The sequence below is a fragment of the Acrocarpospora pleiomorpha genome (genome assembly GCF_009687885.1).
GTDB lineage: Bacteria > Actinomycetota > Actinomycetes > Streptosporangiales > Streptosporangiaceae > Acrocarpospora > Acrocarpospora pleiomorpha.
The window spans coordinates 1-57,671 of the sequence record NZ_BLAF01000060.1 but is presented as its reverse complement, the minus strand read 5'-3'; the positions used below and the strand labels follow the sequence as shown (position 1 = coordinate 57,671).

Genomic DNA, 57,671 nt, shown 5'->3' with positions numbered 1-57,671 from the left:
ATCCGGTGGTGACCGCGCGGCTCAAGGCCGAACTCGATCGGTACCGGGCGCAGGGCGGGCGGGCGGCCTGCGTCGGGCAGGACCTGCTCGGCGTGGACACGGTCGCGCCCGGCAACCACGCGGGCGCGGCGCGGCTGGCCGGGGCGCTCGCCGAGCTCGGGCACACCCGCTTCGCGGTGCTGGCCGGACCGCCGCACCTGATCACCGCCGCCGATCGCCTGGCCGGGTTTCGCGCCGCCCTCGCCGAGCGCGACCTGCCGGAACCCCAGATCGTGTACGGCCGCTTCGACCGGGACGGCGGCCACGCCGCGTCGGCCTCGGTGCGGCCGGACGTGACCTGCGTGTTCGCGGTGAACGACGTGATGGCGGTGGGCGCGCTCGCGGCTTTCAGGGAACGGGGGGTACGGGTGCCCGAGGACGTGTCGGTGGCGGGGTTCGACGACATTCCGACGTTGCGCGATCTTGTTCCCGCGCTGTCGACGGTACGGCTGCCGCTCGCCGCGATGGGGTCCCTCGCGGTGGAGCTGGCGCTGGCGGGGGAGGACGCGCCGCAGGTGGTGGCGATGGAGGGTGAGGTCGTGTTGCGGGAGAGCGTGCGGGCGATATGAATGCGGTGATCTGGACAGTGGTGATCTGGACAGTGGTGAGTCCTCAGGTCGGCGGCTGTCGGAAGGGCTTCTCGTTCCTATGAGGCTGGCGGTCAGCACGCTGGGCATGCCGGGGGAGGGCGTCGCGGCGGCGATCGAGACGGCGGTGCGGTTCGGGTGTGAAGGGCTGGAGCTTCGGCTGCATCCCGATACGGGGGTGCATGCCGGGCTCGGGGCGGCCGAGCGGGTGGCTGTGCGGGAGGCGATTGCCGGGCGGGGGCTGGCTGTCGCGGCTCTCGCCGGATATATCAGGATTTCGGCGTCGGGGCCGGATGACGGGGTGGTCGCCGGGTTGCGGGCCGACCTGGAACTGGCCGTCGATCTCGGCGCGTCCGGGGTGCGGGTGTTTCCCGGGGGTGATGACATCGAAGCCGCCCGGCGGCGGGTGCGCGCGGTCGCGGATCTCTGCCGGGAGCGCGGGCTCCGCGTGTTCGTGGAGACGCATGACGCGCTGCCGACGGGGGCGGCGGTCGGGCGGTTGCTGGACTTCGTGGACCTGCCCGAGGCCACCGGGGCCATCTGGGACGTGCTGCATCCCTGGCGGCATGGCGAAAACCCCGCGCGCACGTATGAAGCGCTGAGCGGCCACCTGTCGTACGTACAGATCAAGGACGCCGTCTCCGCTCAGGACACCACGCCATGTCCGTTGGGGACCGGTTCTGTGCCTCTTGAGGTCTGTGGGGAGTTGGTGCGGGGGTTCGAGGGGTGGGTTTCGCTCGAATGGGAGCGGACCTGGTATCCGGACGTCGAACCGGTGGAGCACGTTCTGCCTGGGGCGCGTGCCTGGGTCACCCGTTACGCGTCGCGATAGCCTCGGATCTCTACGGGGAGGGGGCTCCGCATGAGTGAGACCAAGAAGATCGAGGTCGGGTGGATCGGGGTCGGGCGGATGGGGACCGCCATGGTCCGGCGGCTGCTGTCGGCCGGTCACCCGGTGACGGTGTGGAACCGTACGCCGGAGAAGGCCGAGCCGCTGCGGGCGGCGGGCGCGCGGGTCGCCGCCGAGCCGGCGGAGACGGTCGCCTGCCCGGTGACCGTCACCAGTCTGGCGACGCCCGCCGCGTTGGAGGAGGTCGTGATCGGGCGGTTGCTGGCCGACCCTGTCCGCCCGTCGGTGCTGGTCGACACCTCCACGGTGTCGATGGAGTCCTCGCGCCGGGTGCGGGAGGCGGCGGCCGAGGCGGGGGTGCCGTTCCTGTCCGCGCCGGTCAGCGGCAACCCGTCGGTGGTCGAGGCGGGTGACGCGTCGTTCGTTTGCTCGGGCTCGCAGGAGGCGTACGAGCGGGCCGGGGGCGTGCTGGCGGCCATCGCGCGCACGGCCACCTATGTCGGCACGGCCGATGAGGCCCGGCTGTTGAAGATCTGCCACAACCTGCTGCTCGCCGTGACCACCCAGGGGCTGGCCGAGGTCGTCGTGCTCTGCGAGAGGCTCGGCGTCGACCGTGGCCCGCTGCTGGACTTCCTCAACGAGAGCGTGCTCGGCTCCGCCTTCACCCGCTCCAAGACCGACGCCATCCGCCGGCTGGACCTGACGCCTACGTTCACGTCCCGGCTGCTGCTCAAGGACGTCGACCTCGGCCTGGGCGAGGCGACGACCGGTCAGGTGCCGCTGCCGCTCGTCGCGATGGTCCGCACGCTGCTGGTCGCGGCCATCGCCCAGGGGCACGGCGAGGAGGACTTCCTGTCGCTGCTCGCCGTCCAGGCCCGGGCCGCCGACCTCGACCTGGCGCGCTCATAGCCAGACGGGTGGCCGCCGGAAAGAGACCGGCGGCCACCCGCTCTCGGGGCTTAGTGGCTGCTGCCGACCTTCACCCTCTTGTCGTTGTAGTTGTTGCCGTTCCCGTCGGGCTGGTAGTTGTTCTCGACGTTTCCGGCGATGTCCACCGCGAAGAAGCGCACCTCGACGGTCTGGTTGACCGTGATCTGCTGGGCTCCCTCACGCATGCCCGCCGCCGCCAGCTTGGGCGAGCTCAGCGTCGGCCGGCTGCCGTCCAGCGTGTAGTACACGTTGGCGGGCTCGTTGGTGAGGAAGGTGAACGAGGTGGAGGTGCCGGTCCCGCCGGTGATCCTCAGCTTCGAGTCCGGTCGCCTGCGGTCCTGGGAGAACGCGCGGGCGACCTCCAGAATGGCGATCTGGCCGTTGGCGAACTCCATCGCCTCCTCGTGACCCTCGCTGAAGGGCGGCTGGAAGCCGACCGCCTGGAAGCGGCCGGTGGCCGGGTCGTAGAGGTCGGCGCCGACCTCGAAGTCCCAGCCGATGATGCCGCGGTTGAACCAGTGCTCGTCGGCGCTGTTCCCGGCCGCCGAGTACAGCACGTCGGGCACCGGGCCGGTGCGGCCCGGCCAGATTCCCGTGCCGCGGTGGGCCTGCACGGCGGACAGGATGTGGCTGGAGGCCTCCCAGAAGTAGTTCTCCGTGCCGAAGTCCACCCGCGGCAGCAGCTCGCGCCCGGCCGACTTGTACGCCCCCGGAGGCCACATGAAGTAACCGCCGTAGGAGTGGGTGTTCATCGCGAACTTGATGTTGGGGAACTGCTGGGTGAGCCACACCTCGTTGCGCGCCTCCGGCTCCGACAGCTCGGCCGGCCCGGCGAAGGTGTCGCTGGTGCAGCTCGTCGAGGCGCCGCTGTACCCGTCGAAGATCGAGCCGACGGAGAAGTTGCGGTTGAGGTCCACGCCCCAGGAGTTGCGCGCCGCCGGGTCGCCCGTGGTGGCCGGGCAGTGGTTGGTCATGTTGCGGCGCTGCATGTTGAAGTCGTACATCGAGTAGTGCGCGCCGTCGGGGTTGGCCGTCGGCAGGATGAAGATGTCGAGGTCGTCGACCACCTCGCGGTGGTCGCGCGAGTAGTTGCGCAGCAGCCGCTCCGCGGTCTCCAGGCAGGTCAGCGGGGTGACCCATTCGCGGGCGTGCTCCTGGCAGTACAGGAACACCCCGACCTTCGAGCCGTCCCGCGTCTTGCCGATGCGCAGCGCCTTCGTCTGGAACGGTTCGCGCTTCACGCTCGCCGGCGCCTTGAGGTTGTCGGTCAGCCTCGTCGCGGGAGCCGCGGCCACCAGGCCCGCGCCCGTGTTGGTCCGGTAGGTGTTCGCCGACACCAGGGCCGAGGCCGCCGCGTTGGCGTTGACGGCGTCCACCACCTGCTTGGCCGTGCTGCTGAGCGCGCCCGCCGCGTCCGTGGCCAGGGTGACCACGATGTCCTTCCCCGTGACCGCGACTGACAGCGGGGAGGCGGCGGCGTTCGGGTTGACCAGCGCCACGCTGATGTCGTTGCCGCCCTCGCTGCCGAAGGTCCTGGAGCTCACGTAGAAGGTGCTCGCGGCGACCGTGCCGAACTGCCCCTGGGCCTGGCGGCGGTAGCCGTTGGTCTTGTTCGGCAGGTCGATGATCTCCGCGTACTTCGGGAACTCCTTGGCCAGGGCGACGATCCGCTCGGTGAGCTCGGTCGGGTCCATGTAGTGGTCGACGAAGTCGGAGATGTAGTGCCGGCTGGGCGCCTTGCGCGGCTCACCCAGCCACTTGTTCACGTTCACCGTCACCGAACCGCCGCGGTTGCTGGTCACCGTGACCTTGGTGGGGGCTTCGGTGACCGCGAGCGGCGAGTTGAACCGGTGGTACATGTACTGCCCGGCGTCGGTGAAGCGGGACATCGTCGCCGTGCCGCCCGAGTCCGGGGCGGTGCCGGGGCCGCTGTCCCAGGTGGCGGTGAGTACGGTCTGCGAGTCGATCGCGCTCGACTTCACCTCCACCGACAGGAAGCGCCGGCCGTCGAGGCTGGTGAACCATTCGGACCGCAGCACCGTGAGCGTGTCGGTCGCCGCCTCCGCCGCGTCCGCCGATGCCAGAGCCCGGCTGCGCTCGGCCTGGTTGGCGGCGAAGTCGCTCTGGTCGGATATGACGCCGCGCAGATCGAAGCCCTGGTCCCGGAGGTCCTGGGCTTCCTGGGGGCTGAGGACGGCGTGCACCTCGATGCCCTCGTCCGTGGATTTCTTGTATTCGGCCAGGTCGACACCCATGTCGTTCAGCCGGTCCACGCTCGCCTGGTCCGGGACGATGATCCGGATCAGGGCGACGCCATCCTGCGCGGTGGAGGGCTGGCGGTCGGGGACGACCTCGCTGACCGGTGGGGACGGGTCGGCGAGGACCGGAAGCGGACTCAGGCCGATCGCTAAGGGTATAGCGAGGACGGCCGCGAGGCGACGGGATCTTCTGCCGCCGAGAAAGCTCCTCATGGTGAGATTCCTCCATCTGGCGTGGCCCGCCAGGTAGGGGGTCAGCCTGGCGGAAAGCACGCAAGTCGAGGGCAGTCTTGGCCAGTCAGACGATCTTCGTCAAGCCGTCATTCCGGTCATTTCGGGATTTTTCCGTAACAGAATGGTCTCTGCGCTTCTTTGGGGATATAGCGCTCAGGTCGCCGTGGTGTGGCGGGCTCAAGCGTCGGTTTCGGGACCCTGGAGATCCGGCGCGATCAGCCGCGCGTAGCGGTGGCGTGCGGTGGTCAGCACGGTTTCCGGGTCGGCCGCCCAGATGTCCGCGTTGAAGATCTCCACCTCGATGTCGCCGTCGTACCCGGCCTCGGTCACGGCCCGGGTGAGCGGCGTGAAGTCGATCACGCCGTCGCCCATCATGCCCCGGCCGAGCAGCACGTCCGGCGGCAGCGGGCAGAGGAAGTCGCACACCTGGTAACTGGCGATACGCTCGCCGGCCCGGGCGATCTGGGCGAACACTCCTGGATCCCACCACAGGTGGAAACTGTCCACGACCACTCCCACCACTTCGGGCGGGTACGGCTCCGCGAAGTCGATCGCCTGGCCGAGCGTGGACAGCACGGCCCGGTCGGCGCAGTACATCGGATGCAGGGGTTCCAGCGCCAGCCGTACCCCCCGCTCCGCCGCGTACGGCGCGAGCGCGGCAAGCCCTTCCGCCACCCGCGCCCGCGCGCCAGCCAGATCCCGCGAGAACGCGCCCAGCGGCTCGCCCGGCACCACGCCCGGCAGCCCGCCCACCACCATGACCAGGCACGACGCCCCCAGCGTCGCGGCCTCGTCGATGGCTTGCCGGTTCTCCGCCAGCGGTTCTGGCCCGGTCAGGAAGCCGCCACGGCAGAGCGAGGAGACCCGCAGCCCGGCGGCCCGCACGAGCTTGACCGTTTCGTCCAAGCCTTGCGCGGCGACGTCCTGCCGCCACAGGCCGATCGCCTCGACCCCGTGCCGCACACACCCGTCCACGGCTTCGGCGACCGTCCAGCGTTTGGTCGTCCACTGGTTGAGCGAGAACCTTCTCATCGCCCGTGCACCGCTAGGAATGCCCGCATTCGCGACACCGCGAGCTCGGGATCAGCCAGCAGCCCGGCTTGGTCGGCGAGGCGGAACACCTCGGCCAGGTGGCTCAGCGACCGCGCCGACTGGGCTCCGTTCACCATCGTGAAAGCGTCCTGATGCCCGTTGAGCCAGGCCAGAAAGACAATCCCGGTCTTGTAGTGAAATGTCGGTGCTTCGAAGATCTTGCGGGAGAGGGCGACCGTGGGGGCCAGGATCCGGTCGTAGTCCGCCATCAGGTCCGCAGCCGATGCTGATATTTCGGAAATGTCATGATCGGTGGGGGTGCGTGTTCCTGTGGGTGAACCGGCTTTCGGGGCACCGAGAGCGCGGGCCAGGACCGGAGACCGGGTGCTTGTTCCTGTGGGTGAGCCGGCTTTCTCCGGTGAGCCAGGCTGGAGTCCGATCCCGAGCGCGTCATGTGCCGGATCGTCGCCGGGCCCAAGAGTTGCGCCGGGGTGCGGGCGATCCAGGACATCGGGCCGAGTCCCGGCGGGATGCCGCCGGAGATGGGGTCCTTCCGCCGCGTCCAGGGCCTGGAAGGCGGCCGCCGCCGCCGGAGCGATGGCGTCGAAGATGCCGAGCAGGGCGTGTGAGCCGGATTTGATGAGGGATGGGTAGTTGAAGTCGTCCCCCGTGTACAGCCGGACGCCTTCGGGTAACGCCGCGCGGAGGCGTACCTCATGGGATTCGTCCAGGAGTGAGACTTTTACGCCGTCGATTTTCGGGGCGTTCGCGTGGATCAGTTCGAGGAAGGACGTGGTGGCCGCTTCGATGTTCCTGGAGCCCCAGTAGCCCGCCAGGTTCGGGTCGAACATCTCGCCGAGCCAGTGCAGGATGGCCGGGCGTTCGACCTCGGCCAGCAGCTTGCCGTAGACCGCCTGGTAGTCCTCCGGAGCGTGCGTTATCGCGGCCAGCTGGCGGCTGGCCATCAGGATGACGGTCGCGCCGCTCTCCTGGACGGCTGCGATCTGCTCCTGGTAGGCCGCCTCGATGGCCTGGGGGGTGCGCGCGCCGGGGACGTGGTCGGTGCCCGCGCCGCAGGCGATCAGGTCGGCGGGGTCGCCGAGATCGCGGGCCGCCGCCGCGCTGAGGCGGATCAGCTCGCGGGTGGCCGCCCAGTCCAGGCCGTTGTTACGCTGCGCGGTGTCCATGGCGTCGGCCACGCGCAGGCCGTACGACCACAGGTGGCGCCGGAAGCGGAGCGTGGTCTCCCAGTCGACGGCGGCGGGGGAGCCGGGGGTGTTGTCGCCCATCGGGTCGGCGACCACGTGGGCGGCGGCGTACACGACCCGATTGGCCGGGGGACCCGGCGGGTGCGGCCAGGCGACCGGCTCGCGCAGCCGGTAGTTCCCGCTCGGCAGGTCGATCGAGGCGGTCACAGCTCGGATACCGGGAGGCGGCGGCCTTCGGCGTGCGAGCGCAGCCCCAGTTCGGCGATCTGCACGCCCCGGGCTCCGGATCGGAGCGTGTAGGGGAACGGCGTCCCTGCCACGACATGCCGGACGAACTGCTCCCACTGCACCTTGAACCCGTTGTCGAACTCCCCGTTGTCCGGCATTTCCTGCCAGCCATCCCGGAAGCGCGCCGTGGCCGGAACATCGGGGTTCCAGACCGGCTTCGGGGTCGCGCTCCGATGCTGGACCCGGCAGCCGCGCAGCCCGGCGACCGCGCTGCCGTGCGTGCCGTCCACCTGGAACTCCACGAGTTCGTCCCGGTTCACCCGGACCGCCCAGGACGAGTTGATCTGCGCGACCACGCCCCCGGCCAGCTCGAACACCCCGTAGGCGGCGTCGTCCGCGGTCGCCTTGTACGGCCGGCCGCTCTCGTCCCACCGTTCGGGGATGTGGGTGGCCACCTGGGCGTACACCGAGACGACCCGGCCGAACAGGTTCTCCAGCACATAGGCCCAGTGCGGGAACATGTCCAGCACGATGCCGCCGCCGTCCTCGGCCCGGTAGTTCCACGACGGGCGCTGCGCGGCCTGCCAGTCGCCCTCGAACACCCAGTAGCCGAACTCGCCGCGCACCGACAGGATCTGCCCGAAGAAGCCGCCGTCGATCAGCCGCTTCAGCTTGAGCAGGCCCGGCAGGAAGAGCTTGTCCTGGACCACGCCGTTCTTCAGGCCCGCGTCCTCGGCGGCCTGGGCCAGCCGCAGCGCCTCCGGCACGGACTCGGCCGTCGGCTTCTCGGTGTAGACGTGCTTGCCGGCCTCGATCGCCCGCAGCGTCGCGGCCACCCGCGCCTGGGTGACCTGCGCGTCGAAGTAGATCGTGTTCGCCGGGTCGGCCAGCGCCGCGTCCAGGTCGGTGGTGTGCTCGGCGATGCCGTGCCGGTCGGCCAGCTCCGCGAGCTTGGCGGCGTTCCGCCCGACCAGCACCGGCCGGAGCCTAACCCGGCCGCCGTCGGGCAGAGTGACCCCGCCCTGCTCGTTGATCGCCAGCACGGACCTGACCAGATGCTGGCGGTAGCCCATCCGGCCGGTGACGCCGTTCATCACGACGCCGAGGACGTGGTCGCCCATTCGCGATATCTCCTGATAAGGGGTGGAAAGCGCTTTCCTGAGGATATGAGGCTGATGGGGGTTGGGCAAGCGCTTTCCGGCGGGGATCTGCTGATTAACTTTGCGAAGAACGTACAAACAGGGAGAAGACGTGACGCAATGGTGGCGTGATGCCGTCGTCTACCAGATCTACCCCCGCAGTTTCGCCGACGGGAACGGCGACGGCACGGGTGACTTCGCGGGGGCGCTGGCCCGCTTGCCGTACCTGGCGGAGCTGGGCGTGGACGCCGTCTGGTTCTCGCCCTTCTACCCCTCCCCGCTCGCCGACGGCGGCTACGACGTCGCCGATTACTGCGACGTGGACCCCCGGTTCGGCACGCTGGCCGACTTCGACACCTTCGTCGCGGCGGCGGCCGGGCACGGCATCCGGGTGATCGTCGACATCGTGCCCAACCACTGCTCCAGCGCGCACCCGGCCTTCCAGGCCGCGCTCGCCGCCGGACCGGGCAGCCCGGAACGTGACCTGTTCATCTTCCGCGACGCTCCCGGCAACACCGCCCCCAACAACTGGCAGTCCCTCTTCGGCGGCCCGGCCTGGACCCAGACCCCGGACGGCCAGTGGTACCTGCACCTGTTCGACTCCTCCCAGCCCGACTGGAACTGGGCCAACCCGGCCGTGCCCGCCATGTTCGAGAAGGTGCTGCGGTTCTGGCTGGACCGGGGCGTCGCCGGGCTGCGGGTGGACGTGGCGCACGGCCTGTTCAAGGACCCCGAACTGCCCGACGTGCCCGACCCCACCCCCTCCGACCGGCCGTCGCCCTGGTTCCACCGGCCCGAGCTGGTCGCCCACTACGCCACCTGGCGGGCCATCCTGGACTCCTACCCGGAGGACGTGTTCCCCGGCCGCCGCACCGCCGTCGGCGAGTTCTGGGGCGACGAGATCACCCATCTGGAGCCCTATTTCATCCCCGGCGGCATGCCGCAGGCGTTCAACTTCTTCCTGTTCCAGACCGCCTGGGACGCCGCCGCGCTCCGCCACACGATCACCGCCTCGATCACCCTGGCCGAGGGCTCCGACGTGGTCGCCCCCTGGGTGATCAGCAACCACGACGTGATGCGCCCGGTCAGCCGCTACGGCGCGCCCGCCGCCCCCGCCCGCTCCGACGCCGAGGTCGACGTCGCCCTCGGCACCCGCCGCGCTCGCGCCGCCGCCCTTCTGCTGCTGGCCCTGCCCGGCTCCGCCTACGTCTACCAGGGCGAGGAACTCGGCCTGCCCGAGTTCCTCGACATCCCCGCCGCCGACCGCGACGACCCGGTCTACCGCCGGAGCGAAGGCGCCCGCCTCGGCCGCGACGGCTGCCGCGTCCCCATCCCCTGGTCTGGTACGGCACAGCCCTACGGTTTCACCGAAGGCACATCCACGTGGCTGCCGCAGCCGTCCGGATGGGGATCCCTGACGGTGGAAGCCCAGCTCGCCGACCCTACGTCCACCCTCGCCCTCTACCGGCAGGCCATCGCCGGGCGTCCCGCGGGCGAGTTCGCCTGGCTGGACGGCTACGACCTGGCCTTCACCCGGGGCGAGGACTTCGCGTGCGTGCTCAACCTGGGCGCGGAACCCGTGCCGCTCCCGGCGTACGAATCGGTGCTCCTGGCCAGCGGCACGATCACCGACGGTGTCCTGCCCACGGACTCCGCCGTGTGGCTGCGCCTGCGCTGATCAGATCTCGCCCTTCGTCTCCAGCCGCTGGAGGGCCTTGGCGAGCGGCAGCGCGGTCAGGCCGACCTGCCACTCCCGGGCCCCCAGCTCGCGCAGCCGCTCGGCGATCACGCTATCGTCCACGAACTCCGGCGGCTCCCAGGTGAGGCGGCGCACCGCGTCGGGCTGGAGCAGGTTCTCCGTCGGCATACGATGCTCGTCCGCCAGGGCGGCCACCACCGACCTGGCCGCGTGCAGCCGTTTCGCGGCGACCGGATCGCGGTCCGCCCACCGGTTGGCCGGCGGCGGCCCGTCGCCCGGGCCGATCGGCTGCGGCAACTCGTCCTCGGCCATGATCCGGGCCCGGGTCACCGCGTTCAGCCACTCGCGCAGATGCCGCCGCGCACTGCGGCCGGTGAACGGCGCGATCTCGGTGAGCGCCTTGGTGGTGCGCGGCAGGTCCAGCGCGGCCTGCACGATCGCCGAATCCGGCAGCACCCGGCCCGGCGCCAGATCGGCGTCCCTGGCCAGCTCGTCCCTGAGCGTCCACAACTCGCGGACCACGGCCAGGCCGCGCAAGGTCCGTACGCGATGGATGCCGCTGGTGCGCCGCCACGGATCGCTGCGCAGCGGCGCGGTCGGCGCGGCCAGGATCGCCGCGAACTCCTCCATCGCCCAGGGCAGCTTCCCGCTCTCCACCAGCTCGGCGTGGAGCACGTCGCGCAGCTCGATCAGCACCTCGACGTCCAGGACGGCGTAACGCAGCCAGTCCTCCGGCAGCGGCCGGGTCGACCAGTCCGCCGCGCTGTGCCCCTTCACCAGGCCGAGCCCCAGCACGACCTCCACCATCGTGCCGAGCCCCACCCGCTCGTAGCCGAGCAGCCGCCCGGCCAGCTCGGTGTCGAACAGCAGCTTCGGCCGGAAACCCAGCTCGGCCAGGCACGGCAGATCCTGGGTCGCCGCGTGCAGCACCACCTCGGCGCCGTCCAGCGCGGCGTCCAGACCGGTCAGATCCGGGCACTGGATCGGGTCGATCAGCGCGCTGCCCGCGCCCGCCCGGCGCAGCTGCACCAGATACGCGCGCCCGCTGTACCGATAGCCCGACGCCCGCTCGGCGTCCACCGCGACCGGCCCGGCGCCCATCGCGAACGCCTGCACGGTCGCGGCCAGCGCCGCGTCGCTCTCCACTACGGACGGGATGCCCTCACGCGGTTCCAGCAGCGGCTGGACGTCTTTCTCATCGGTCACTGAACACCTTCGGGGTGACTACCTCGTCCCGTAGCTGATTCGGGAATGTGGAACGGTCCGGCACGGTGTGCTCCGGGTATTTGTTGATGTCTCAAGCTATGGCATGCCGCGACCGCATGGGGAGGCGGCGACCGAGACGATCAACCGAGCCTCCTCTCGGTAGGGCGGAGAAAGAGCCTTTCAGAGCACTTTCGGTTGGTCGGCGCGTCGCGGCTTGAGCGCCGCGACATCAGGGGGCAGCGGGGGAATACCCGCTGCCAGGCACATCAAGTCGCACCACGCGGCCACGTGGGCGGACAGATCTTCGTCCAGCGGCGACCAGGACGCACGCAATTCCAGCTCGGTCGTGACGGGATCGTTGTCCTTGTTACCGAATCCCTCGGAAACCGCGCGGGTGACCGTGCCCCCCGCCGCCGCGAACGCCGCGCCGTGCGCCTCCAGCGCCTCGGTCAGCCAGCTCCACGCGACCGGGCCGAGCAGGGGATCGGAGGTGATCTCCGGCTCCATGTCCGCCCGGACATAGGCCACTAACCGGAACGGGCCCTCCCAGCCGCGCTGGCCGTCCGGGTCGAACAGCATGATCAGGCGGCCGATCGCCAGCTCGTCGTCGTCCCGGTAGACGGACGCGCCCACCGCGCCCGAGTACGGCGCCAGCCGCTGCGGAGCCGGAATGTCCTCCAGCTCGATCTCCGGGCGGACCTCGGCGGGGCGCAACGTCTCCAGCGCGCGCCGGAAGGCGGCCGGCGCCGCCGGTGGCTCACCGATGGTCATGACCGAAGCGTAGGACGGATTCGGGAGCGCGCGAAGCAGAGGGGAGGTCGTCGTCGCCATATTTGATGATCAAGCCGCTGCCTGCGCAAGGAACAGGGCACTGCCACAGTCGACGCAGAACCATTCGCTCCAGGTCCTATGGCCGTCGTGACCGGTCTCGGTCTGGTGGCCAGGCGGCTGCTCGAACGTGCGCTCGGCGGCGCAGGCGGCACAGCGCTCAGTGCGGTGTTCGGGGGAACTCCACATCGAAGTAATCGCCTTTCGTCGGAACCCGGAACTCGGTCCGACGTTGACATGTCTCGCCGACATTTCCCCGCATCGCGCTCGGCGTGTCTCGAAAGTGGTAATGGAATCGATGCGGGAGGCCAGTTTGACGAACATTTTGCCGGGCGGCGGTGATCGACTGGTGGCCGGGTCTTCGAGATTGCCAGATTTCATGATCGGCTTGGGGTTGCCGCACCGACCGGCCGCTCGGCATGGCACGCTTGACGGGTGAATCCCCAGCTTGCCGACTCCGCGTTCCTTCTGGCGTGCCGCCGCAGGCCCGTTCCGTACACACCGGTGTGGTACATGCGCCAGGCGGGCCGGTCCCTGCCCGAATACCGCGAGCTCCGCGCGGGCACGGCCATGCTGGACGCCTGCGCCACCCCCGACCTGGTCGTCGAGATCACCATGCAGCCGGTCCGCCGCTACGGCGTCGACGCCGCGATCTTCTTCAGCGACATCGTGGTCCCGCTCAAGGCCATCGGCGTCGACCTCGACATCAAGCCCGGCGTCGGCCCTGTCGTGGCCGACCCGATCAGGGACGCCGCGGCCGCCGCCCGCCTGCGCCCGATCGAACCCGACGACGTGCCCTACGTCACCGAAGCCATCGGCGCGCTGGTCAAGGAGCTCGACCGGGTCCCGCTGATCGGCTTCGCCGGCGGCCCCTTCACCCTGGCCTCCTACCTCATCGAAGGCGGCCCCTCCAAGAACCACGACCACACCAAAGCCATGATGTACGGCGATCCCGCCCTCTGGCACGAGCTCATGGACCGCCTCACCACCATCACCCTCGGCTTCCTCCGCATCCAGGCCGAAGCGGGCGCCTCCGCCCTGCAGCTGTTCGACTCCTGGGTCGGCGCGGTCGCCCCCGGCGACTACCGCACCTACGTGCTCCCCTACACCAGCCGGATCTTCGCGGGCCTGGCCGACCTCGACGTGCCCCGCATCCACTTCGGCGTCGGCACCGGCGAACTCCTCGGCATCATGGGCGAGGCCGGCGCCGACGTGGTCGGCGTCGACTGGCGCGTCCCCCTCGACGAGGCCGCCCTCCGCGTCGGCGCCGGCAAGGCCCTCCAAGGCAACCTGGACCCCGCCGTCCTCCTCGCCCCCTGGCACATCGTCGCCGACCGCGCCACCACCATCCTCGAATCCGGCCGCGTCGCCGAAGGCCACATCTTCAACCTGGGCCACGGCGTCCTCCCCTCCACCAACCCCGACCAACTAGCCCGCCTCACCAACCACATCCACACCACCACCATCCGCTGACCCCGGAATTAGAAGAGGGGTTGCCTACATGTGGGCGACCCCTCTTGGTTCCGGTACGGCGGGACGTGGATCAGGGGTGATCGGCGCCGGGGAACGGCGAGCAACCCTATGGTGGCCCTTTCGTGTGAGTTGTTAGCTTTCGGATTTGGCGCTGCTTGAAGACGCTTCTGCGGGGGCGGGAGGGGCTTCCGTTTCGGTGGCCTTCTCGGTTGCCGCGAATGCGGGGGCGGGGGTCGGGGCCGGGCGAGTGGGGCGTACGCGGCGGAGGATGCGCCAGGCGGCGAACCATAGGACGGCGAGGACGATGAGCCAGGGGAGGAGGGTGCCGAGCAGGGTGAGGCCGATCTCGACCGCGTCGACCAGGGCGTTCCAGCCGACCTCCAGGCCGCCGAAGAAGCCGCTCGGCTCTTCCTCGGGGATGTCGACCACGATGTTGGGGCCGATCAGGGTCAGCGTGACGGTGGCCATGCCGGTCTGCTCGGCGAGTGCTTTCTGGCGGGCCTGAAGCGATTCCAGCTCGGCGGTCCGGTTCTGGATCTCCCGCTCGATCTCCAGGATTTCCCCGATCTTGTCGGCCTTGGTGAGCAGCAGCCGGAACTGGTCCAGCGCAGACTCCGCCGACTTCACCCGGGCCTCGACGTCGGCCACCTCACCGGTGACATCCTGTGCGCCCTGGTGCAGGGACCGCCGCTCACCGAGATCGCTGCCCAGCTTGACCAGCACCTCCGCGTAACGCGCCGGGGGGATCTTGAACGTGACCACGGCCTCGCTGCTGCTCCCGCTGAAAGCCGTGCTCTTCTCGTCCGCGACATAACCGCCCGCGCCGACCACGATCTGCTTGGCGCTGTCACTCGCCTTCGCCACGTCCTGGGCCTGCACGGTCAGCTCGGCCGTGTAAATGATCGACCGATCCACGGTCTGGATCTTGATCGCCTGAACGGGTTCGCTCCCGCCCCCGGAAGCGTCGCCGGCGGCGCCAGACTCTGCCACCGCCGGTGCTTCCGGCATCGCCTTGCGCAGCGCCGAATCGTCGGCAGCGGTGCCGACCGCGGGCATCGGAGCGGAATTCCCCGACGACGTTTCGGCGCCACCCCCGCACCCCGCGAGCAGGAACGCCGCCATCGCGAGCGGAATCACCAGGTATCCCATCAGCGAGGACGCCCACCGGGCTCCTCGCGCCCTGCCGGCCGTGAGCCGCAATTTCTTCATGCCCTTGAAGACGCTTCTTGCGCACCCCCGGTTTGAAGCGAGTCGTCACGATGCTGTCACGGCCAACCTCTCACCCCATCACGACTCGCGCCCCGCTCTGTATGGGCCCGCATCTCACTCCCGCTTGCCACTCGGCCACGGCCCGCAGCGCGCTCGGCCACGGCTGGCGTCTCGCTCCCGTTTTCCACTCGGCCACGGCCCGCAGGGCTCTCCGCCACGGTTCGCATCTTGCACCGTCACCATTTGGCCCTATCGCGTCACGGTGACCCGCTGGCGGGTTAGGGGAGCCTGGGTGAGTTGGTGAGCATGGGTGAGGTGGGGGACTGTCGGTGGTGCCGAGTAGCGTTGAGCGGCATGGGGATGGACAAGCATGTCGTGATCGTGGGGGCGGGGATTGCCGGTTTGGCCGCGGCGTGGTTTCTGCGGTCGGCGGCTCCCCGGCTGCGGGTCACGGTGCTGGAGGGCGCGTCTCGGGTCGGCGGGAAGTTGCACGCGTCTGAGGTCGCGGGTGTGTTGATCGATGCGGGAGCCGAGTCCATGCTGGCGCGGCGGCCGGAAGGTAAGGAGCTGGTCGCGGCCATCGGGCTGGGAGATCAGCTTGTGGATCCCGGCACTATGCGATCGTCGATTTTCTCGCGGGGCGAGTTGCGTCCGATGCCCGCGGGTCAGGTGATGGGTGTGCCGTCCGATCTGGCCGCGCTGGCGCGATCGGGCATCCTGTCGCCGGGCGGTTTGGCCCGGGTGCCCATGGATCAAGTGCTGCCGCCCACGCTGGTGAATGGTGACATATCCGTTGCCGAATACATCAAAGCCAGGATGGGTGACGAGGTCGTTGACCGGCTGGTCGAGCCGCTGCTGGGCGGGGTCTACGCGGGACGAGCCGATCACCTGTCGCTGGCCGCCACCATGCCCGCGATCGCGGCGGCCGCGCGGACCGAACGATCACTGCTCCGAGTGGCCAAAGACATCGTGGCCGCCGTGCCGAAAGACGCCGGGCCGGTGTTCACCACCCTCAGGGGCGGGCTGGGCAGCCTCCCGCCCGCTCTGGCTGAGGCCTCGGGCGCGCAGATCAGGACCGGAGTGATGGTGCGCGGGCTGAGCCGTACCCAGACGGGCTGGCGGCTTGTCACCGGCCCGACCAGGGAGGAGGCGATGATCGAGGCCGATGCCGTCATTCTCGCCGTCCCCGGGCCAGCCGCGTCCCGCTTGCTCAGCCACGACGTGCCCACCGCTGCCAGCGAACTCGCCCAGATCGAATACGCGAGCATGGCCATCATCACCCTCGCCTACCCCCGGGACGCGTTCTCCGCTCTACCCGAGGGCACCGGATACCTCGTCCCGCCAATCGAGGGCCGCGCGGTCAAGGCCGTCACATTCAGCACGTCCAAGTGGCCGCATCTCGCCGACTCCGCTGCCGACTCGGAGGGCGTTTTCGCAGGCCATTTCGCTGTCGATTCGGCGGGAGGTTTCGTCGCCCACTCCGCTCCGGACCATGGGGCTGACTCGGTCGCAGGGACTGTCGCTGGATCTGGTAGCCGATCTACTGCTGGGTATGCTGCCGAATCCGTTGGTGCAACTCCTCGCGGCTCCGTCGCTGGCTCTGTTCCTGGAACGCGGAGTGTTTCCGGTTCCGATCTCGTTCTGGTTCGTTGTTCGATTGGGCGGGTCGGGGAAGAGCATGTGCTCCAGCGTGATGACGCCGACCTGGTCGCTCTCGCCATGGCCGAGTTGGCCGAGACCGCTGGAGTGCGGGGGCGGCCGGTCGACTCGCGGGTCAGCCGGTGGGGTGGCGGGCTGCCGCAGTACAACGTTGGTCACAATGAGCGGATTGCCCGCGTTCGCGCTGCCGTCGATGTTCATCCTGGGCTGGCGGTCTGCGGGGCCGCCTACGACGGTCTTGGAATTCCGGCCTGTGTGGGGACTGCGAGGAGAGCAGCATCCCGGATTCTGGAGCACCTCGACCCAGGGGGAGAATGTCATCATGACGGAAGGCACCCAGGAAACGAGCCCGCGGCTCAAGGCACGTGATCTCAACAACGTGATCCGCTACACGATGTGGTCGGTCTTCCGGCTGCGTGACGCCCTCCCCGGGAACCGCGACACGCTGGCAGAGGAAGTGGCGGAGCTGCTAGGGCAGGCGGCGCAGAAGGATGTGGTGACCCGCGGCGTCTACGACGTGGCCGGGTTCCGCGCTGACGCGGACTTCATGGTGTGGTGGCACGCCCCTTCGGCCGAGGACCTCCAGGAGGTGTACGGGCGGTTCCGCCGTACCGGCCTGGGCAGGGCCAGCGAGCCGGTCTGGTCGGCGATGGCGCTGCACCGCCCGGCCGAGTTCAACAAGTCGCACATTCCCGCCTTCCTCGCCGAGGAAGAGCCGAAGGGTTTCGTCTGCGTCTACCCGTTCGTCCGTTCCTTGGACTGGTATCTCCTGGACGAGTCGGAGCGCCGGACCATGCTCGCCGAACACGGCAAGATGGCCCGCGACTACCCCGACGTGCGCGCGAACACGGTCGCCTGCTTCGCGTTGAACGACTACGAGTGGATGCTCGCCTTCGAAGCCGACGAACTCCACCGCATCGTCGACCTGATGCGCCACCTCAGGGGCGCCGAGGCCCGCCGCCACACCCGGATCGAGATCCCCTTCTACACCGGCACCCGCAAACCCATCAGCGAACTGATCGCCGCTCTCCCGTAACGCCGCAAACGAAAGCCCACCGGCTAAACAGGTTCGGTCAAACGGCAGGCTCGGTCCGGTGCCGAGCACGGTGGCTGCCGGTCGGTGGGCCCCAATGGGTTGGCGAACCTCACTGGGGGGAGAGGACCACCACTCTCCCGCCGTGGTCAGCATCTTGCGCCCCCAGCACGGATCGCGGAGCGGGTTAGGTCGCCGCTCTCCTGCGGCGGCCAGGGCTGGGGTGTTGTCGGGGCGATGCGTGTGGTGGTTGCTGTCGGCGGGTTCCTGTGGTGGACAGTGTGGCCCACAGAGCTGCTTCCACCAGAGGGCCCGCTGCTCCGAGCAGCATGGCGAGCGGTAGGGCTGCTGGGAGTGCGATGCCGAGGATCGGTTGGTTCTGGCGGAACATGGCTATTCCCATCAGTGCTGATCCGGCTAGCCATAGGGCTAGGCCCGGTAGGAACAGCATGGATAGTTGTGGGGGCGGTTGGTTGGTTAGGAGCAGGGTCATGCTGACGGGGATGGCGATCAGGCCGTGTGCCAGCGCGTACAGCACGGTGCCGATGTTTCCGGGGAGGCCCCATTTCGGATTTGCTCGGCGGATCGTGAGCACGCCTGGGATGGCGCTGGCCAGATAGAGCGAGTACGCCGCCTCAATCAGGTAGTCGCCCGCGCTGGCGAACGGCACCACCTGTGTGTGAACCAGCTGGGCGACGCCCAGCACTGCCGAGGCGGTGGCCACCAGCGGCGGCCATGGCCCTAACCCAGAGAGCCTGGACAATCCAGGGAGCCTGGACAACCGAGAGAGCTTGAACAACCGAGAGAGCCTGGACATTTCGCCCTCCTCAACGAGGATCGATTTTCTGTCCAGCCTCGAACTGGTGCTTTCCTGATCACCAGGGAAAAGCATCCCGGTAGTTACGGACTGTGTGGGAGGCCAAGACCGGCGGATCGGGCGGATTCGATGGCGTGGGCGCGGTCGTGGGCGCCGATTCTGGGGAGGATGGCGGAGATCGTGTTGGCTACGGTTTTGGGGCTCAGGTGGAGTTGCTGGGCGATCGCCTGGTTGCCCAGGCCCCTCGCCAGGAGGTCGAGGACTTCGCGTTCCCGGTGGGTGAGCTGCGGGAATGGGGGAGCGGCCGTCCTGGGTGGAGCGTGCAGGAGGGCGATCAACGACTCGGCCGTGCCGGGGCCGAAGACGGCCTGGCCTCGCGCGGCGGCGCGGACGGCGGCGATGACGTCGTCCTGGCCGGAGTTCTTGAGAAGGTAACCGCGGGCTCCGGCGCGGACGGCGGCCAGCAGGGACAGGTCGTCGTCGGACATGGTGAGCATGATCACCGTCGGCGGGGATGGTTCCCTGGTCAGGCGGCGGGTGGCCTCGATGCCGTCCATGACCGGCATGGCGATGTCCATCAGGACCACATCCACCGGCTGCTCTCGAACCGCGCGCAGGGCCTGGACACCGTCTCCGGCGACAGCCACGACCTCGATGCCCTCGACAGTGGACATCAGGGCGCGCAGGCCATCCCTGACGACTGGGTGATCGTCGGCGACCAGGAGGCGGATCACCGGGGGTTCCAGGTGTGCAGGTCGTGCTGGAGCGGGTGATTGTCGGCGGTCGGGAGGCGGATCATTGGGGGATCCAGGCGCGTACGGTCGTTCCGGAGGGGGCCGACTGGATGGTGAGGGTGCCGTCGAGTTCTTCGACGCGTTCGCGCATGGAGGTGAGGCCGGTGCCTGGGTGGGTGTGGGGTGGGAGGCCGGAGCCGTTGTCGGTCACCGTGATTTCGAATCCCTTTTGGGCCGGGCGTAGGTGGATTGCGCAGTGGGTGGGGGTGGCGTGGCGTACCGCGTTGGTGAGGGCTTCGCGGGCGACGAGGTAGAGGGCCACTTCGGCGGCGGCGGTGAGGGGCGACGTGCCGGTGATCGTGACGTCGATGGGGAGGCCGCCCGCGCGGAGTTCGGCGGCGGATTGTTCGATCGCCCTGGCCAGGCCGAGTTGGGCGAGTTCGGGGGGACGAAGGCCGCGGACCACGCCGCGTACGCTGGTGCCGGCCTCGTGGACCTGGGCGCGGATCTGGGTGAGCAGGCCGCGTGCCCGGTCCGGGTTGGCCGCGAGCGCGTTTCCGGCCGCGTCGACCGTGAAGCCGATTCCGGCCAGGACGGGACCGAGCCCGTCGTGCAGGTCCCGGCTGATGCGCCGGCGCTCCTCCTCCCTGGCGGTGACCAGCAGCAGCCGGGAGCGTTGCAGCGCGGCCGCGCGGTGGGCGGCGGCGAGCGCGGCGCCCGCCTGCAGGGCCAGCTGGTCGAGGGCCCGCCGGTCGCCCGACGATTCCCGCGAGACCAGGACGGCGCCGAGCTCCTCGCCCTGGAACCGGAGCGGAACCGCCAGCGTGACGGGCGCGGGACGACCCCTTTCGACGATCTTCAAGGGCTCGTCGTGGCCGCCGAGTTCGATTCGCGCGTACGGAGTCCTGACGGCTTCCACGACGGCGTCGCCGACGGCGGCCAGGATTCCGGCCGGGTCCGAGGTGTCGGCGAGGCGTCGGGCCAGGCGGGCGTGGACTTCCTGGGGGTCGGAACGCCCGCCGTACAGGATGCGACCGGCGGCGCGGCCGAGCCAGTGGTGGAGGGGCTCGACGGCCACGGCCACGGCGACGGTGGCGGGGATGGTGGTGCCGGTTAGCCGTACGACCAGGAGGTAGAGCAGGACGAGTGCGCCGGCGAGCAGGGCCAAGGTCAGGAAGCGGCGGAGGGGGAGGCTGGTGTCGTACAGGTCGTGGCGGAGCATCGCGACGGCGACACAGATCGGTAGGGCGAGGATGAAGGGGACGCCTGCTCCGGGCAGGGGGACGAAGGCGGGGAGGAACGCACCCAGCACGGCCAGTACCGCGCCGACGCAGATCCACAGCAGTTGCAGGCGGAGAGGGCCACGGGCGCGAGCCGTCCGAACCACCAGGCCGACCGCGGAGACGGCCGCGATCGCCGCCAGGGTGCCGACGATCGGCAGTGTGAACAGTTGGAGCGGGCGCAGCGCCTCGATCGCGATGGGGCTGCGCGCGTCATCGGCCGGGATCAGCGCGGCGGTGACCGTGAACAGCACGATCGCGATGATCGCGACCGCCGCCACCGGCCGCCAGCGAGGTCCGGGCAGTTTCCCGTCGGGCACCAGTAACAGCAGCAGCGTGCATCCGGCCAGCAGTGGCGGCGCCCAGGTCAGTGCGGCGAGTCCGACCGCCCAGTCGGCCGCGGGCCAACCCGCGCGTGAGCCGTACGCACCGGCGGCGTAGGTGACGGCGCTGAGGCCGGCTAGCAGGCAGAGTGGCCCCACCGCGCCGCCTTTGCGATGGCTGATCAGGTATGCCCCCAGCGGCGTGAATCCCAGCGCCAGCGCCGCGTCGACCGGGTCACCCGGTCGGATCACGCTGCCCACGCCTACCAGCGCGCAGGACAGCCCGAAAACACCCCAAGCCAGAGCCGATCGCACGCTCACGGGACTCATTTCCCCATAATCCGGTTCCCGCTGTCACGGGACGATATGCCCGGCATCCCGGGAATGCGTATGCCTGTTCTGCATGATTCCCGGCCACGATCTCGCCTCTATTGCGATACTCGGACGAAATTCCTGTCATTTGCGAGGGGCGATGTCGGTCGGGGTGGCACGTTCCAGAGGAAAACGACGGCGGCCTCGATCGCGGGTCGCGGAGATCAGCATCGGCGTGGCCTGCCTGATCCTCGGCGGTGTGGCCATCGGCACCCAGCTGCTGCGATCCGATCCGCCCCCCGCCCCGGTGGCCGCCACTCCGACCGCCACGGGCGAGCTTCACGTGGTCAACACGGACAAAGACGACGAAAAGAAGGTCTCGGATAAGTCTGAATACACCAGTGATTCCGCCGTGGCCTACTTCAACAACCGCTGGGCCGACAAAACGAACGGCCGGGTGACCGACATCCGGGCCACCGGCCGCTACCTGCGGATATACACCGACTTGCCGGAGAGCGCCAACAACTCCAAGACCGCCCTCCGGCTCTGCGAACGTGGCCTGCTCTACCTCGCCTCAATCGGCGAGCGTGACCCTGTCGTCTTCGTCCAAGCCCAGTTTGGCGAGAACGGCAACCCCGTCCTCGCCAACATCCTCGGCCCGGACGACACCGACTGCCGAGTCACCCACCCCGAACCCGAGGCTTAGAACGACTGGCAGAATGAGCAGGTCGTCGGCTTACTCGCCGTTATCCGGCGCCGTTCGCGCGGGTGGTGGTTCTCGCCGCACCGGCGCCAGGAGCTACTGTGACGCCGGCCCAGCGCATTTCACCAGATCTCGAACCCGGGGCTTAGGCGGGCTTGAGGGTCAGGCTTACTGAATTGATGCAGTAGCGGTCGTCGGTGGGGGTGGCGTAGCCCTCGCCGTGGAAGACGTGGCCCAGGTGGGAGTCGCAGGTCGCGCAGCGGACCTCGACGCGGGTCATGCCCAGGGTGCGGTCCTCGATCAGGGTGACGGCGTCTGATTTGGTCGGCTCGAAGAAGGACGGCCAGCCGCAGTGCGACTCGAACTTGGTCTCCGAACGGAACAGCTCCGTCCCGCACGCCCGGCAGCTGTAGACGCCAACGGTCTTGGTGTCGACATACTCCCCCGTGAAGGGCCGCTCGGTGCCCGCCTGCCGCAGCACCCGGAACTCCTCCGGGGACAGCTGCACACGCCACTCGGCCTCGCTCTTGACCACCTTGTCCATGCTCACCAGCCTTGTTCGTCGGGTTCACTGGAGTCAACCCGACCCCCCGCCGGAAACTTCCCGGGGACATTTCCGGGTGGGGGCGGGCGGCCATCCCTGAGGCTATAAGTGGGTATCGTCCGAGCTATGGCATCGCCGTACATAGAACTCGACGTCGAGGGTCGGACCGTCAAGGTCAGCAACCCGGACAAGGTCTACTTCCCGGGCATCGGCGCGACCAAGCGCGAGCTGGTGGAGTACTACGTGAGCGTCGGTGACGGCGTCCTGCGGGCGGTGCGCGAGCGCCCCACGTACATCAAACGCCACCCCGACGGCATCGAAACCGATGCGATCTACCAGAAACGCATGCCCAAACACCCCGACTGGATCGAAACGGTGAACGTCCGCTTTCCCAGCGGTCGTACGGCTGACGCCTTCTGTCCCACCGAAGTCGCCGGCATCGCGTGGTGCGCCAACCTGGGCACGATCGACTTCCACCCCTGGCACTCCCGGCGCGGCAACCTCGACCATCCGGACGAGCTCCGCATCGACATCGACCCCCAGCCCGGCACCGGCTTCGACCAGGCCAGAAAGGTGGCGTTCACGGCCAAGACCGTCCTCGACGACCTCGGCCTGACCGGTTTCCCGAAGACCTCGGGAAACCGCGGCATCCACATCGCCGTACGGATCGAGCCCCGCTGGACCTTCACCGAAGTCAGGTACGCGGCGATCACCTTCGCCCGCGAGGTCGAACGCCGGGCACCCGACCTGGCCACCACCGCCTGGTGGAAAGAGGAACGCGGCGAGAAGGTCTTCATCGACTTCAACCAGAACGCCCGCGATCGCACGGTCGCCAGCGCCTACTCGGTCCGCGCCAAACCAGAAGCGCCGGTCTCCGCCCCCGTGACCTGGGAGGAACTGACCGACTGCGACCCCCGCGACTTCGACATCCGGACGATGCCGGAGCGCTTCGCCAAGCTCGGGGACGTGCACCGCACGATCGACGACCAGTCGTTCTCGCTGGAGGAACTGCTCCAGAAGTACCAGGAGGACGAACGCGGCGATATGCCGTACCCACCGAACTATCCGAAGATGCCGGGCGAGCCGAAGCGAGTCCAGCCCTCGAAGGCGCGACACGACGACTAGGCACCAAGCGCACGCTTGCTTGGTGCTGAAACGGGTGGAAGTGACAATTCGATACATCCATGGACCGCCATGGGTGGTCCAGGGGGCTGGGCTAGCGGCGGAGCGGGCATGGGTAGATGGCGGCGATTGGTCTCGGGGCTCGCGCTGGCGGTCGCGGCCACGGCGACAATCGCGCTCGTCGCGCTCTCCCGGATTCCCCAACCGCCCACCTGGCTGGCGGTGCTGATCGCGGGAGTCGCCTTCTGCGTCGGGCTCGCCGCGGACCCTTTCAAGAAACTCAGCGGCGAATGGATCGAGCAACCGCGCCGGCAACACGCCGCCCTGCTGGCGCACACCCGAATGCACAGCCGCTCGGGCCGGCTCCAGCGAGTCCGTAACTGCGCCAACGCCATGGCGCTTGGCGTGCATCCGGCCGCTCGGGCGGAGACCGCCGACGGCGACGCCGGTCAGCCCCCATACGTCGAACGCGATTTACAGGAACGCCTGAAGGAAGCGGCGGATGAAGGCGGACTGGTCATCCTCGAGGGCGCGTCGACCGCGGGAAAGAGCAGGCTCGCCTACGAGTTCGTCCGAGAATCCTTACCGGACCGATGGCTGGTCGTGCCCGCGGGACCCACCTCGCTGAGGGACATCGCCCTGGCCGGAGTTCCGATCGGAAACGCGGTGATCTGGCTCGACGACATCGACCGGCATCTGATCGGCGGCGGCCTCGACGGCAGCGTTCTCGACGCGCTCTGCCCGCAGGACTCGAAAGATGTGCTCATGCTGGCCACGCTACGTGCGGAGGCACGCAACGAGTTGACGGACGTGCGGCTGGAGACGGCCATCTCCCGGGCCGTCGACGACGTCATGCGACGCGCTCGGGTGCTCTATCTGGATCTGAAGCTGACCGAGCGGGAGCGCACCCGTGCGGCGGACCTGAGGAGCGACCTGCGCATCGCCGCCGCCCTCGACCAGCCGGGCGACGCGGGGTTCGCCGAATATCTGGCGGCCGGTCCGGCGGCGCTCGAACGCTGGCAGTCCGCGCACCACGGGCAGAACGTGGTGGCCGGGGCGATTATCAGCGCCGCGATCGACGTGCGGCGTGCGGGGTTACCGGGGCCGATCAGCCGTTCCCTGCTGGCGAGCGGCGTTCCCCTCTATCTGGACCACCGGAGCCGTGAACGGCAGAGCGACGACGCATTCGATCTCGGGATCGAATGGGCGATTCAGCCGGTGAAAGGGGCGAGTTCCTGCCTCGTGCCCGTAGGCACGGAGAATTTCGAGCCATTCGACTATCTGGTCGACCATGTCCAGCGCACCGAGAGCATCGACACGATCCCGGGCGCACTCTGGTCCGAACTGATTTCGACGGCGGACATCGCGGATCTGACGCCGATCGGCCTGTCCGCTTATCGGGCAGGCCGATCCGACATCAGCGAGGAGGCGTTCCTCCGCATTGCCGAGAGCGGCGAGGAGTGGGCCAACGGCATTCTTGGATTCCTCCAGCAGGAGGCCGGACGGATGGCGGAGGCGGATACCTCGTATCGGCGAGCCGCCGAAAGCGGGCAGACCTCCGCCATGTTCAACCTGGCCAAGTTGCACAAGGAACTCGGCGATCAGGAGCAGGCCGAACAGTGGTATCGCCGCGCAGCCGATGACGGGCACAAGAGCGCCGCCTACAATCTGGCGAAACTGCTCAAGGGTCAGGATGAGGCCGAACAGTGGTATCGGCAGGCGGCCGAAGCGGGTCATCCGGGCGCGATGAACAACCTCGGCGTCCTCCTGGTCAACTCCGGTCGGCGGACAGAAGCCCTGGAATGGTTTCGCTCGGCGGCCGACGCCGGAAGCGTGGACGCCATGTGCAATCTGGGATCCGTCCTCGATGATCGCGCGAAGAACGAGGAAGCCGAGGCCTGGTATCGGCGCGCGGCCGAGGCCAATCATGGCAGCGCCATGAACAATCTGGGTCTCAGCCTGCACAACAGGGGCCTGAAAGAGGAGGCCGAGGAATGGTACAGGCGGGCGACCGAAGCCGGAAATCCAACAGCCGCCTATAACCTCGCCACCCTCCTGACCCAGGACAATCGGAAGGCAGAAGCCGAAACCTGGTTCCGCCAGGCGGCCGAAGCCGGCCAGAGCAAGGCCATGTACGCCCTTGGACTACACCACACCGAAGTCGATCGGGATGAGGCCGAGTCCTGGTTCTACAAGGCGGCGAAGGCCGGCCATGGCCTGGCGATGTACGAACTCGCCGCGCTGCTGATGAAGCGGCGCAGGAACGAAGAGGCCGAGTACTGGTTTCTCCGAGCGGCGGAGGCGGGCCAGGATGAGGCGATGTATCAGCACGCCTTCTTGCTGATGAGGATGGACATGATCGAGGAGGCCGAACTCTGGCTTCGCCGGGCCGCTGAGATGAACCACGACCAAGCGATGTACCTGCTGGCCGCCCTGCTCGAAAAGAGGGGCAGAAACCAGGAGGCCGAGAATTGGTTCCGGCTGGCCGATCCCTCGGGCCGTGCCGTAACCCAATACCACCTACGCGGGATGCTCAGGAATCTGCATGAGCCCGTCCCCGAGCGCATGGACCGTTCCTTATTCGAGAACGACAAGAGCGACGGGATAATCGTATTGGATCAGTTCCTGGACTCGAGGGAACCCGAGGAGGCGGACACGCCTCAAGATAAGCAAGAGTCCTGATCATAGAAGGGGAAGAGGGGGCGCCGGTTTAGGCGGCATCTGGACGGCATTCGTCCCGGTCGGCGAGGGCGAAGGGCTCGGGCTTCGATAGCGGAACTTGTAGGTCAGGTCAGGGCCCACGGGTGGGCTGGACGCGCGGGAGGCCAGGCCCCAGGTGTCGATGATGGAATTGTCGCTGAAGACGCAGAGCGGGATCGGGCGGGTCGTCTGGTTGTCGGTGGGGACCCAGCCCTTCGGGTCGGTCTTGCCGCCCAGGGCCAGGCAGTAGGCGGCGGCGGGGTTGATGGCGCCGTCGACGTCGGGCGCGGGTGGCCTGTTGACGTAGGCGACGGAGGCCAGTGTGGCGTGCGGGGCCGCCAGCGTGGTGGTGCTGATGAGGATCTTGGTGCCGTCGGGATTGCGGAAGACGCACATGGGTTGTTCGATGGTGGGCGCTTCGGGGTTCTTCGGCACGTAGGACTGCACTGTCCCGCCCTGAGCCTTGCACCAGTCCTCAGGGGTGGACGATCCGCCCGCGGCCGCGAGGGCCAGGCTGGGCGCCTCGTGGGTGCATCCGGCAAGGAGGACGATGCTCAGCAATAGGGTATGAAACCCCACGTACCTCATGAGCTTCCCCCGATGCTCCACGATACGGCCTACCAAAACAGACTAGCGACCGGGAAATTCACGGGGTGCGGAAGGGGGCTCATCAGTGGACAATGGGGATACATGCGCGATGTCTGGCCTGGAGAGCCGTACCCACTCGGCGCCACCTGGGATGGGGTGGGCACGGGATTTTCGGTGTTCTCCGAGATCGCCGATCGGGTGGAGTTGTGCCTCTACGACGACGATCTCACCGAGACACGGGTGGATCTGCCGGAGATGGATGGCTTCGTCTGGCACGGCTACCTACCTGGGGTGATGCCCGGCCAGCGGTACGGCTACCGCGTGCACGGCCCCTACGATCCACGCCGCGGGCATCGCTGCAACCCGGCGAAGCTGCTGCTCGATCCGTACGCGAAGGCGATCGAGGGGGAGGTGCGCTGGAACGAGTCGCTCTTCTCCTACTATCTCGCGGATCCAGGGCGGCTGAACAGCGACGATTCGGCGCCGTACATGCCGAAGAACATCGTGGTGAACCCGTTCTTCGACTGGGGGCACGACCGGCCGCCGCGCACGCCGTACCACGAGACGGTGATCTACGAAGCGCATGTGAAGGGTCTCACCATGCGCCATCCCCAGGTGCCCGAGCGGGAGCGGGGGACCTACGCGGGGCTCGCGCATCCTGCGGTGATCGAGCATCTGCTGTCGATCGGGGTGACGGCCGTCGAGTTGATGCCGGTGCACCAGTTCGTCCCGGAGCACTTCCTGGTGGCGCGCGGGCTGACCAACTATTGGGGCTACAACACGATGGCCTTTCTGGCCCCGCACAACGGGTATTCGAGCGCGGGGCAGCGCGGCGAGCAGGTGCAGGAGTTCAAGAGCATGGTGCGCGCTCTGCACGAAGCGGGCATCGAGGTCATCCTCGACGTGGTCTACAACCACACGGCCGAGGGCGACCACATGGGCCCCACGATCGGGTTCCGCGGGATCGACAACGCGGCGTACTACCGGCTGCTGGACGCGGACAAGCGCTATCACCTGGACTACACCGGATGCGGGAACTCGCTCAACGTGCGCTCGCCGCACGCGCTTCAGCTGATCATGGACTCGCTGCGGTACTGGGTCCTGGAGATGCACGTGGACGGTTTCCGGTTCGACCTGGCCGCCGCGCTGGCCAGGGAACTGCATGACGTGGACCGGCTGTCGGCGTTCTTCGACCTGATCCAGCAGGACCCGGTGATCTCCCAGGTGAAGCTGATCGCCGAACCGTGGGACGTCGGGCCCGGCGGGTACCAGGTCGGAAATTTCCCCCCGCTCTGGACCGAATGGAACGGGAAATATCGCGACACGGTCCGGGACTACTGGCGCGGCGCCTCAGCCACTATGCCGGAGTTCGCCTCCCGCCTCACCGGCTCCAGCGACCTGTACGCCACCGGCGGCCGCCGCCCGATCGCCTCGATCAACTTCGTCACCGCGCACGATGGCTTCACGCTCAACGACCTCGTGTCGTACGACCGGAAGCACAACGAGGCGAACACCGAGCACAACCGGGACGGATCCGACGACAACCGCTCCTGGAACTGCGGCGCCGAGGGCCCGGTCGAGGATCCGGAGATCGTGCGGCTGCGCCGCCGGCAGCGGCGTAACTTCCTGGCCACCCTGTTCGTCTCCCAGGGCGTGCCGATGCTCACGGCCGGGGACGAGTTCGGCCGCACCCAGCACGGCAACAACAACGCCTACTGCCAGGACAACGAGCTCTCCTGGGTGGACTGGTCGCTGGCCAGGACCGAAGGCGACCTGCTGGAATTCGTCCGGGCCATCGCCGCCTTCCGCCGCGACCACCCGGTCTTCCGCCGCCGCCGTTTCTTCTCCGGCCGCAAGGACTCCGAGGGCATGCGGGACATCGTCTGGCTCACCCCCGCGGGCCGGGAAATGGACCACGGCGACTGGCACGCCGGATACGCCAAGTCCATCGGCGTCTTCGTCAACGGCGACGCGATCACCGAACCCGGGCCGCGCGGCGAGAAGATCGCCGACCAGTCCTTCCTGCTGCTGATCAACGCCCACCACGAAGCGGTGACGTTCAACCTGCCAGGCGCGGAGTACGGCGTCAGCTGGCAGGCCACGATCGACACAGCCGGGGAACGGGTCAGCGACGACCCGTTCCCCGACCAGGCGTGGACCTACGGCTCGGAGGTCCACGTCGCCGGCCGATCGCTGCGGATCCTGCGCTCGGTCTAGCGCGTGATCTGCGTGGCCGTCAGCAGGACCAGCACGAACGCCGACACTCCGGCCACACCGTGCAGCAGCACGGCCAGCCGCTGGAACCGCCGTTCCGAACCCCGGGCGTGGCGCCCTTCTCCTCCCAGCCATCGGGTGAACATGGTGAAACCGAGCAGCGCGACCACGGTGAGCACGAAGAAGGCGACCCACGCGTACCAGCGCTGCCCGGTGATCAGGAATGCGGCCCACAGGCCGAGCCCGGTGACCGCCAGCAGTGGATGGCTGAAGATCAGCGTGTTCGGGTAGCGGGTGACCTTGGTGGCCTGCCGGCGGAGGCCACCGCCGCCGAGCCAGAGAAACAGTAAGTAGATTCCGACGATCGCGGCCAAGAGCCACGCCGCCAAAGCGACAAGCGGCACGAATGCCCCCTCCGACAAGTCTCCCCACCCATCGGTATATCTGCCTCGATCCAACACCGATCTTGACATTCGGGCATCAGGAGAGACTAAAACGTTACTCGGCGTGTTTATGGCCGAACCTCCGAGCCGGACTCCCGGACTGTCGGTGCGCTGTGCCAGTGTAGAAACGTGCGTCAGATACATCCTCACGTGACCGAGGAGCCGGATCTCGTCGCCGCGTATGGCTATCCGCGAGCCGCGTGGCTGCGCCTCAATATGGTGTCCAGCGCCGATGGCGGAGCCTGGCTGAAGGGCGTCTCCGGCGGGCTGTCCGGTTCGGGGGACAAGCGGATCTTCGGGTTGCTGCGCGGCCTGGCCGACGTGATCCTGGCGGGCGCGGCGACCGTGCGGGTGGAGGGATACGGGCCGGTCGAGCCTCGGGAATCCTGGCGCGCGCTGCGCGTCGGCCGCTCGGCCGCGCCTCCGATCGCGGTCGTCACCCGCAGGCTCGACCTCGATCTCGGCGGCCCGCTGTTCGCCGACACCGACCCGGCCGCGCGCACGATCGTGTTCACCACCGAGGCCGCGCCCAAGGACCGGCGGCGCGAGGCGGCTCGCTCCGCCGAGGTCGTGGTGGCCGGGGACGAGCGGGTGGACCTGGCCCGGGTGACGATGGAATTACGCGCTCGCGGGCTCGGCCGGATCCTGTGCGAGGGCGGGCCCCGGCTGAACGCCCAGCTGTCCGCGGCCGGTCTGGTGGACGAACTGTGCCTGACCGTCAGTCCGCTGCTGATCGGCGGCGACGCGGCCCGGATCTTCAACGGCACCGCCGCCCAGTGCGCGCTGGGCTTGGCGCACGTGCTGGAGGAGGACGGCTTCCTCTTCTGCCGCTACGTCCGGGAGGGCGCATAATGACGGAAATTTCGGATTTGACGCTGCCGGTGCTGCCACCGGTCTCGCCGATGCTCGCCAAAGCGGTCAAAGGCATGCCGCCGCAGAACGGCTCGCTCTTCTACGAGCCCAAATGGGATGGCTTCCGGTGCATCGTGTTCCGCGACGGCGACCAGGTCTTCCTGGGCAGCCGCAACGAACGCCCGTTCACCCGCTACTTCCCCGAGCTGGTCGAGGCGATCAAGCGCGAGCTGCCCGACCGCTGCGTGGTGGACGGCGAGATCGTCATCATGCGCGGGCAGACCCTCGACTTCGACTCCCTCCAGCAGCGCATCCACCCCGCCGCTTCCCGGGTCAAACTGCTCGCCGAGAACACCCCCGCGTCGTTCATCGCCTTCGACCTGCTCGCCGTGGGCGAGGAGAACCTGATGGCGCTCCCGTTCGCCGAGCGCCGCGCCCGCCTGGAAGAGGTCACCGCCAAAGCCGGCGATTCGGTGCGGCTTACGCCGATCACCACCATCCAAGAACGCGCCAACGAGTGGTTCGAGATGTTCGAGGGCGCCGGGCTCGACGGGATCATCGTGAAACCGGGCGGGTCGCCGTACGAGCCGGACAAGCGGACGATGTTCAAGGTCAAGCACGAACGCACCGCCGACTGCGTGATCGCCGGGTATCGGGAGCACAAGAGCGGGCCGATCGTGGGGTCGTTGCTGCTGGGGCTGTATTCCGACGACGGGCGGCTGCACCATGTGGGTGTCTCCGCGTCGTTCCCGATGAAGCGGCGGGAGGAGCTGGTGGCCGAGTTGGCGCCGTACCGGATCACGGAGATGTCGGAGCATCCGTGGGGGGAGTGGGCGGCCTGGGCAGGCAACGGCGTCGGTGGCGGCCCGGAGGGGCAGCGGCTGCCGGGCGCGGTGTCGCGGTGGAACGCCAAGAAGGATCTGTCGTTCATTCCGCTGCGGCCCGAGCTGGTGATCGAGGTGGCCTACGACCACATGGAGGGCGAGCGGTTCCGGCACACCGCCCAGTTCCGGCGCTGGCGGACGGATCGGTCGCCGGAGTCGTGCACGTATGACCAGCTGGAGAAGCCGATCGCATACAACCTGGACGACATTCTCGCCCGGTAGAACCGAAACGGCCCCCGTCACTCGCGACGGGGGCCGAACTGGTCCTAGCTGAGCAATTCGGCGTTGAGGCTGATCGTGGTTCCGGCGAGGGCCTTGCTGACCGGGCAGTTGGCCTTCGCCGTTTCGGCGGCGGCCTGGAAGTCCTCGGCGGTGATGCCGGGAACGTGCGCCCGGACGGAGATGACGATGCCGGTGATGCCCTCACCCGGCTGGAACGTCACGTCCGCCTTGGTCTCGACCGACTGCGGCGGGGTGCCCGCCTGAGCCAGCCCGTGCGACAGCGCCATCGAGAAGCAGGAGGAGTGCGCGGCTGCGATCAGCTCCTCCGGGCTGGTCTTGCCGTTCGCCTCCTGGGAGCGGGAGGCCCACGTCACATCGAAGGTGCCGACCCCCGAGGTGTCGAGCGATACCGTGCCCGAGCCGTCGAGAAGCGCGCCCTTCCACTGGGTCGTCGCGGTACGCGTGGTCGCCATTGTCGATATCCCTTTCAGTTCAGAGACTGTCACCGCCGACCCTAGTGCCGAGGGCGGCGGCTATGGCGAACCGGCATGCCTCTTGAGGGTCTGGTGTGCCCGGTGCTCGGCCCGGACCAGGTCCTCGACGCGCGCCCGAAGAGCCAGGAACTCGGTGCTTCGCCGTACCTCCAGAGTTCGGGGTTCGGGGAGGTCGACCGGGATGTCCTGGCTGATCCGGCCGGGGTCGCTGGACAGCACGAGCACCCGCTGGCCGAGGAAGACGGCCTCCTCGACGTCGTGGGTGACCATGACGATCGTGGTGCCGACGTCCTGCCAGATCTGCCGGATGAACAGCTGCATGTCTTCTTTTGTCTGGACGTCGAGTGCGCCGAAGGGCTCGTCGAGCAGGAGCACCCTCGGCTGGCAGGCCAGCGCCCTGGCGATCGACACCCGCTGCTGCTGGCCGCCGGACAGCTTGCCCGGCAACGTCCCGGCGAACGCGGTCAGGCCGACCTCGTCCAGCAGCCACCGCACCCGCTCGTCCCGCTCGGCCCGGGGCACGCCCAGCGCCTCCAGGCCGAAGGCGACATTGCGGGCGACGCTCCGCCACGGGTAGAGCGAGGCCGTCTGGAAGGCCATGCCACGATCCGGCCCGGGGCCCAGCACCTCCTGGCCGTCCAGCAGCACCTGCCCGGTCGTCGGGCGGGCCAGCCCCGCGATCAGGCAGAGCAGCGTGGACTTCCCCGACCCGCTGGCGCCGACGACGGTGACGAACTCGCCCGGCTCGATGGCCAGATCGATGCCCGAAAGCACCGGAATCCCGGCGACGTACTCCCGGCTCACATCGACCAGTTGCAGACCATTGCTCATTACGCCAATGCTCATAGCGCCCACCGGCCGACGCGGGCCCGGACGAGCCGGAGCGTGATGTCGATGGTCAGACCGATCAGCCCGATCACGATGAGGATGGCGAAAATACGGTCGGTCTGCAGGAACCGCTGCGCCCGGGTGATCCGGTAGCCGAGTCCGGACGTCGCCGCGATCAGTTCGGCCACCACCACGAAGTTCCAGGCCGCCGCCGCGTTGACCCGCATCGCGTCGAGAATGCCCGGCAGCGCGTACGGGAAGACGACCCGCGCGGCCACCCGGGCCCGGCCGGCGCCGAGGATGGCCGAGACCTCCAGCAGCCGGGCCGGCACCTGGCGGACCACGTCGGCGGTCATCAGCGTGTTGAAGAAGACCACCCCGAGCACGAGCAGGGCGATCTTCGAGGTCTCGCCGATGCCGAGCCAGATGATCAGCAGCGGGATGAACGCCGAGGCGGGCAGGTAGCGCAGGATGCCGATCACCGGCTCCAGCAGCGGCTGCGCCCACCCCAGCGTGCCCATCGCGAACCCGAGCGGCACCGAGATCAGCACGGCCAGGCCGAAGCCCGCGCCGATCCGGCCCAGGCTGGCCAGCAGGTCGGCGGGCAGATCGCCGCTCTCGATCATGGTCAGGCCCGCCGCCCAGACGTCCGGCGGGGACGGCAGGAACGTGTCCTCGACCAGGCCGCTCACGCTCAGCGCCCACCAGCCCGCGAGCGGCACCAGAATCGAGGCCGCCCGCAGGATCCACGCGGTCCGGCGCGACACGTCGGTCTTGAGCAGCTTGACCCGCCGTGGCGTCGCCCGTATCTCAGGCAGAGCCGACCGCACGCTCACCATCCCGAACGCCTGACGAAATTTCGGGAAATGTCGGGCGGGCGGAGGGCGGTCACGGCTGGACTGCCTGGACGAACTTGGGCTCGAACAGGCCGTCCAGCGGCGGCGCGCTGTCCACCAGCTTGGTCGACACCAGGAAGTCGGAGATCAGCTTGGCCTGGGCGGGCAGGTCGGTCGCGAACGCCTCCCGGTTCTGCTCCAAACTGAAGATCGTCGTCCCCTTGTCGTACGACTCGTAGTCGGCCACGCTCACCCCGCCGCGCTTGGCCATGATCTCCAGCGCCTTCGGCCGGTTCGCGGCGATCCACTCGATCGTGTCGAACCAGGTCGCGACCAGGCCCTGCACCGACTTCTCGTCCCGGCCCAGCAGATCCTTCGTCACCACCAGATGATCGGGAATCGCGCCCGGGAAGTCCGCCGAGGTGGCGATCGCCTTGCTGCCCTCCCGCTGCAACGCGGTCGAGGTGAACGGCGCGAACGCGCCCACCGCGTCCACCTGCCCCGCCACGAACGCGGCCGCCGCGGCGTCGGTCAACATCGGGGTGAACTGCACGTCCGCCTCGGTCAGCCCCGCCTTGCGCAACGCGAGCAGCAGCAGGTAGTGATCGACCGTGCCCTGCTCGGCCGCGACCGTCTTCCCCTTCAGGTCGGCCAGCGTCTTGATCTCGGGCGCCGCGATGATCTGGTCGTTGCCGGTGGAGTTGTCGTTCACCAGCACGATGCTCTGCTTGGCGCCGCCCGCGACCGAGGCCAGCGTGTCGTTCAGGGTCTGGCTGTTGGCGTCGATCGTGCCCGTGGCCAGGGCGTTCAGGGAGTCGGTGTAGCTGTCGAAATACTTCAGCTCCACCTGCACGCCGTTCTTCTCGAACAGGCCCTGCTCGGCGGCCACCTGCCAGGGGAACCAGCCAGGCCAGGCGCTGAAGCCCAGAGTGATCTTCTCCGCGGCGGCCGGGGCGGCCGAGGGGGTGGCTTCGGGTTCGCTGGCGCATGCCGTACCGAACAGGGCGAGGGCGGCCAGGGCGGGCAGTAAGCGACGGAACATCACGCCGCTCCCTTCTTCTTGGGGAGGTGACCCGCGCGGACCAAACACCCGAGGGTGTCGCAGATCACGCGGGTGGCGATAAGAGAGGTGATGTCGGCGTTGTCGTACGGCGGGGAGCACTCCACCACCTCGATCCCGGCCAGCGGCCGGGCGTCGGCGATGAGTTGGATGAACTTCAGCACCTCACGCGGCAGGAACCCGCCCGGCTCGGGCCAGCCGGTGCCCGGCACGAACGCGGCGTCCAGGCAGTCCACGTCGAACGACAGCCAGACCGCCTCCGCGCCGTCCCAGGCGACCTCCAGCGCGCGCTCGGCCGCGGTCTCGATCCCCATCTCCACGCAGTCGGTCACCGTCATGATCGTCGTACCGCGCTCGCGGCCGACCTTCACGCCCGGACGGGGGGCCTGCCAGCCGCCGATGCCGATCTGCACCAGGTTCTTCGCGGGGACATTCGGGATGTCGGTGGCGTGGAACCAGGGCGTGGTGTGCATACGCTCGTCCAGGTCGGTTTCCTGGGTGTCCACGTGCCGATCGAAATGGATGATTCCGATATTACCGGAATGGTGTTCGGCGATGCCGCGCACGGTGGGGTAGCCGATCGAGTGGTCGCCCCCGAGAATGACGGGAAACGCACCCGAGCCGTACACATGCGAGACGCCCTTCGAGATCTGGTCGAAGGTCTTCTCGATGTTCGCGGGGATGGTGAAAATGTCCCCCAAATCACACATCGTAATGGATTCCCGCAGGTCAACCCCCAGCTCGAAGCTGTACGGCCCGTACAACGCGGATATCTTCCGAATCCCCTGCGGCCCGAAACGAGTCCCCGACCGATAGGTGGTACCCCCATCGAAGGGCGCCCCCAGAATGGCCACATCGAACTCGCCACATTTCCTGACATCTTCGACATATGGTGCTTTGAGGAAGGTGTTGATGCCCGCGAAATGCGGCAACTCCCCCCGGGAGAATGTCGGGATGCTGCGATCCACAATGGAATCCGCCCCCGGCAGGCCGTATTCGAGCCCGCGCGCGATCTCCCGCTCGTGCATCGTCGTGGGCAGCAACGCCTCACGCTCGACCGCGTTCCGCGCCTCGGGTCCGTAGTTGTGGTGGAGATGTCCCACGGGCACTCCTCATCGGGAAAGCCTCATACACAGAGGCAGCCGGAATGACTGTCTCCCGGGCTTTTCTCCCGCCGTGGAACGGCCGCCGCTCAGGCGCCCGCCTGCACCTCTCGGACCAGCCCCCAGCCCACCGGCCAGAACGGAACCCTAGGTGCGCCCCACCCATCGGAGTGAGTCCCCTTCATGACAGCGCCGCCCTGTTTCACCCGTGTTTCCACTACGTACCTGTCAGGTGACCCTGCTCGGCACTTGGTAGATTGAATCTACATAGATTGAATCTACGTAGGTCACGCCGCCACACTCGGTCGACGATGTGATCATGACGCAGCGAGTCTCGTCTTCGGCCGGTTCAGGAGCTCCAGCGCGCGTTGGCCAGGTCGTACAGCTGCTTCGTGTATCCGTCGAAGTAAGGGCCGGTCCAGGTGTCGTAGCGGTTGTTGCTGTCGGTGTCGCGGACTCGGCTGATGACGGAGTTGAGGTTTCCGACGCGGGACATCGGGTCGTCGCCGCCGGTGTTGTAGCTCCACAGGAACGGTGATCCGTCGGCGCCCGGGGTGAACGAGCAGATCTGGTTGTTGATGGGGCGTCCCCATCCGACATGGGCGTCGGCGCCCTGGTAGGGCGCCAGTTGCCCGATGGTGCCGTAGCACCACTTCATGGTCCACCCGCTGTACGGCTTGTCGCCGTCCAGATGCCCATGATGCGGGTACCCGAACACGTACCCGGTCAGTTCGATGCCCTGGTTCCAGGCCAGCCCGTTCCCGCCCACGAAGTCGCCGATGCGCTGGCCGGATGGCTGCCCGGTCTGGCTGTCCAGCTTGGACACGTTCACGAACCCGTAGTCGGAGTCGGGATCCCCGAACACAGCCCAGTCGTCGAATACCCAGCCGATGTACGGCGACCAACTCCCGTACGGCCATTTGAGCAGGCCGTCGTTGTAGCCGGGGATGAACGCCCAGTGCTCGTACACCTGGCCGGTGGCGGGGTCGACGATGCAGTGGGCCGCGGTGGCGACCACGTTCTTGAACTGGCTGGTGAGCACGGTGCCCGAGCAGTAGACCCACTCGTCGGTGGCTTCCTTGTAGATGAAGATCTTGCCGACGTTGATGGGGAATTCGATGTCGTCGAGCGCGGCGAGGGATTTCCCGGCCGGGGTTGTCGCAGCTGACGCCGGCACGACTCCGGCCGGTCCGGTCGGGCCGCGTTTGGCTGACTTCGGCGCGTTCTTTTTCACGACCTCGAGGGGCTTCGCGTCGCGGGCGGCGGCGGGTGTGAGCTTCCGGTTGGTTTCGAGGGCGTTCTCCTGGAACCGGGTGAGGCCACCCGGTTGGGTCACCGCCATGATCCGGTGGGCCGAAGCAGGTGCCGGGATGACGGTCAACAGGGCGGCGACAGCCGTACCCACGATGAGGGTGATCGTGAGTCTTGGTGCTGAGGTGGCCATCGGTCTCCTTCGACGCCCTGTCGGGAATGTGTCGCGTGTCCGGAATTGAGCGATCGAATCGAGATCATCGCTCGCCGTGCTGGCGGCAGTCAAGCGGTGACTTGACTGCGATATTGCTCTAGTGATCGTTTGAAATATCCAACAAATTCTGACATTGGGTCTTCTGCCTGCGGAAATATGTCCGGACATCGACCAGTTAATGATCATGAAGGGAGAAGTTTACAAAGTGTTCTTCTTTGCGTGCTCTTGACTAGTTAGTACAGCGCTGATGTACAACTGCCGGGCGGGACAGTTGAAGATCCCGTAACGGGGTGGGGGGAGCGCTCAGGCGTGCTCTAGACCCCTCGCGACGCTCGTGGAGGTGTGCCGCGTGGGCGCTGTGTTTCGGCGTGCTCGGATCAGGACGCTTGTCGTGACGCTGGCGGCGGCTGTGCTGGTCTCCGGGGTTGGAGTCCCAGACGATCTGCTCGTCCCCGTGGCCTCCGCCGCGGTCATGGACACGCCCGAGCCGGAGCCCATCGAAGGCCGGGAGTTGAAGCCCGAGGTTCCGGCCAAGGGCGCCGAGGATCGTGCCGACGCGCCGAAGGCGAAACGCCCGGTCTGGCCTTCGGCGGGCAAGGCCGAGGCCACCCTCGCGGATAAGTCCGTCCAGGTCGGTGACCTCCCCGTCCGGCTCGCCAAGGCCACGGGCAACGCGGGCGGCGCCGGTCCCGGCGGCAAGGCGGCCCGGGTCAGTGTCGAGACGCTGCCTCAAGACAGCGTGAAGAAACTCGGCGGCACCGGCCTCGCCGTCCGGATCGCCCGCATGGACGGCGGTGACCAACCGGCACGCGCCCAGGTCAAGCTGGACTATTCGGCTTTCCGGTACGCACACGGCGGCGGCTGGGCGGACCGGCTCCGGGTGATCAGGATGCCGGCCTGCGCCCTCACCGCCGCGGCGAACTGCGACCGCGACGGCGAGGAGGTCCCCGCGGTCAATGATGTCAAAGCGGGCACGATCACCTTGGACACCGACGCCGTCTCGGCCGGGACGTTGCTTACACTCGCGGCCGCCGCGTCAGGCCCCACCGCCGGTAACTTCACCGCCACCGACCTGCGTCCGCAGTCGACCTGGAATGTGGGCCTGACCTCGGGAAGCTTCTCCTACAGCGTGCCGATCGGCAGCCCGCCCTCGATCGCGGGCGGCGGCCTCGGCCTGGGCCTGCGCTATGACTCCTCCCGCGCCGACGGCCTGACCAAGGTCACCAACAACCAGGCGTCCTGGGTCGGCGAAGGCTGGGACATGGCGGTCGGATACATCGAGCGCCGCTACCGCTCCTGCGCGTCCGACGCGGCCGCGGGCAAGAACTCCAACCAGAGCGGCTGGGGCGACCTGTGCTGGGAGTCCCCGGAGGAGAACGACGGCGACCCGGCCACCAACGACGCGACCGCGTCCGACCTGTTCATCAACCTCGGCGGGCAGGCCAGCCGCCTGGTCAAGACCAGCGCCGGATATCGGACCGAGCAGGACTTCGGCTGGAAGATCGAGCTGCTCACCGGCAGCGACGCGGGCGCGGAGTACTGGAAGATCACCACCCAGGTCGGCCTGGTCTACCGGCTCGGCTATCGTGCCGACTCGCTCTGGCGGGTCCCGTTCGTGGGCGACGACGCGGGCGAGCCATGCCACGGCAGTTACAACACCTCCGGGCAGTACGCCAACACCTGCAACGGCATCTGGCGCTGGAACCTCGACCAGTCCATCGACCCGCGCGAGAACGTCACCGACTACCACTGGACCAAGGAACAGAACAACTACACCCACGGTCCGGCCGCCCTGCTCTACGACCGGGGCGGCTACCTCGACCGGGTCGAGTGGGGCGCCAACACGCAGGTCGCGGGCAGCCGTCACATCGCCAAGGTCGTCTTCAACTCCGCCAGCCGCGGCCTGGCGCTCGACTCCGACGTCCCCGACGACCTGTCCTGCTCCCCGGCGCCCGGCGGCGGCCCGGTGTCCTGCTCGTTCCAGACGACCTCGCCGACGTTCTTCATCTCCGCGCGGCTGTCCAGCGTCGTCTCGTACGCCTGGAACGCCGCGGCGAATGACTGGGAGAACATCGCCGAGACAAGCCTGACCCACAAGTACGTCTACAGCGAGGGCGATTCGCCCACCCCCGTCCTGTGGCTGGACGAGATCAAGACCAAGGGCCTGATCGGGGACGACGCCAACGCGATCAGCATGCCCGCGCAGACTTTCGGCGCGGTGATGCTGTCCAACCGCGTGGACGTGGGCCGGATGCCGGACGGCGAGTTCAACGACACGGTGCGATGGCCGCGTATCGGCATCGTCGGGAATGGTTTCGGCGCCCAAGTCCTGGTGACGTACACGCATCTGAACCAATGCGTCACCGGCTACCAGGCCACCCGCATCGCGTGGGATCGCAACACCACCGACTGCTACCCGGTCTTCGACGGGCGCGACATGTTCAGCCGCCCCAGCTTCGCCGTCTACCGCAAGCATCTGGTCACCAAGGTGACCGAGCAGGACTTGGTCGGCGGCTCGCCCGACATGGTCACCAACTACGAGTACGTTGGCGCGCCCGCCTGGGCGAAGGAGATCAACTACAACTCCCGCCCCGACAACCTCTCCTGGGGCGATTTCCGGGGCTATGGCCTGGTACGCACCATCAAGGGAACCGGCACCGACCCTGACGGCTTCTCAGTCACGAGCACTCAGTTCTTCCGCGGCCTGTACGACGATGTCTACGCCGACGGCACGAAAAAGCAGGTCACGCTGACCGACTTCGACGGCAACACCGTCAACGACCAGCGCACCCTCTCCGGCCAGACGCTGGAGAGCCGCTCCTGGCGGTTCACCACGCCCGACCCGCTCGGCACGCCGCCCGCGCAACGCGGAATGCAGGAGGTCACATCCAGCCGTACGACGTACTGGCAGCATGTCACCGCCAACGGCCCCGGCATTTACGACCCGATCATCGTCAAGCCCAGCACCGAAGAGTCCCGCGAGGTAACCGCCGACGGCTCGTTCCGGCGCTCCGCCTCGGCGACGACCTACGACAACACCACCGGTCTGGTCACTAAATTCGTCGACCGGGGAGATCTGGGCGACGCCAATGACGACACGTGCAGCACCACGACGTACGCCAAGAACACCACCCAGTGGATGATCGACTTCCCGTCCGTGCAGGAGAAGCGCGCGGGCGCGAACTGCACGGGCACCCTGCTGTCGCGCCAGGTCACGTTGTACGACAGCGGCAGCGACCCGGCCACGAACACGCCCTCGGACGGCAACATCACCGAGTCGCGCTCGTGGACGGACGCCGATACCGTGGCCACCGCCAAGACCACCTATGACAAGTACGGCCGTTCGCTGGCCACCACCGACGCGCTCGGGAAGACGACCACGCTGACCTACAACCCGGCGACGAACTGGCCGGTCAACGGCATCACGACCACCAACACGCTGGGCCACACGGCGACCACGTGGAAGAGCCCGCTGCACGGCGGCACGATCGGTGTCCGCGACACCAGCGGCCGGGACACGAACATCGACTATGACGCCTTGGGCCGTACCACGACGGTCTGGACACCGGCGCAGCCGCGGACCGGGACGATTCCGGCGGCGAAGTTCAGCTACCAACTCACTGGCACGGCACCTGCCCGCACCACGTCCGAGAAACTGCTCACGGTGACCGGCGGGCAGCCGACTTGGTCGGTCTCGCACAGCTTCCAGGACGGGCTCGGCCGCCAGCGCGAGTCGCAGACCGAGTCTCCGTCGGGCGGCCGGATCGTGTCGGTGACCACGTATGACGCGCGGGGGAATGTCGCGGCGAGTTCGGGACCGGCCTACAACTCGGCGGCTCCGGGGACAGGGCTGCTGAATCCGGCGTTGTCGTCGTTGCCGCAGTGGTCGAAGCCGATCTATGACGGGGTCGGGCGCACGGTCGCGGCGGTGGACATGTCGGGTTCGTCGGAGTTGCGGCGGACGACGACGAACTATCTGGGCGCGGATGTGTACGAGGTGGTTCCGCCGCTGGGCGGGAAGACCGTCTACCACACCGATGTCGACGACCAGGTCACCAAGATCGAGGAGTGGCTGAACGCCGACGGCCAGCCGGCTGCTACGCAGGGTCCGGGACTTTCCCCGGATAAGTCGGGTTCGGCGGAGAAGCCGGCGGACAGTTCGGGTCCGGCTGGCAGCGAAGCGGCTGCGGATACTACTGCGGCGGTCGCTGATCAGGCGGTACGCGTTGAGGCGATGCGGGCGGCTTCGCAGGCTGCGGTGAAGCAGGGCAAGCGGGTGCTGGCCGAGGGGGCGACCACGGAGTCGTCGCTGACGTACGCGAACGCGGATGGCAAGACGTTCACCACGGAGTTGTCTTCCGGGCCGGTGCGGGTGCGGCAGGGGAACGCGTGGGTTGCGGTGGATACCACGCTGGTGGCCGCTGGTGGGGTGTTGAAGCCGAAGGCCGCGCTTGCCGAGGTGGAGTTCTCCGCGGGTGGGGCCGGGGTGTTCGCGCGGATGACGCGTCCGGATAAGTCGGTGTTCGCGCTGGAGTGGCCGGGCGTGCTGCCGAAGCCGCAGGTCAAGGGCAATGTCGCGACGTATGTGGATGCGGCGGGTCCGGGCGCGGATCTGGTGGTGACGGCGCTGTCTGCGGGGTTCCGGCACGATGTGGTGTTGCGGACGCGGCCTGCCGCCGGGGTGGAGTATCGGCTGCCGGTGCAGGCGGAAGGGCTGAATCTGCGGGCGAGTGAGGCTGGGCTGGCGCTGGTCGACGCGGCGGGGAAGACGGCGGCGTCGGCGCCGAAGCCGGTGATGTGGGACGCCTCCGCCGCAGGCGGGCGCCGCGGCAAGGTCGGGAAGATCGATACCCGGGTGGTGGAGGAGAACGGCCAGCAGGTGCTGGTGCTTCGCCCGGATGCGGCATTCCTGGCCGACCCCTCCACCCGGTATCCGGTGACGGTGGACCCGACCACGACGTTGCCGGTGGTGTCGGACACGTGGATCTCCAGTTACGGCGTGGACGGCGCGGAGCAGCAGGCCGGCGACTGGTTGTGGGTGGGCACCTACAACAACGTCGGCAGCCTGGGGGTGGAGCGGGCGTATCTGATGTTCAACACCGCCGCGATCGCCGGGGCGAACGTGTCGTCGGCGACGTTGACGTTGCAACGCAAGGTGTCGGACGGATGCGGGGACTCCGCTTCGGGGATCCGGGTGCAGCGGATCACCGCCGCCTGGAATCCGGGCACGATCACCTGGGCCAACAAGCCGGCCACGACCACGGCCGGGGAGCAGATCGCCAGGGATTTCGCCACCTGTCCGGTTCCGGGCGCCATGAGCTGGGATGCCACCGCGTTCGCGCAGGCGTGGGCGTCGGGGACGGCCAACCATGGGCTGATGCTGCGCGGGGTGGATGAGACGGTCACCGGCCGGCCGTACTATGACCGGGGGTTCGACTCCAACGAGGGCGTGACCAAGCCGAGCCTGAGTGTCACCTACACCAGTGGCTCGGCTCCAGCGGTGTCCGCGCCCTCGGTGCTGCCGTTCACGACGGTGTCCGGGCAGGTGACGGCGACCTCGCTGACCCCACAGCTGTCGGCGACGCTCTCCGATGGGGCGGGCGGGCCGTTGACGGGCGAGTTCGAGGTCGAACATGACCCGTCGGTGCCCGCGCAGGGGTCGGGCCTGATCTGGTCGGGTTCGGTGACCGGGGTCGTCAGCGGTCGGGTCGCGGCGTTGACGGTCGCCCCGGATGAGATCACCGCCGGGTGGCTGGTGCGGTGGCGGGCCCGAGCTGTCAATCCCGGCCAGTCCACCTCCTCGGCCTGGACCTCCTGGCAGACCTTACGGGTGAACCCGGCGGCGGCACCGGCCCCGATCAGTTCCCCGGTTGTGCATTGGAAGCTGGATGAGAATTCCGGCACCACGGCCGGGGACGCCACCGGTGCGGGCCGCTCGGCCACGCTGGGCGGGACCGCTTCCTGGACGCCGGGGATCCTGGGCGGGGCGATGACCGCCACCGGCAACCCCAACTCGGCCGCCACCTCCGGCCCGGTGATGCGCACCGACCAGTCCTATACGGTCTCGGCCTGGCTGAACCTGGAGGACGACAGCAACTGGTACGAGGTCTTCCGCCAGATGGGGAATGTGAAGCCGTCGTTCTTCTTCGGCACCGAAGGCGGCACCCAGAAGCGGCTCGAGTTCGTCATCTACAACAACGACACTTCCGGCGCGACCGGGTACGGCGTGTGGGCGGGCACGGTGCCGCTTAAGCGCTGGTTCCACCTGACCGGGGTCTACGACAGGGCCGCCGGAACCACCGGAATGGTCTACCTGTACCTGAACGGGCAGCAGATCGGCTCCAACACCGTCCCCCTCACCTGGAACGCCAACGGCACCATGACGTTGGGCGCGGTCTTCAACGGCAAACTCGACGACATCCGCGTCTACCAGAAGGTCCTGACCCCCTCCGAGATCGCCGCCCTGGCCGCCGGAAGCCCGGCCCCGGACCGTACGCCGACCGCCGACCAGACCCAGGTCACCCCGTCCTCGACCACCGGCGGGGTGACGAAGGTGACCTCGCTGACCCCGACCTTCTCGGCCCGGGTCGCCGAACCGGGCGGCCAGCCGGTGAAGGCGGAGTTCCAGGTCGAGCACGACCCGGCCGACACCGAACACGGAACCGGCACCATCTGGACCGGCTCGAAGGACAACGTCGCCTCCGGCACCTCCGCCTCCCTGGCGGTCCCGGCCGCCAAGCTTGGTGACGGGTGGGGGGTGCGGTGGCGGGCCCGCGCGGTCCGCGGCGACACTGTCTCGGCCTGGACCTCCTGGCAGAGCTTCACCGTGGACGTGCCGAAGCCGAGCGTGACCGCGCCGCAGTTGACGCCGTCGCAGCAGGTGGAAGGGGTGACGGTCACCCCGACGGTGACGCCGCAGCTGTCGGCCACCGTCACCGACCCGGCCGGGCAGGCGTTGCGGGCCGAGTTCGAGGTCGACCACGACCCGAACGCCCCCACAGGCCAGGGCACCGGCCAGATCTGGGCCGGCAACGTGCCCGGCGTGGCGTCGGGCACGCAGGTGTCGGCCACGGTTCCGGCCGGGGAGTTGATGGACGGCTGGCAGGCCCGCTGGCGGGTCCGGGCGGTGAACCCGGTCGGGGAGTCGGCCTCGGCCTGGTCGGGCTGGCATCCCTTCACCATCGATGTGCCCAAGCCGAGCATTGCCCAGTTACAGACGGTTCCCTCCGCGCAGGTGGGCGAGGCGACGGTCACGCCGACGTTGACGCCGAGCCTGCGCGGCACGGTGTCCGAGCCGGCCGCCGGTCAGGTACGCGCCGAGTTCGAGATCGAGCACGATCCGGGAGTCTCCGGTGAGCAAGGCAGCGGTCAGATCTGGGCGGGTTCGTCGCCGGATGTGGCCTCGGGGCAGGTGGCGTCGGTGGCCGTACCGGCCGGGGAGCTGACCAACGGGTGGAAGGTACGCTGGCGCGCCCGCGCGGTCACGGTAGCGACGTCGGTGGCGTCGGCGTGGTCGCAGTGGCAGAACCTGACCGTCGCCCTCCCCTCGGGCGGCAACCTCGGCATTGATCTGCTGCAGGTCAGCCCGTCCAGCGTGGTCGAGGGGGTGACGGTCACCTCCTCGGCGACGCCGTCGCTGATCGGGCGGGTGTTCGACCCGGCGAGCGGGAACCTGCGCGCGGAGTACGAGGTCGAGCATGATCCGGCGGTTCCCTCGCAGGGGAGCGGCCAGATCTGGGCGGGCGCGGTCGACAATGTGCCCTCCGGGACCTCGGCGTCTCTGGCGGTTCCGGCCGGGAAGCTGGTCGACGGGTACAAGGTCCGCTGGAGAGCCCGGGTGCTGGCGGGGGCGACCCCGTCCGCCTGGTCGGATTGGCAGGGCTTGTCGGTCGATGTCGCTGACCCGATCCTGAGCCAGTTCCAGGTCACTCCTGCGGAGACGGTCGAGGGCGCGACCGTGGCCTTCTCGGTCACGCCGACGTTGCATGCGACCGTCACCGATCCCAACGGCGGGACGTTGCGCGGCGAGTTCGAGCTTGAACGCGAGGGTGCGCAGATCTGGGCCGGTTCCATCGACAATGTCGCCTCTGGGTCGGACGCTGCGGTAGCCGTACCGGCCGGGAAGCTTGCCGATGGGGAGACAGCGCGCTGGCGAGTCCGCGCGGTCGCCTCCGCGGCGACCTCGGCCTGGTCGGACTGGCACGAGTTCAGCGTCGCGGTGCCGAAGGCGACGGTCACGGGACTTCAGGTCACGCCGTCGCACACGGTCGACGACGACGTGATCACAACCTCGCTCACTCCCGCCCTGCACGCCACCCTCACCGACCCGGTCGGCGGTGACCTGCGCGGCGAGTTCGAACTCGAACACGAAGGTGCCCAGATCTGGGCGGGTTCGGTCGACGATGTCGCTACCGGTTCGGACGCGGCCGTCACCGTTCCCGGCGGCGAGTTGGCGGATGGCATGACGGTGCGGTGGCGGGCTCGCGCCGTCGCGACCGGTTCAACGTCGCCGTGGTCGGACTGGCAGACCTTCACGGTCGACCTGCCCGCGCCCACGGTCGACCAGTTAGGCGTCACTCCGTCGGGTAGCGGGGGAGGTATCACGCCTTCGCTCACCCCGGCCCTGGATGCCCGGGTCGCCGGACCTGCGGGCGGCACTCTGCGTGCCGAGTTCGAGGTCGAGCACGACCCGTCCGTCCCTGGCCAGGGCACCGGCCAGATCTGGGCGGGCGGCGTGGACAATGTGCTGTCCGGCACGCTGGCGTCGATCACCGTCCCCGCTGGGGAACTGTCCGACGGGTGGAAGGTTCGCTGGCGGGCCCGCGCGGTCGCCGTCAACGGCGCGTCGGCGTGGAGCGACTGGAAGGTCCTCACCATCCAGGTTCCCGAGGGCGGCCCGACTCACTACGACACGACATATGAGTACGACCTCAACGGCAATCTCGTTAAGCACACCGACGCCAACGGGAATGTCCGGACGTTTACGTATGACCTGGCTGGGCGACGGCTTACTGCCCAGGATCCTGACGCCGGCTCGTCCGAGCAGGCCTACGACGTGGCCGGACGACTGCTGTGGTCGATCGACGGCAACGGCAAGAAGGTCTCCAATGGCTACGACGACCTCAGCCGGAAGACCTCACAGTGGATCGGCGATGTCGGAACCGGGACGAAGGTCGCCGAATGGGTGTACGACACGCTGTCGCCTGGGCAGTTGACGTCGGCCACGCGCTGGACGGGCGGGCAGGCGTACACGACCAGCGTCGTCGGCTACGACGTGATGAACCGGCCAACCGGGTCGACGCTCACGATCCCCGCCAGCGAAGGACTTCTCGGCGGTAACTACACATTCGGCACCACGTACACGGCTGGCGGCGCGGTGGCCACGACCACCCTGCCCTCGGCCGGCGGCCTCGCGGCGGAAACGCTGACCTCCTCCTACACCGACCTGGGCCTGCCGTATGGCCTGACCTCGGACTTCGGCGGCGGGTTCACCTACGTCAAATCCACCGCCTATACGGCGATCGGGCAGCTCTTCGAGCGCTCGTACGGCGTGAACGGGCAGGTCAAACGCACCCTCGCCTGGGACGACGCCACCGGGCGGATCACCCAGGTGGCCACCACGTCCCGGGCCGACACCGCCAACCCGACGGTCGCCCAGCACGACCGCTACTCCTACGACATCTCCGGCGAGATCACCCGAATCCTGGACGACACCACCGACCAGGCCGAATGCTTCACTTACGACGACCTGCACCGGTTGTCCTCGGCGTGGACCACAACCGCGTCCGCCTGTTCCGAAGGCTCGGCAGATGGTCAGGGCGTGGATCCGTACGCGGAGGCTTACAGCTACGACGCCATCGGCAACCTCACCACCCGCACCCACAACGGCCAGATCGACACCTACCACTACCCCACCTCAGGTCCCGGCAGCGTCCGCCCTGACGCGGTTGGCTCCATCAGCCACTCCCAGGGTGGCAACGACTCCTACACCTACGACGCCGCGGGCCAGCTCGCCACTCGCATGGCTGGCGGCAAAGCCGGCACCTTCACCTGGAACGAACTCGGCGAACTCACCAAAGCGACCGTCGACGGCAAAGACACCGCCATGGTGTACGGCCCCGACGGCAGCCGCCTCCTACGCCGCGACCCCGACGGCTCCACCACCCTGTACCTGGGCTCAATGGAGATCCAACTCTCCGGCAGCGGTCTGACCGGCAAGCGCTACTACACCGGTCCTGACGGTGCCCTGGTCGCGATGCGCACCAACAGCCAGCCGGGCGTGCGCTGGATGGCCGCCGCCATGCACGGCACCGCCCAACTCGCCATCGACGACACCACCGGCGCCATCAACCGCGAACGCTACCTCCCCTTCGGCCAACGCCGCGGCGCCGACGACCTGCCCTTCACCGACCTCGGCTTCCTCGGCAAAGTCGAAGACGAATCCACCGGCCTCACCCACATTGGCGCCCGCTACTACGACCCCACAATCGCCAAATTCATCTCCACCGACCCCCTCCTCGACTTCCGCAAACCCCAATGGGCCAACCCGTTCTCCTACGCCGGAAACAACCCAGTCGGCATGTCCGACCCGACCGGGCTGAGCATGGACGCCGGAAACGCCGCCGCCAACCGCACCCTGCGCGAGGACTACGACGGCAGCGGCAAGAAGATCACCAACCAGAAGGTCCGCGCCAAGAAGAAGGCCGAGAACCGGGACTACAACAAGCGCCAGGAAAAGCGCCGCAAAGAAGAACAGAAGCGCACGGTCGCCCCACCCAAGCCCAAGGAAGAAGAAAAAGAAGACGAAGGCTTCTGGGGCTCCATCGGCAGCTGGATCGAAGACAACGCCAGCACCATCGTCTCCACCGTCGCCGGAGCAGCCGCCACCGCAGGATGCCTGGCCTTAACGGCCGGAGCCGGAAGTCTCGGGTGCATGGCCCTGGGCGGAGCAGTCGCCGGCTGGGTCGGCTACACCATGGACACCCCCGCCGAAGAACAATCCCTCCTCGGCGCCCTCGGCGCCATGACCATCGGCGCCGCCACCAGCGTCGTCGGCGGCGTCCTGGTCTCCAAAGCCGCAGGCGCAATCGGCAGAACCATCGGCAAGGCCAGGTCCAGCACAGGCGGCGGCAGGGCAGGTGGCAGTTGCCCTGGAAACAGCTTTACTCCCGGCACCCGCGTACTCATGGCCGATGGCTCCACCAAACCCATCGAAAACATCCGTATCGGCGAGAAGGTTCTGGCCACCGACCCAGAAACCGGCCAAACCGCCTCCAAACCCGTCACCGCCCTCATCCCCGGCGAAGGAACAAAACCTCTTGTCCGGATCACCATCACGCTCTCTCGACAGAGCGGGCTCCTAAGCGGCTACATCACGCCCGGAGCACCACAGAACATCACCGACACCGCCCCTGCCGGTCCGAAGAGCACGACCGCGAGTGTGACCGCCACCGAGGGTCATCCCATCTGGGTTCCCGAACTACGCGACTGGATTCCAGCAGGACAACTCCAGCCCGGCGCATGGCTGCGCACCAGTGCCGGGACACGTGTGCAGATCACAGCCGTCACCCGATGGATCAGCTTCCGCGAAACCGTTCACAACTTCAGCGTCGCCGACCTCAACACCTACTATGTGTTCGCTGGCAACGCGCCGGTCCTGGTACACAACTGCGGTGGCGAGGCGACTGTGCACCTTAACCCCGATGAAAAGCATGCTCTTATCACTGTCAAGAGCGATGCCGGTGAAGTGTTGTCCACACATCAGTTCGGTGGACCGCGAATTGCGACGAATGGGGTCGCAACCTTCGATCCCGCCAAGCTCCCCGCTTCCACGATTAATGTCAAGATTCGCCTGCCTAACGCAGATGGGGCATTGGCGTACGCCGAGGTTATGATGGCGAAGACGGCGAGGGGAACGTATCCCGCGTATAGCTTGCGAAACCAGAGCTGCGTTACTTACTGTGCGAACGTCTTGCGGGCCGGAGGAGTCGAGGGCGTTCCAACGACACCGGGCGCAGCTCAAAAATGGTTCTTTGAACAGCATGGCTGAGGCAGAAAGAGATAGGAGGTGATAAGTGCCGATACCGGAGGGATGGGAGTGGTTGAACGAATTGCCAGAGGAGTGGGAAACCCCCCCTGACCTGCAGACCCCTACAAATAATCTAGAGGCGAATCTGGTAATCAAGATGCTGTCCTGCGAGATCTTAGGACAGGACGTGCGGGCCGCTATCGGGGGTTTCATTTCGGCGCAGGCACTGTACACGATGTGGTTCTTTGACGATGTCAAGAGTTCGGGTCGGGGAATGAGGGAAGTCACACTACTCGCGGTATTTCCAACCGAGCAGACGCGAGATGTCTACAAGGCGTGGAAGAGGTTTGAGAGAGTCGGTGAACAGGAGGGTCGAGACGAGGTGCTGCGAGATCGAAGAATTGCCGCTGCAGCCGAACTTGCGGAGGCTTTGGAGCGCGCTGCGGAAGCCCTTGATCGTGTGCGTAAAGGCGATGGCCGTATGCGTTAGCGCAAGGGATACACCACCCGCGCAACCGAGGGGATTGACTCAATGGTTTATCGATTAGTCTGAATGGCTCCTCGATCTTGGGTGGAATGCCAGGGCGGCTGCGGGGTTCGGCCACCGAGCAGCAGCGAGCAGGACCGGCCTGGACGACAACAACCGGTCCCGCCAGGGCTGCGATACCCGTTCGGTCGCCGTCGTTCTTGCTCAGAACTGCAGTTCGGACCAGTCGATCACGATAGGGATCGGGTTGCTGACGCTGGGAGCACCACCGGACTCGTCCTTCATGAACGTGCCCGTGTGCTTGTAGAGCATCGCCGCACGATCCAGCCGGTAGCGTTCGATGATCGACACGCCGGTGCGGTCGAGTCGGACGATCCAGTAGTGCGGGATGCCGGCCTTGGCGTACTCTCCGAGCTTGTCGGTCGTGTCCTGGGTCTCGGACCCGGGAGACACGATCTCAACGACGAGCAGGGTGTGCTCGGCGCGGAGCCGCTCGCCTCGCTCACGATCCAGGCACCGGTAGAGCGCGACGTCGGGCCGCCGGTTGAGCAACGGCAGATCCCTCAGACGTAGATCCACATCGTTGTTCACGGTAACGCACTCGTGGCCCTCGATCATCGCGGCGCGGGCATGACGTTCCAGTATGTTGGCCAGTCGCCTGCCGGCGGTCTGGTGATCGGGCGTGGGCGCAGCGCAGTAGACCACATAACCATCGACGATTTCGATGGCTTTGGCGATCTCCTCGGGAAGCGCCTCGTACTCCTCGGCGGTAACGTGTGCGGGCTGAGGACGGATGCTGAGAAGCCAGCTGTCATCCGGCAGAGCTGTCATCCGGCATCTCCTCATCACTTTCCGCTCGACTAGCCAAGCCTACGGTGTGGTCCTGGCACCCGGTGAGAGCACGCACGAGACAGGCAAGTGGTCACGATGGTGGGAGCTCCCAGAGTTCAGCGCAGTCACAGAGGCTGCGGAATGTGTTCGATGATCGCGTCCAGGTCTGCGTTCTGGAGGGTGCCGTAGGTTCCGCCGTGGTTTCTGGAGAGGCGGGAGGCGCAGAAGGCGTCGGCGAGGGGTTCGGGGGCGTGGCGTATCAGTAGGGAGGCCTGGAGGAGTAGGGCCATTTGTTGGGCGATGTGGCGGGCGTTGGATTCGGTGGGGGTGGTGAGGGTTTTTTGGAGGTCGGTGAGGGCGGTGGTGATGCGGGGGTCGTCGGCTAGGGAGACTTCGGTGAAGAAGGCTTCGATGGCCAGGGGTTCGCGGGTGAGGATGCGCAGCAGGTCGAGGGCGGCGACGTTGCCGGAGCCTTCCCAGATGCCGTTGAGTGGGGATTCGCGGAACAGGCGGGGCATGCCGGATTCTTCGACGTAGCCGTTGCCGCCCAGGCATTCCAGGGCTTCTGCCGCGTGGGCGGGGGCGCGTTTGCAGATCCAGTATTTGGCGGCGGCCAGGGCCGTGCGGCGGAAGAGGCGTTCGGGGGCGGAGCCGGTGACGGCGCGGTCGGTGGCGCCGGCGAGGCGCATCATCAGGATGGTGGCGGCTTCGGATTCGAGGATGAGGTCGGCCAGGACGTTGCGCATGAGGGGTTGGTCGATCAGGGCGCGGCCGAAGGCGTGGCGGTGGCGGGTGTGGTGGACGGCGCGGGTGACGCCGAGGCGCATGCCGGCGGCGGAGCCGATCACGCAGTCCAGGCGGGTCATGTTGACCATTTCGATGATTGTTCGCACGCCGCGGCCTTCTTCGCCGACGAGATGGGCGATCGCGCGGGAGTACTCGACTTCGGCGGAGGCGTTGGAGCGGTTGCCCAGTTTGTCCTTCAATCGCATCAGGTGCATCGCGTTCAAGGAACCGTCGGGCAGCACGCGGGGGAGAAGGAAGCAGGACAAACCGCCAGGTGCTTGCGCGAGGACCAGGAACGCGTCGCACATGGGGGCGGAGTTGAACCATTTGTGGCCGGTCAAGGCGAAGGTTCCGTCGCTGAGGGGTTCGGCCACGGTGGTCCCGGCGCGTACGTCGGAGCCGCCCTGCTTCTCCGTCATCGCCATCCCGGCCAGCACGCCCCGCTTCTCGGCCGCCGGACGCAATCCGAAGTCGTACGCCCGCGAAGCCAGCAGCGGCTCCCACTCCGACGCCAGCGCGGGCGCGTGACGCAACGCCGCGACCGACGCGTACGTCATAGAAATCGGGCAGCCATGCCCGGCCTCTACCTGGGACCACACATAGAACTTGGCCGCCCGCGCCACATGCGCCCCGGGCCGGGCCGACGTCCACGGCGTCGCGTGCAGCCCGTTCTCGACGGCGACCGTCATCAGCTCGTGCCAGGCCGGATGGAACTCCACCTCATCGATGCGATGCCCATACCGGTCATGCGTCCGCAATACCGGCGGGTACTCGTTGGCCAGCCGGCCCCATTCCTGCGCCCGTGCCGTGCCCGCGAGGATTCCGAGTTGCCGGAGCTCCCCGCCCGCCCAGTCGGCGCCCTCACGGTCGAGCGCCGCCAGCAGTTGAGGATCGGCCGAAACATCGTGTCCGATCATCGGCGGGGGCTGATTGATCACATCGTGAGACACTTGATCCTCCTAAACGGGTAATCTCTTCATCCATCTCAACATCTCACGCGAATAGTGCGATGCTCGGGTCGCGCGGACGAACCGATGCTCAGCAGGGGAGGTGCCAGTGGAGGCACCGGTTGTCGACGACCGTCTGCTCCACCAGCGCGTCGTGGGTGGAGACGAGACGGCTCTCGGCGAGCTCTACGACCGTTTCGCCGCTCTTATTTTCGGTCTGGCCGTGCGGGTCACCCGTGATCGGGTCGTCGCCGAGGACATCGCGCAGGAGGTTTTCGTCACCTTCTGGGAGCGTCCGCTGGCGTACGATCCCGAACGGGGTTCGCTGCGGGCTTGGCTGGCGACGATCGCGCATCGGCGTGCGGTCGATCATGTGAGGAGCGAGGAACGGCGGAAGGTCAGCGTGCTCGGGCCGCGCGTGTACGAGCGGCCGGATGAGCTGGAGGACACCGTGCTCGCCGCCGATGAGGCGATCCGGGTGCGGCATGCGGTCACGACGCTGCCCGGCGCGTTACGCGAGGTGATCGAACTCGCGTACTACCGGGGCAGGACTTATCGTCAAGTGGCCGATGAACTCGGCATCCCGGAGGGTACCGCGAAGTCACGTATCCGGCTTGGTCTGCGAAAACTCGCCGAATCCCTGGGAGGGGAGCAACCATGAGGGGGTGGCGATGAGCCTCGAACGTCTCTATCTGGACACTTTGGCCGAGACGGCCGAAGAGCTGCCCACGTCCCGGGCTCGGCTCCTGGCCGCGGCGGCCTCCCGCCGCCGTCCCGCACCCGCGGCTCCCGGCTGGGCCGCGCCGTACGCGGGACGGGTCGCCGCGATGGACGCGCTCCTGGCCTCGGCCGAACACTGGGACCAGGTCATCGTCGAAGGCTGGACGCTGCAGGAACTGGTCGCCCACCTGGCGGCCAAGGACGGTCTGCTCGCCGCCGCCCTCGGCGCGCCGGTGCTCGGCCCGCCGATCGCCGTCAACGAGGCCCTGGCCAGGACCCGGGAACTCCAGGACTTCGGGCGTGACCGCACACCCGCGCAAACCCGCCAGTTCTGGCGCGAGCAGGCCGACGTGATCTGCGCCCGGCTCCCCGAGGTGGATCCCGACCAGGTCGTGGACACCAACGGCGCGCCGTTCGCGATCCGCGACCACCTGCTGGCCCGCATGCTCGAAACCTGGATCCACACCGCCGACGCCGCCACCTTCAACGGGGTACGGCTCCCGCACCCCGTCGCCGAACACATCCACCCGGCGGCCGACTTCTGCGCCCGCCTCGTCCCGTGGACCATGCTGCTGTCCGGCTTCGACGCCACGTCCCGGTCGGTACGGCTGACGCTCACCGGACCCGGTGGCGGCGACTGGCACATTCCCATGGATGTGTCCCACGTGGCGGCGCCGTATCAGGGCGAATCCACCGATGTCGCCCTCACTGGTGACGTCGTCGGTTTCTGTTTCCTGCTCGGCGGGCGTGGCGACGACTTCACCTGGGACATCGACGGCGACGCCGCCCTCGCCGCGGACCTCCTCACGGCCGCCCCCGCGCTGTCCGGCCCCTGATCTTTCCCAGTCCGGACGTCGTTGAGGCGTCGCAGTATTTGACAGAATTATTTGCCTAATGCTTCGATGCCCGCATGGCCGAGATGGTGCTCATGGATGAGCCGGAGCGGGTGCGGTTGGCGTTGTCGCCGCCGCGCCGCCAGATCCTTGATCGGCTGCGTGAACCCGCGTCCGCCGCCCAGGTGGCCGCTGAGCTGGGCATGCCGCGCCAGCGTGTCGGATATCACTTCCGGATGCTGGAGCGGGCCGGGCTGATCGAGCTCGTCGAGGAACGTTCCCGGCGCGGCTGCGTGGAGCGGATCATGCAGGTCGCCGCCAACGCCCTCCTGGTCGACCCGGGCATGCTCATCCAGGACACGTTCACCGCGATCGCCGACCGGCACGCCGCCGAGCATCTCGTCGAGGTGGCCGCCGGAACCGTGCGGGATGTGGCCCGGATGAACGCCAACGCCGAACGGCAGGGCGTCCGGCTGCTCACCTTCACCCTGGAAGCCGAGGTCCGGTTCGCCGAACCGGGCGACGTGCACGAGTTCACCGACCAGCTCGCCGCGGCCATGGCTCAAGTGGTCGCCCGTTTCGACCACGCCGGCGGGCGTCCGTACCGGTTGGTTGCCGGGGGTCATCCGGCGCCGCATCGACCCGAGGATCAGAAATGAGCGAAGAAGGATTCATCGTAGAAGTCACCATCGCCGCGCCGGTGGACGCCGTGTGGCGGGCGCTGCGCGAGCCGGAGGAGATTCGGCGCTGGCACGGCTGGCATTTCGACGGCCTCGACAAGGAGATCGAGGTCATCTACCAGGAGAACGCGGTCGAGTCGGCCGAGGAGCGCTGGCTGGACCTGGGCAACGACCGCTTCGAGCTCACCGACCTCGGCGACACGACCCGCCTCCGTCTGACCCGCGCGCCCAAAGGCGGCAATCCCGACTGGGACGCCTACTACGACGACATCAACGAGGGCTGGACCACCTTCATCCACCAGCTCAAGTTCGCCCTCGAACGCCACCCCTCCGCCGACCGCCGCACCATCTTCACCTCTGGTACGGCTTCCGCGGATGTCTTCGACCTGGCCGGCCTCACCGCCGTCGCCGACCTCCCGCCGGGTACTCCGTACGCGGCGAATGGCCTGACCGGTGAGATCTGGTACCGCTCACCCAACCAGATCGGCGTAACCGTCACCGAATGGGGCGACGGCCTCCTGGTCGCCGGCCGAGGCAGCGGCGGCAACGCGATGCTCGTCCTCACCACCTACAACCTCGACGACGACACTTTCGCCGCCCTCGAATCCCACTGGGCCGGCTTGCTCACCGAGTGAGCTAGTGCCGCCCACCCGCTATTGGCGCCGGTGCGGCGAGGACTACAACGCACGTAAACGGCGGGTAACCCGGCGACCTGGTCGTTCTGTTGACTGCTTTTAGTGAGTTAGGTCGGAGAGGTCGAGGTTGAGGTGGGCGGCGGCTTCCAGGGCCAGGTCGCGGATGTAGTCGTCGTCAGGGTCGTCGGGGTCGGTTTCGCAGAGGATTCGGTGAATGGCGTCGATGGCCCGGCGGTCGTGGCGGGTGGCCAACGCCGCGGCGGCCTCGGCGGTGGTGCTCAGGTCGGGGTCGCTGAGGCGGGCGGAGAGGGCTTCGAGGATCTCGGGGTCGTCACTGCTGAGGTTGGCGAGGCCGTTGGTGGCATAGTCACGGACCTCGGGGGAGGGGTGCCGGGAGAGTGCGATGAGGGCAGACAGGCCCTCGGCGTGGCCGGGCGGCAGGACCGCACACAGGGCGATCGGGTCACGGAAGGACTGCTCGCGCCCAGGTCTGCCGATGATGGCCAGGACCTCGGGGAGCGCGCGAGGGTCGCCCTGCTGTCCCAGCGCGCTCAGCACCGAGTCCAACACACGGAGATCGGCTTCACGCTCGGCCAGCCGTTGCAGGGCTGGCAGCGTCCGCTCCAGATAGGGCCGCGAATCGGCGGTGAAGCCGAACTGCGACAGCACATTGACCCCGAAATCCCTGGTCATCGGGTCAGACGAGGCACACAACTCGACCGCCGCCCTGAAGGTCTCATCGTCGTGCCGGTTCTGCACCGAATGCACGGCCGCCCACCACGTCTCCCCATCCGCGTCCCGATCCCGGTACGGCAAGGCCCGCGCGACCAACTCGGCGACAGAAGTCCGAATACCCAGCGCGTCTTCCAGAATCGTGGCAACAGCCGCATGCCCTCGCTGCATGGCCAGCCGTATCCCGTCTGCCTCCACCTCCACCAACTCGGTCCCGTCGGCGGCGTGCGACCGGCTGACCACAAGAATCACGCCGTGCGAATCGCTCTCATCCTGAGCGCCCTTTCCCCGAGCGCTCTCAGCGCGAATGTGCTGACCCCAGGCGCGCTCGCCCTGATCGCCCTGATCACGTTGAACGCGCTCACCCTGAACGTGCTCAGCCAGAGCACTCTCACTGACACGGATCTCGCCACGTTCGTTCCGGGGTTTGCTGGGGCCCGTGTCGATCTGGGAGGTCAGCAGGGCCTCGATGTCGGCTTCTGACAGGTCCAGGGCGATTTCCAGGGCTCTGGCTCCGCTTTCGTCTGGTTTGGCGGGGTCGGCGCCGTGTTCGAGGAGGGACCAGACGATGCCGTACGCACCGAATCGGGCGGCGGCGGTGAGGGGGGTGTGCGGGCAGCCCGCGTCGGGGGTCGCGCCGCCGTCCAGCAGGACGTCGGCGGTGGCCAGATGGCCGAGACTCGCGGCCCAGAGCAGCGCCGTCCAGCCGCCGCCCTCGGCCGCGTCCGGGTTCGCGCCGCCGTCCAGCAGGGCGCGGACGGCTTCGTCGTGGTCCCAGCAGGCGGCGGCGCACAGCGGGAGGCCCTCGTCCTCGCCGTGACTGGGCAGATCGGGATCCGCGCCATACTCCAGCAGCAGGCGGATCATCTCGCCGTTGCCGTGCACGGCCGCTTCGTAGAGCGGGGTCGTGCCGCGGGCCGGGTTCAGGTCCATGCCCGGACGGAGGAGCTCACGCGCCCGTTCCAGGTCGTCCTCCGCCACCGCGGCCATCAGCTCACTGCCTGTCACCATTCCATCGTCACACAGTCGCGAACGTCCTCAGGCCACGGGCGGGGTGACGCCGGAATCGTCCCTGCGGAGGATCGAGACCGGGGCGCTGGGAGGCTAGATTCGAGGGTATGAACGAGCCAGGCGGAATGCGCGCGTCGGACGCGGAGCGCGAAGCCGTTGTCGAGCGGCTAAGGGACGCGTCGGTGGAGGGGCGGTTGACGCTCGCCGAGCTGACTGAACGCACCGAGGCGGCCTATCTCGCCCAGACGCACGCCGAACTGGCGCAGATCACCGCGGACCTCCCCGCCGGGATGGACCGGCCCACTCCGGCCTTTCCCGCCGTGCCCAGCTCGAAGGGCAAGGCCAGGAAGTGGTTCGTCGCCGTCATGGGCGACACCAAACGGCGCGGTAAGTGGCGGATTGATCAGGAGATCGGGGTCGTCTGCGTGATGGGCGACGTCGTGCTCGACTTGCGCGAGGCCGAGGTCAGAACCAACGAGGTCGACATCGTCGCCACCAGCGTGATGGGCGACATCAAGATCATCGTCCCGGACGGGGTGGACGTCGAGCTCAGCGGCATGTCCATCATGGGCGACAAGAAGATCAAGGTCGTCGAAGCGCCTCCCGGCCAGAACGTCCCCGTCGTCCGCGTCCGCGGCTACGCCATCATGGGCGACATCAAGATCATCGGGGACTCCCGGGCCGAGCCCATCAAACGCACCTGGGCCGCCTGGAGCGAATGGTGGCTGGACCGCCGCCGCCAGGCCGACGGCGAACTCGGCAACCCCGCCCACGGCGCCCTCCGCGACGCCCACGCCGCCTGGCGCCAACTCCACCGCGGCACACCCCCACCCCCTTCTCCACCC

The 57,671-nt window shown here is 68.1% G+C and carries 42 protein-coding genes and 1 riboswitch (1 of these 43 running past the window's edge); of the genes, 20 read left to right on the top strand and 22 right to left on the bottom strand.

The features are described from left to right. The 3 genes from Aple_RS39120 to Aple_RS39110 form a co-directional block, all read left to right on the top strand. On the top strand, positions 1–608 hold the 3' portion of the coding sequence (locus Aple_RS39120; RefSeq protein WP_246265059.1) for a LacI family DNA-binding transcriptional regulator. Its footprint begins 385 nt before the window's first position; only the last 608 of its 993 coding nucleotides appear in the window; the start codon falls outside the window, past its left edge; its stop codon occupies positions 606–608. 79 nt (positions 609–687) lie between these two features. Further along, positions 688–1,458 (top strand): sugar phosphate isomerase/epimerase family protein, encoded by a 771-nt coding sequence (locus Aple_RS39115; RefSeq protein ID WP_155349810.1) that lies wholly within the window; start codon positions 688–690, stop codon positions 1,456–1,458. Positions 1,459–1,488: 30 nt separating this feature from the next. Continuing rightward, a complete protein-coding gene (locus tag Aple_RS39110; protein WP_155349809.1) occupies positions 1,489–2,385 on the top strand; it encodes an NAD(P)-dependent oxidoreductase in 897 nt (298 codons plus the stop codon). A 50-nt stretch (positions 2,386–2,435) separates the two neighbouring features. Here Aple_RS39110 and Aple_RS39105 read toward each other — a convergent pair whose 3' ends face one another. The 4 genes from Aple_RS39105 to Aple_RS39085 form a co-directional block, all read right to left on the bottom strand. Beyond that, positions 2,436–4,877: a M14 family zinc carboxypeptidase gene (locus Aple_RS39105; protein WP_155349808.1), complete on the bottom strand. Its 2,442-nt coding sequence runs from the start codon at positions 4,875–4,877 to the stop codon at positions 2,436–2,438. A 198-nt stretch (positions 4,878–5,075) separates the two neighbouring features. Next, positions 5,076–5,930, bottom strand: a complete 855-nt coding sequence (locus Aple_RS39100; RefSeq protein WP_170321893.1) for a sugar phosphate isomerase/epimerase family protein — start codon at positions 5,928–5,930, stop codon at positions 5,076–5,078. Next, entirely contained in the window at positions 5,927–7,345 is a 1,419-nt protein-coding gene (locus tag Aple_RS55065) for a DUF993 family protein (protein ID WP_246265058.1), read from the bottom strand. Before Aple_RS55065 ends, Aple_RS39100 begins: the two co-directional genes overlap by 4 nt. Then, the gene (locus Aple_RS39085) at positions 7,342–8,487 is read right to left on the bottom strand and encodes a Gfo/Idh/MocA family protein (RefSeq protein WP_155349806.1); all 1,146 of its coding nucleotides are present in this window, start codon (positions 8,485–8,487) and stop codon (positions 7,342–7,344) included. The genes Aple_RS55065 and Aple_RS39085 overlap by 4 nt, the downstream gene beginning before the upstream one ends. Positions 8,488–8,617: 130 nt before the next feature. On the opposite strand from Aple_RS39085, the gene Aple_RS39080 reads away from it, so the two are divergent. Beyond that, a complete protein-coding gene (locus tag Aple_RS39080; RefSeq protein ID WP_246265057.1) occupies positions 8,618–10,183 on the top strand; it encodes a glycoside hydrolase family 13 protein in 1,566 nt (521 codons plus the stop codon). Here the strand turns inward: Aple_RS39080 and Aple_RS39075 are convergent, their stop codons facing one another. Together Aple_RS39075 and Aple_RS39070 are read right to left on the bottom strand one after the other, a co-directional pair. Beyond that, on the bottom strand, positions 10,184–11,410 hold the full coding sequence (locus tag Aple_RS39075) for a ribonuclease D (RefSeq protein WP_155349804.1): 1,227 nt from the start codon (positions 11,408–11,410) through the stop codon (positions 10,184–10,186). Between the two features lie 180 nt (positions 11,411–11,590). Further along, the gene (locus tag Aple_RS39070) at positions 11,591–12,181 is read right to left on the bottom strand and encodes a DUF3000 domain-containing protein (RefSeq protein WP_155349803.1); all 591 of its coding nucleotides are present in this window, start codon (positions 12,179–12,181) and stop codon (positions 11,591–11,593) included. 492 nt (positions 12,182–12,673) lie between these two features. On the opposite strand from Aple_RS39070, the gene hemE reads away from it, so the two are divergent. Next, entirely contained in the window at positions 12,674–13,711 is a 1,038-nt protein-coding gene (hemE, locus tag Aple_RS39065; RefSeq protein WP_155349802.1) for a uroporphyrinogen decarboxylase, read from the top strand. 132 nt (positions 13,712–13,843) lie between these two features. On the opposite strand, the gene Aple_RS39060 is transcribed toward hemE, so the two are convergent. Further along, complete coding sequence (locus tag Aple_RS39060; protein WP_155349801.1) at positions 13,844–14,920, bottom strand: DUF4349 domain-containing protein; 1,077 nt, start codon at positions 14,918–14,920, stop codon at positions 13,844–13,846. 354 nt (positions 14,921–15,274) lie between these two features. Here Aple_RS39060 and hemG point away from each other — a divergent pair, with 354 nt between their 5' ends. Both hemG and hemQ read left to right on the top strand, forming a co-directional pair. Further along, positions 15,275–16,948 (top strand): protoporphyrinogen oxidase, encoded by a 1,674-nt coding sequence (gene hemG, locus Aple_RS55060; protein ID WP_246265056.1) that lies wholly within the window; start codon positions 15,275–15,277, stop codon positions 16,946–16,948. Next, positions 16,902–17,615 carry a hydrogen peroxide-dependent heme synthase gene (gene hemQ, locus Aple_RS39050; RefSeq protein ID WP_155349800.1) on the top strand — a complete coding sequence of 238 codons (714 nt, stop codon included), beginning with the start codon at positions 16,902–16,904 and terminating at the stop codon, positions 17,613–17,615. The genes hemG and hemQ overlap by 47 nt, the downstream gene beginning before the upstream one ends. Positions 17,616–17,799: 184 nt before the next feature. Here the strand turns inward: hemQ and Aple_RS39045 are convergent, their stop codons facing one another. The 3 genes from Aple_RS39045 to Aple_RS39035 form a co-directional block, all read right to left on the bottom strand. Next, entirely contained in the window at positions 17,800–18,375 is a 576-nt protein-coding gene (locus Aple_RS39045) for a hypothetical protein (RefSeq protein ID WP_155349799.1), read from the bottom strand. A 137-nt stretch (positions 18,376–18,512) separates the two neighbouring features. Then, entirely contained in the window at positions 18,513–19,163 is a 651-nt protein-coding gene (locus Aple_RS39040; protein WP_218038728.1) for a response regulator transcription factor, read from the bottom strand. A gap of 61 nt (positions 19,164–19,224) precedes the next feature. Beyond that, complete coding sequence (locus Aple_RS39035; protein ID WP_155349798.1) at positions 19,225–21,087, bottom strand: sensor histidine kinase; 1,863 nt, start codon at positions 21,085–21,087, stop codon at positions 19,225–19,227. Positions 21,088–21,250: 163 nt separating this feature from the next. On the opposite strand from Aple_RS39035, the gene Aple_RS39030 reads away from it, so the two are divergent. After that, positions 21,251–21,784 (top strand): hypothetical protein, encoded by a 534-nt coding sequence (locus Aple_RS39030; RefSeq protein WP_155349797.1) that lies wholly within the window; start codon positions 21,251–21,253, stop codon positions 21,782–21,784. Between the two features lie 142 nt (positions 21,785–21,926). Here the strand turns inward: Aple_RS39030 and msrB are convergent, their stop codons facing one another. Next, the gene (gene msrB / locus Aple_RS39025) at positions 21,927–22,325 is read right to left on the bottom strand and encodes a peptide-methionine (R)-S-oxide reductase MsrB (RefSeq protein ID WP_155349796.1); all 399 of its coding nucleotides are present in this window, start codon (positions 22,323–22,325) and stop codon (positions 21,927–21,929) included. Positions 22,326–22,451: 126 nt separating this feature from the next. On the opposite strand from msrB, the gene ligD reads away from it, so the two are divergent. Together ligD and Aple_RS39015 are read left to right on the top strand one after the other, a co-directional pair. After that, positions 22,452–23,450, top strand: a complete 999-nt coding sequence (ligD, locus tag Aple_RS39020) for a non-homologous end-joining DNA ligase (protein ID WP_174889933.1) — start codon at positions 22,452–22,454, stop codon at positions 23,448–23,450. A 126-nt stretch (positions 23,451–23,576) separates the two neighbouring features. Further along, positions 23,577–26,129 (top strand): tetratricopeptide repeat protein, encoded by a 2,553-nt coding sequence (locus Aple_RS39015; RefSeq protein ID WP_170321891.1) that lies wholly within the window; start codon positions 23,577–23,579, stop codon positions 26,127–26,129. Here the strand turns inward: Aple_RS39015 and Aple_RS39010 are convergent, their stop codons facing one another. Further along, complete coding sequence (locus Aple_RS39010) at positions 26,130–26,708, bottom strand: DUF333 domain-containing protein (RefSeq protein WP_155349794.1); 579 nt, start codon at positions 26,706–26,708, stop codon at positions 26,130–26,132. Between the two features lie 129 nt (positions 26,709–26,837). Here Aple_RS39010 and glgX point away from each other — a divergent pair, with 129 nt between their 5' ends. After that, the gene (gene glgX / locus Aple_RS39005) at positions 26,838–28,952 is read left to right on the top strand and encodes a glycogen debranching protein GlgX (protein ID WP_155349793.1); all 2,115 of its coding nucleotides are present in this window, start codon (positions 26,838–26,840) and stop codon (positions 28,950–28,952) included. On the opposite strand, the gene Aple_RS39000 is transcribed toward glgX, so the two are convergent. Continuing rightward, positions 28,949–29,353: a hypothetical protein gene (locus Aple_RS39000; RefSeq protein ID WP_155349792.1), complete on the bottom strand. Its 405-nt coding sequence runs from the start codon at positions 29,351–29,353 to the stop codon at positions 28,949–28,951. The two genes, glgX and Aple_RS39000, sit on opposite strands and share 4 nt — an antisense overlap. 189 nt (positions 29,354–29,542) lie before the next feature. Here Aple_RS39000 and Aple_RS38995 point away from each other — a divergent pair, with 189 nt between their 5' ends. Together Aple_RS38995 and Aple_RS38990 are read left to right on the top strand one after the other, a co-directional pair. Then, entirely contained in the window at positions 29,543–30,244 is a 702-nt protein-coding gene (locus Aple_RS38995) for a pyrimidine reductase family protein (RefSeq protein ID WP_246265055.1), read from the top strand. Next, positions 30,244–31,350 carry an ATP-dependent DNA ligase gene (locus Aple_RS38990; RefSeq protein ID WP_246265054.1) on the top strand — a complete coding sequence of 369 codons (1,107 nt, stop codon included), beginning with the start codon at positions 30,244–30,246 and terminating at the stop codon, positions 31,348–31,350. Before Aple_RS38995 ends, Aple_RS38990 begins: the two co-directional genes overlap by 1 nt. A gap of 44 nt (positions 31,351–31,394) precedes the next feature. Here Aple_RS38990 and Aple_RS38985 read toward each other — a convergent pair whose 3' ends face one another. The 6 genes from Aple_RS38985 to Aple_RS38960 all read right to left on the bottom strand — a co-directional run bounded on the left by Aple_RS38985 (position 31,395) and on the right by Aple_RS38960 (position 37,115). Further along, entirely contained in the window at positions 31,395–31,823 is a 429-nt protein-coding gene (locus Aple_RS38985; protein WP_155349790.1) for an OsmC family peroxiredoxin, read from the bottom strand. 60 nt (positions 31,824–31,883) lie between these two features. Further along, the gene (locus Aple_RS38980; protein ID WP_170321890.1) at positions 31,884–32,675 is read right to left on the bottom strand and encodes an ABC transporter ATP-binding protein; all 792 of its coding nucleotides are present in this window, start codon (positions 32,673–32,675) and stop codon (positions 31,884–31,886) included. An 11-nt stretch (positions 32,676–32,686) separates the two neighbouring features. Continuing rightward, entirely contained in the window at positions 32,687–33,511 is an 825-nt protein-coding gene (locus tag Aple_RS38975) for an ABC transporter permease (protein ID WP_155349788.1), read from the bottom strand. Between the two features lie 49 nt (positions 33,512–33,560). Beyond that, on the bottom strand, positions 33,561–34,550 hold the full coding sequence (locus Aple_RS38970) for an ABC transporter substrate-binding protein (RefSeq protein WP_155349787.1): 990 nt from the start codon (positions 34,548–34,550) through the stop codon (positions 33,561–33,563). Beyond that, positions 34,550–35,671, bottom strand: coding sequence for an agmatinase family protein (locus Aple_RS38965; protein WP_218038727.1), 1,122 nt, complete (start codon positions 35,669–35,671; stop codon positions 34,550–34,552). The genes Aple_RS38970 and Aple_RS38965 overlap by 1 nt, the downstream gene beginning before the upstream one ends. A 50-nt stretch (positions 35,672–35,721) precedes the next feature. Continuing rightward, a riboswitch (guanidine-I (ykkC/yxkD leader) is annotated at positions 35,722–35,833 on the bottom strand. A 187-nt stretch (positions 35,834–36,020) separates the two neighbouring features. Further along, positions 36,021–37,115 carry a trypsin-like serine peptidase gene (locus Aple_RS38960; protein ID WP_155349786.1) on the bottom strand — a complete coding sequence of 365 codons (1,095 nt, stop codon included), beginning with the start codon at positions 37,113–37,115 and terminating at the stop codon, positions 36,021–36,023. A 370-nt stretch (positions 37,116–37,485) separates the two neighbouring features. Here Aple_RS38960 and Aple_RS38955 point away from each other — a divergent pair, with 370 nt between their 5' ends. Both Aple_RS38955 and Aple_RS38950 read left to right on the top strand, forming a co-directional pair. Continuing rightward, the gene (locus tag Aple_RS38955) at positions 37,486–49,185 is read left to right on the top strand and encodes a DNRLRE domain-containing protein (RefSeq protein WP_155349785.1); all 11,700 of its coding nucleotides are present in this window, start codon (positions 37,486–37,488) and stop codon (positions 49,183–49,185) included. A gap of 25 nt (positions 49,186–49,210) precedes the next feature. Further along, complete coding sequence (locus Aple_RS38950; protein ID WP_155349784.1) at positions 49,211–49,654, top strand: hypothetical protein; 444 nt, start codon at positions 49,211–49,213, stop codon at positions 49,652–49,654. A gap of 201 nt (positions 49,655–49,855) precedes the next feature. Here Aple_RS38950 and Aple_RS38945 read toward each other — a convergent pair whose 3' ends face one another. Both Aple_RS38945 and Aple_RS38940 read right to left on the bottom strand, forming a co-directional pair. After that, a complete protein-coding gene (locus Aple_RS38945; protein WP_155349783.1) occupies positions 49,856–50,482 on the bottom strand; it encodes a Uma2 family endonuclease in 627 nt (208 codons plus the stop codon). Between the two features lie 125 nt (positions 50,483–50,607). Beyond that, a complete protein-coding gene (locus tag Aple_RS38940) occupies positions 50,608–52,218 on the bottom strand; it encodes an isovaleryl-CoA dehydrogenase (protein ID WP_155349782.1) in 1,611 nt (536 codons plus the stop codon). 106 nt (positions 52,219–52,324) lie between these two features. On the opposite strand from Aple_RS38940, the gene Aple_RS38935 reads away from it, so the two are divergent. The 4 genes from Aple_RS38935 (at position 52,325) to Aple_RS38920 (ending at position 55,083) form a co-directional block, all read left to right on the top strand. Then, the gene (locus tag Aple_RS38935; RefSeq protein WP_218038726.1) at positions 52,325–52,876 is read left to right on the top strand and encodes a sigma-70 family RNA polymerase sigma factor; all 552 of its coding nucleotides are present in this window, start codon (positions 52,325–52,327) and stop codon (positions 52,874–52,876) included. A 10-nt stretch (positions 52,877–52,886) separates the two neighbouring features. After that, complete coding sequence (locus Aple_RS38930) at positions 52,887–53,771, top strand: maleylpyruvate isomerase N-terminal domain-containing protein (protein WP_170321889.1); 885 nt, start codon at positions 52,887–52,889, stop codon at positions 53,769–53,771. Positions 53,772–53,845: 74 nt separating this feature from the next. After that, positions 53,846–54,427: an ArsR/SmtB family transcription factor gene (locus Aple_RS38925; RefSeq protein ID WP_218038725.1), complete on the top strand. Its 582-nt coding sequence runs from the start codon at positions 53,846–53,848 to the stop codon at positions 54,425–54,427. Next, the gene (locus Aple_RS38920; RefSeq protein ID WP_155349779.1) at positions 54,424–55,083 is read left to right on the top strand and encodes an SRPBCC family protein; all 660 of its coding nucleotides are present in this window, start codon (positions 54,424–54,426) and stop codon (positions 55,081–55,083) included. Before Aple_RS38925 ends, Aple_RS38920 begins: the two co-directional genes overlap by 4 nt. A 99-nt stretch (positions 55,084–55,182) precedes the next feature. Here Aple_RS38920 and Aple_RS38915 read toward each other — a convergent pair whose 3' ends face one another. Continuing rightward, a complete protein-coding gene (locus tag Aple_RS38915; RefSeq protein WP_155349778.1) occupies positions 55,183–56,826 on the bottom strand; it encodes an ankyrin repeat domain-containing protein in 1,644 nt (547 codons plus the stop codon). Between the two features lie 107 nt (positions 56,827–56,933). On the opposite strand from Aple_RS38915, the gene Aple_RS38910 reads away from it, so the two are divergent. After that, a partial coding sequence (locus Aple_RS38910) for a DUF1707 SHOCT-like domain-containing protein (RefSeq protein WP_155349777.1) occupies positions 56,934–57,671 on the top strand: 738 nt, incomplete at its 3' end.

What these genes read in the sequence shown, in the direction of transcription:
- Aple_RS39115 (WP_155349810.1), top strand. Translation starts at nt 688, where the DNA reads ATGAGGCTGGCGGTCAGCACGCTGGGCATGCCGGGGGAGGGCGTCGCG.
- Aple_RS39110 (WP_155349809.1), top strand. Translation starts at nt 1,489, where the DNA reads ATGAGTGAGACCAAGAAGATCGAGGTCGGGTGGATCGGGGTCGGGCGG.
- Aple_RS39105 (WP_155349808.1), bottom strand. Translation starts at nt 4,877, where the DNA reads ATGAGGAGCTTTCTCGGCGGCAGAAGATCCCGTCGCCTCGCGGCCGTC.
- Aple_RS39100 (WP_170321893.1), bottom strand. Translation starts at nt 5,930, where the DNA reads ATGAGAAGGTTCTCGCTCAACCAGTGGACGACCAAACGCTGGACGGTC.
- Aple_RS39085 (WP_155349806.1), bottom strand. Translation starts at nt 8,487, where the DNA reads ATGGGCGACCACGTCCTCGGCGTCGTGATGAACGGCGTCACCGGCCGG.
- Aple_RS39070 (WP_155349803.1), bottom strand. Translation starts at nt 12,181, where the DNA reads ATGACCATCGGTGAGCCACCGGCGGCGCCGGCCGCCTTCCGGCGCGCG.
- Aple_RS39060 (WP_155349801.1), bottom strand. Translation starts at nt 14,920, where the DNA reads ATGAAGAAATTGCGGCTCACGGCCGGCAGGGCGCGAGGAGCCCGGTGG.
- hemG (WP_246265056.1), top strand. Translation starts at nt 15,275, where the DNA reads ATGGGGATGGACAAGCATGTCGTGATCGTGGGGGCGGGGATTGCCGGT.
- hemQ (WP_155349800.1), top strand. Translation starts at nt 16,902, where the DNA reads ATGACGGAAGGCACCCAGGAAACGAGCCCGCGGCTCAAGGCACGTGAT.
- msrB (WP_155349796.1), bottom strand. Translation starts at nt 22,325, where the DNA reads ATGGACAAGGTGGTCAAGAGCGAGGCCGAGTGGCGTGTGCAGCTGTCC.
- ligD (WP_174889933.1), top strand. Translation starts at nt 22,452, where the DNA reads ATGGCATCGCCGTACATAGAACTCGACGTCGAGGGTCGGACCGTCAAG.
- glgX (WP_155349793.1), top strand. Translation starts at nt 26,838, where the DNA reads ATGCGCGATGTCTGGCCTGGAGAGCCGTACCCACTCGGCGCCACCTGG.
- Aple_RS38990 (WP_246265054.1), top strand. Translation starts at nt 30,244, where the DNA reads ATGACGGAAATTTCGGATTTGACGCTGCCGGTGCTGCCACCGGTCTCG.
- Aple_RS38985 (WP_155349790.1), bottom strand. Translation starts at nt 31,823, where the DNA reads ATGGCGACCACGCGTACCGCGACGACCCAGTGGAAGGGCGCGCTTCTC.
- Aple_RS38980 (WP_170321890.1), bottom strand. Translation starts at nt 32,675, where the DNA reads ATGAGCAATGGTCTGCAACTGGTCGATGTGAGCCGGGAGTACGTCGCC.
- Aple_RS38975 (WP_155349788.1), bottom strand. Translation starts at nt 33,511, where the DNA reads ATGGTGAGCGTGCGGTCGGCTCTGCCTGAGATACGGGCGACGCCACGG.
- Aple_RS38970 (WP_155349787.1), bottom strand. Translation starts at nt 34,550, where the DNA reads ATGTTCCGTCGCTTACTGCCCGCCCTGGCCGCCCTCGCCCTGTTCGGT.
- Aple_RS38960 (WP_155349786.1), bottom strand. Translation starts at nt 37,115, where the DNA reads ATGGCCACCTCAGCACCAAGACTCACGATCACCCTCATCGTGGGTACG.
- Aple_RS38945 (WP_155349783.1), bottom strand. Translation starts at nt 50,482, where the DNA reads ATGACAGCTCTGCCGGATGACAGCTGGCTTCTCAGCATCCGTCCTCAG.
- Aple_RS38930 (WP_170321889.1), top strand. Translation starts at nt 52,887, where the DNA reads ATGAGCCTCGAACGTCTCTATCTGGACACTTTGGCCGAGACGGCCGAA.
- Aple_RS38925 (WP_218038725.1), top strand. Translation starts at nt 53,846, where the DNA reads ATGGCCGAGATGGTGCTCATGGATGAGCCGGAGCGGGTGCGGTTGGCG.
- Aple_RS38920 (WP_155349779.1), top strand. Translation starts at nt 54,424, where the DNA reads ATGAGCGAAGAAGGATTCATCGTAGAAGTCACCATCGCCGCGCCGGTG.
- Aple_RS38915 (WP_155349778.1), bottom strand. Translation starts at nt 56,826, where the DNA reads ATGGTGACAGGCAGTGAGCTGATGGCCGCGGTGGCGGAGGACGACCTG.